At 33.5% G+C, this 42,490-nt stretch carries 39 protein-coding genes and 1 rRNA gene (1 of these 40 only partly in view); 32 read left to right on the plus strand and 8 right to left on the minus strand.

The window, feature by feature from the left end:
• The 12 genes from NAT50_RS08390 to aroA form a co-directional block, all read left to right on the plus strand.
• Positions 1–86, plus strand: partial view of an SDR family NAD(P)-dependent oxidoreductase gene (locus NAT50_RS08390; RefSeq protein WP_250592815.1) — the final stretch only. It extends 598 nt beyond the left edge of the window; only the last 86 of its 684 coding nucleotides appear in the window; its start codon lies off the left edge, out of view; it ends in the stop codon at positions 84–86.
• A 17-nt stretch (positions 87–103) separates the two neighbouring features.
• Complete coding sequence (gene folE, locus NAT50_RS08395) at positions 104–784, plus strand: GTP cyclohydrolase I FolE (RefSeq protein WP_408610663.1); 681 nt, start codon at positions 104–106, stop codon at positions 782–784.
• Between the two features lie 207 nt (positions 785–991).
• On the plus strand, positions 992–1,813 hold the full coding sequence (locus NAT50_RS08400; RefSeq protein ID WP_250592817.1) for a prephenate dehydratase: 822 nt from the start codon (positions 992–994) through the stop codon (positions 1,811–1,813).
• Positions 1,814–1,852: 39 nt separating this feature from the next.
• On the plus strand, positions 1,853–2,935 hold the full coding sequence (locus NAT50_RS08405) for a bifunctional 3-deoxy-7-phosphoheptulonate synthase/chorismate mutase type II (RefSeq protein ID WP_250592818.1): 1,083 nt from the start codon (positions 1,853–1,855) through the stop codon (positions 2,933–2,935).
• A gap of 55 nt (positions 2,936–2,990) precedes the next feature.
• A complete protein-coding gene (locus NAT50_RS08410; protein ID WP_250592819.1) occupies positions 2,991–3,512 on the plus strand; it encodes a hypothetical protein in 522 nt (173 codons plus the stop codon).
• 78 nt (positions 3,513–3,590) lie between these two features.
• Positions 3,591–4,559 (plus strand): ribosome small subunit-dependent GTPase A, encoded by a 969-nt coding sequence (gene rsgA, locus NAT50_RS08415; RefSeq protein WP_250592820.1) that lies wholly within the window; start codon positions 3,591–3,593, stop codon positions 4,557–4,559.
• A complete protein-coding gene (gene dtd, locus NAT50_RS08420) occupies positions 4,559–5,011 on the plus strand; it encodes a D-aminoacyl-tRNA deacylase (protein ID WP_250592821.1) in 453 nt (150 codons plus the stop codon). Before rsgA ends, dtd begins: the two co-directional genes overlap by 1 nt.
• Before the next feature lie 35 nt (positions 5,012–5,046).
• Entirely contained in the window at positions 5,047–6,930 is a 1,884-nt protein-coding gene (locus NAT50_RS08425; RefSeq protein ID WP_250592822.1) for a DUF3857 domain-containing protein, read from the plus strand.
• A 5-nt stretch (positions 6,931–6,935) separates the two neighbouring features.
• Entirely contained in the window at positions 6,936–8,942 is a 2,007-nt protein-coding gene (locus NAT50_RS08430) for a DUF3857 domain-containing protein (protein WP_250592824.1), read from the plus strand.
• A 1-nt stretch (position 8,943) separates the two neighbouring features.
• A complete protein-coding gene (locus NAT50_RS08435; RefSeq protein ID WP_250592825.1) occupies positions 8,944–9,270 on the plus strand; it encodes a nucleotide pyrophosphohydrolase in 327 nt (108 codons plus the stop codon).
• Between the two features lie 95 nt (positions 9,271–9,365).
• Positions 9,366–9,692, plus strand: a complete 327-nt coding sequence (locus NAT50_RS08440) for a DMT family transporter (RefSeq protein ID WP_250592826.1) — start codon at positions 9,366–9,368, stop codon at positions 9,690–9,692.
• The gene (aroA, locus tag NAT50_RS08445) at positions 9,692–10,939 is read left to right on the plus strand and encodes a 3-phosphoshikimate 1-carboxyvinyltransferase (protein ID WP_250592828.1); all 1,248 of its coding nucleotides are present in this window, start codon (positions 9,692–9,694) and stop codon (positions 10,937–10,939) included. Before NAT50_RS08440 ends, aroA begins: the two co-directional genes overlap by 1 nt.
• 1 nt (position 10,940) lies before the next feature.
• Here aroA and NAT50_RS08450 read toward each other — a convergent pair whose 3' ends face one another.
• Together NAT50_RS08450 and NAT50_RS08455 are read right to left on the minus strand one after the other, a co-directional pair.
• Positions 10,941–11,690, minus strand: a complete 750-nt coding sequence (locus tag NAT50_RS08450; protein WP_250592830.1) for a LytR/AlgR family response regulator transcription factor — start codon at positions 11,688–11,690, stop codon at positions 10,941–10,943.
• A complete protein-coding gene (locus NAT50_RS08455; RefSeq protein WP_250592831.1) occupies positions 11,687–14,545 on the minus strand; it encodes a sensor histidine kinase in 2,859 nt (952 codons plus the stop codon). Before NAT50_RS08455 ends, NAT50_RS08450 begins: the two co-directional genes overlap by 4 nt.
• Positions 14,546–14,767: 222 nt before the next feature.
• On the opposite strand from NAT50_RS08455, the gene NAT50_RS08460 reads away from it, so the two are divergent.
• The 3 genes from NAT50_RS08460 (at position 14,768) to NAT50_RS12395 (ending at position 17,299) form a co-directional block, all read left to right on the plus strand.
• Positions 14,768–16,249, plus strand: coding sequence for a LamG-like jellyroll fold domain-containing protein (locus tag NAT50_RS08460; protein WP_250592833.1), 1,482 nt, complete (start codon positions 14,768–14,770; stop codon positions 16,247–16,249).
• A gap of 447 nt (positions 16,250–16,696) precedes the next feature.
• On the plus strand, positions 16,697–17,002 hold the full coding sequence (locus NAT50_RS08465) for a LamG domain-containing protein (RefSeq protein WP_250592834.1): 306 nt from the start codon (positions 16,697–16,699) through the stop codon (positions 17,000–17,002).
• Positions 17,003–17,221: 219 nt separating this feature from the next.
• Positions 17,222–17,299 carry a T9SS type A sorting domain-containing protein gene (locus NAT50_RS12395; RefSeq protein ID WP_408610664.1) on the plus strand — a complete coding sequence of 26 codons (78 nt, stop codon included), beginning with the start codon at positions 17,222–17,224 and terminating at the stop codon, positions 17,297–17,299.
• 102 nt (positions 17,300–17,401) lie between these two features.
• Here NAT50_RS12395 and NAT50_RS08470 read toward each other — a convergent pair whose 3' ends face one another.
• A complete protein-coding gene (locus NAT50_RS08470) occupies positions 17,402–18,727 on the minus strand; it encodes an alkaline phosphatase D family protein (RefSeq protein ID WP_250592836.1) in 1,326 nt (441 codons plus the stop codon).
• Positions 18,728–19,087: 360 nt separating this feature from the next.
• Between NAT50_RS08470 and queA the strand changes: the two genes are divergently transcribed.
• From queA to NAT50_RS08495, 5 genes are all read left to right on the plus strand, one after another.
• A complete protein-coding gene (queA, locus tag NAT50_RS08475) occupies positions 19,088–20,137 on the plus strand; it encodes a tRNA preQ1(34) S-adenosylmethionine ribosyltransferase-isomerase QueA (protein ID WP_250592837.1) in 1,050 nt (349 codons plus the stop codon).
• Positions 20,138–20,295: 158 nt separating this feature from the next.
• Positions 20,296–21,576, plus strand: coding sequence for a kynureninase (gene kynU / locus NAT50_RS08480; protein ID WP_250592839.1), 1,281 nt, complete (start codon positions 20,296–20,298; stop codon positions 21,574–21,576).
• A gap of 55 nt (positions 21,577–21,631) precedes the next feature.
• Positions 21,632–22,717: an agmatinase family protein gene (locus NAT50_RS08485; RefSeq protein ID WP_250592841.1), complete on the plus strand. Its 1,086-nt coding sequence runs from the start codon at positions 21,632–21,634 to the stop codon at positions 22,715–22,717.
• 107 nt (positions 22,718–22,824) lie between these two features.
• Entirely contained in the window at positions 22,825–25,209 is a 2,385-nt protein-coding gene (locus NAT50_RS08490; RefSeq protein WP_250592842.1) for a penicillin acylase family protein, read from the plus strand.
• 68 nt (positions 25,210–25,277) lie between these two features.
• Positions 25,278–26,618 carry an FAD-dependent oxidoreductase gene (locus NAT50_RS08495; protein WP_250592844.1) on the plus strand — a complete coding sequence of 447 codons (1,341 nt, stop codon included), beginning with the start codon at positions 25,278–25,280 and terminating at the stop codon, positions 26,616–26,618.
• Positions 26,619–26,671: 53 nt separating this feature from the next.
• On the opposite strand, the gene NAT50_RS08500 is transcribed toward NAT50_RS08495, so the two are convergent.
• The 3 genes from NAT50_RS08500 to NAT50_RS08510 are packed head-to-tail and all read right to left on the minus strand — an operon-like array spanning position 26,672 to position 28,905.
• Entirely contained in the window at positions 26,672–27,031 is a 360-nt protein-coding gene (locus NAT50_RS08500) for a cupin domain-containing protein (protein WP_250592845.1), read from the minus strand.
• The gene (locus NAT50_RS08505; RefSeq protein WP_250592846.1) at positions 27,028–27,396 is read right to left on the minus strand and encodes a DMT family protein; all 369 of its coding nucleotides are present in this window, start codon (positions 27,394–27,396) and stop codon (positions 27,028–27,030) included. Before NAT50_RS08505 ends, NAT50_RS08500 begins: the two co-directional genes overlap by 4 nt.
• A gap of 3 nt (positions 27,397–27,399) precedes the next feature.
• Entirely contained in the window at positions 27,400–28,905 is a 1,506-nt protein-coding gene (locus NAT50_RS08510; RefSeq protein WP_250592848.1) for a helicase HerA-like domain-containing protein, read from the minus strand.
• 364 nt (positions 28,906–29,269) lie between these two features.
• Here NAT50_RS08510 and NAT50_RS08515 point away from each other — a divergent pair, with 364 nt between their 5' ends.
• The 9 genes from NAT50_RS08515 (at position 29,270) to NAT50_RS08560 (ending at position 37,841) form a co-directional block, all read left to right on the plus strand.
• Positions 29,270–30,103: a MotA/TolQ/ExbB proton channel family protein gene (locus NAT50_RS08515; RefSeq protein WP_250592849.1), complete on the plus strand. Its 834-nt coding sequence runs from the start codon at positions 29,270–29,272 to the stop codon at positions 30,101–30,103.
• A gap of 58 nt (positions 30,104–30,161) precedes the next feature.
• On the plus strand, positions 30,162–30,782 hold the full coding sequence (locus NAT50_RS08520; protein ID WP_250592850.1) for an ExbD/TolR family protein: 621 nt from the start codon (positions 30,162–30,164) through the stop codon (positions 30,780–30,782).
• Positions 30,783–30,800: 18 nt separating this feature from the next.
• Positions 30,801–31,346, plus strand: a complete 546-nt coding sequence (locus NAT50_RS08525) for an ExbD/TolR family protein (RefSeq protein WP_250592851.1) — start codon at positions 30,801–30,803, stop codon at positions 31,344–31,346.
• A 24-nt stretch (positions 31,347–31,370) separates the two neighbouring features.
• Positions 31,371–32,192 (plus strand): energy transducer TonB, encoded by an 822-nt coding sequence (locus NAT50_RS08530; protein WP_250592852.1) that lies wholly within the window; start codon positions 31,371–31,373, stop codon positions 32,190–32,192.
• Positions 32,193–32,415: 223 nt separating this feature from the next.
• Entirely contained in the window at positions 32,416–33,327 is a 912-nt protein-coding gene (locus tag NAT50_RS08540) for a PstS family phosphate ABC transporter substrate-binding protein (protein WP_250592854.1), read from the plus strand.
• A gap of 17 nt (positions 33,328–33,344) precedes the next feature.
• On the plus strand, positions 33,345–35,033 hold the full coding sequence (locus tag NAT50_RS08545; protein WP_250592855.1) for a tetratricopeptide repeat protein: 1,689 nt from the start codon (positions 33,345–33,347) through the stop codon (positions 35,031–35,033).
• Between the two features lie 169 nt (positions 35,034–35,202).
• Complete coding sequence (locus tag NAT50_RS08550) at positions 35,203–35,835, plus strand: 7-carboxy-7-deazaguanine synthase QueE (RefSeq protein WP_250592856.1); 633 nt, start codon at positions 35,203–35,205, stop codon at positions 35,833–35,835.
• A 347-nt stretch (positions 35,836–36,182) separates the two neighbouring features.
• Positions 36,183–36,575 carry an energy transducer TonB gene (locus tag NAT50_RS08555; protein WP_250592857.1) on the plus strand — a complete coding sequence of 131 codons (393 nt, stop codon included), beginning with the start codon at positions 36,183–36,185 and terminating at the stop codon, positions 36,573–36,575.
• 108 nt (positions 36,576–36,683) lie between these two features.
• Positions 36,684–37,841: an aminotransferase class V-fold PLP-dependent enzyme gene (locus NAT50_RS08560; protein ID WP_250592858.1), complete on the plus strand. Its 1,158-nt coding sequence runs from the start codon at positions 36,684–36,686 to the stop codon at positions 37,839–37,841.
• On the opposite strand, the gene NAT50_RS08565 is transcribed toward NAT50_RS08560, so the two are convergent.
• Positions 37,831–38,535, minus strand: a complete 705-nt coding sequence (locus NAT50_RS08565; protein ID WP_250592859.1) for a class I SAM-dependent methyltransferase — start codon at positions 38,533–38,535, stop codon at positions 37,831–37,833. The two genes, NAT50_RS08560 and NAT50_RS08565, sit on opposite strands and share 11 nt — an antisense overlap.
• A gap of 66 nt (positions 38,536–38,601) precedes the next feature.
• Between NAT50_RS08565 and NAT50_RS08570 the strand changes: the two genes are divergently transcribed.
• Positions 38,602–39,099 (plus strand): YkgJ family cysteine cluster protein, encoded by a 498-nt coding sequence (locus NAT50_RS08570; protein WP_250592860.1) that lies wholly within the window; start codon positions 38,602–38,604, stop codon positions 39,097–39,099.
• Positions 39,100–39,114: 15 nt separating this feature from the next.
• On the opposite strand, the gene NAT50_RS08575 is transcribed toward NAT50_RS08570, so the two are convergent.
• The gene (locus tag NAT50_RS08575) at positions 39,115–40,341 is read right to left on the minus strand and encodes an exo-beta-N-acetylmuramidase NamZ family protein (protein WP_250592861.1); all 1,227 of its coding nucleotides are present in this window, start codon (positions 40,339–40,341) and stop codon (positions 39,115–39,117) included.
• Positions 40,342–40,347: 6 nt separating this feature from the next.
• On the opposite strand from NAT50_RS08575, the gene NAT50_RS08580 reads away from it, so the two are divergent.
• Positions 40,348–41,601 (plus strand): ABC transporter permease, encoded by a 1,254-nt coding sequence (locus tag NAT50_RS08580; protein ID WP_250592862.1) that lies wholly within the window; start codon positions 40,348–40,350, stop codon positions 41,599–41,601.
• A gap of 767 nt (positions 41,602–42,368) precedes the next feature.
• Positions 42,369–42,490: ribosomal RNA gene (locus NAT50_RS08585) — 16S ribosomal RNA — on the plus strand; the annotation flags it as partial.

Raw genomic sequence — 42,490 nt, forward strand, 5'->3', positions numbered from 1 at the left:
CTGTGTTTTTATTAAGTGATACCTCGAATGGAATCACTGGGCAAATTTTTATACAAGATAATGGACTGATTTCTATCAGCAACTAAATTTAAAAGCTATGACAATGAACCCAACATTAGATAAATCAAAATTAGTCTCATTTTCTATCGATGAAATAGGAGACAACCATTTATTTACCTCTGTAGAAACACCCATGAAAGCGGATGCTTTTGCAATCTCTGATGCAGAGAAGAAAGAAAAAGTAGCCTATCATTTCAAAGAAATTATGGAAATTTTAGGTCTGAATTTAACAGATGATTCATTAAAAGGGACACCACAACGTGTGGCTAAAATGTATATCGATGAAATTTTCTGTGGATTAAATCCGGCAAATAAACCTCAAGTGGCTCTTTTTGAAAATAAATACCAATATAATCAGATGTTGGTAGAAAAAAACATTACGTTTTACTCGAATTGCGAACATCATTTCGTGCCTATTTATGGCAAAATTCATGTGGCATATATTTCAAAAGGAAAAGTAATTGGTTTGTCAAAAATTAACCGAATTGTTCAGTATTTTGCTCAAAGACCACAAGTGCAAGAACGATTGACGATGCAAATTGGTTTAGAGTTACAAGAAATTTTAGAAACAGAAGATATTGCTGTAATTGTGGATGCTAAGCATTTGTGTGTTTCTTCTCGTGGTATCAAAGACGAAAGTTCGGCAACCGTGACTAGTTATTATGGAGGAGTGTTCCAAAATGAGCAAAAAGTAATTGAATTACATAATTATTTAAAAATGTAATTTTATAGCATTGGTTCTAAATACTTTTAATATCTTTGTCATAGACATTTAGAAATACATGAACAACCTATTTGCATATTTTAACAATTTCTTCTTTTACTTCTGGTATCAGATGCGGGATTGTTATTGTGTAAACTAAAGTTGACTTAAAGTTATATATAATACAATCCCGATGTACTGATACATCGGGATTTTTTTTGATACAATATGGTAGCAATTCAGGGAATAAAAGGGTCTTTTCATCATCAAGTAGCGCAAAATTACTTTGGGGTAGAACAAGAAATATTGATCTGTCATTCTTTTCGAGAAGTAGCAAATCAATTAAAAAATAAAGAAGCGACAACAGGTGTGATGGCTATTGAAAATTCTATAGCAGGAACGATTTTGCCGAATTATGCTTTAATCGATACGTTTGATTTGCAAATTATTGGAGAATATTTTCTCAATATAGACATGCATTTTATGGCTTTACCCGATCAAAGCATTGAAGATATTCACGAAGTACATTCCCATCCGATTGCCTTATTACAGTGCGCTAATTTTTTTGAAGATTATCCACACATTAAACTGGTTGAAAGTTCTGATACCGCATTTGCCGCAAAACAAATCAAAGAAAAACAACTAAAAGGAATAGGGGCCTTGGCTGGACCTATTGCATCGGACCTATATGATTTAGAAATATTAGCTAAAAGTGTGCACACGGTAAAAAGTAATAAAACCCGATTTGTTATTCTGAAAAATAAAGATCTTGAAAAAGCAGAATTGTCAAACAAAGCTTCTTTGAAATTCGAGTTAGACGATACGCCGGGAAGTTTGGCCACGGTGTTAAATGTCTTGAACAATTGTAAGTTGAATTTAACGAAAATCCAGTCGTTGCCCATTATCGAACAACCTTTTCAATATTCTTTTTTTGTCGATGTGGTTTTTGAAAAATATAAGCACTATGAAAAAGCAAAAAAATTATTGGAGATCATGACAACACATTTTAAGGTTTTAGGAGAATATCAAGCAGGAGAACCGCAAGAATAAAAGAAAAAATAATTTTAAATTTACAGTATATTTAGAACGATGGAAAATAGTAAAGATTTAAGAAAATGGTTAGACGATTTTCAGTTGTCACATCCATTAGTCATAGCAGGCCCTTGTAGTGCAGAAACAGAAGAACAAGTATTAGAAATCGCTCATGAATTAAAGGATTCTGACGTCAGTATATTTAGAGCAGGAATTTGGAAGCCTAGAACACGTCCCGGCGGCTTTGAAGGTGTGGGAGCCATTGGATTACCCTGGTTACAAAGAGTAAAAAAAGAAACGAGAATGCTCATCGCTACAGAAGTGGCTACAGCCGAACATGTAAAATTAGCTTTGGCACACGATATAGACATTTTGTGGATTGGAGCCCGAACCACTGTAAATCCTTTTGCCGTACAAGAAATTGCCGATGCATTACAAAATACAGATAAAATAGTATTATTAAAAAATCCAGTCAATCCAGATTTGTCGCTTTGGTTAGGAGGTTTAGAGCGTTTGTATAATGCCGGAATTAAAAAGTTGGGAGTTATTCATCGAGGTTTTTCTACTTATGAAAAAACCAAGTACAGAAATAATCCAGAGTGGCAAATAGCTATTGATTTGCAAAGTAAATTTCCGGATTTACCGCTCATTTGTGATCCTTCCCACATCACCGGTAAGAGGGATATGATACAAGAAGTGTCGCAACAAGCGTTAGACTTAAATTACGATGGTTTAATTATTGAGACGCACTGTAATCCAGATAAAGCATGGAGTGATGCTGCCCAACAAGTAACCCCTTCTTCGCTGAAACAAATGTTTGTGGAACTAAAAGTACGTAAAGAAACTGATTCTGAGGATGATTATAGTGTGAGGCTTTCCAAGTTAAGAATGCAGATAGATGATTTAGATGCCAAATTACTTGAAATTTTAGCCATGCGAATGAAAGCTGCAGATTCGATTGGGTTATTAAAAAAAGAAAAAAACGTAGCCATTCTTCAAAACAATCGTTGGAACGAAATTTTAGGAAGAATGATTTTAGAAGGGGAAGAAAAAGGGCTTAGCGAAGAGTTTGTTTTGAAATTATTTAAAGCAATTCATCAGGAGAGTATTAATCATCAAGAAAAAGTTTATAAAAATTAACAACTTATAATGTTTTTTTATACTTTCGTCCAAACTTTAAAACTAATTATAGACAATGAAAAAAATTATTTTTTTAATGACTATTTTTTTCGGTTTAGTTGCGAATGCTCAAACTGATAAAATTTTCAAGCACAACGGGGAAGAAATCAATGGTAAAGTAATTAAAGTAGAAGAGTACACTCTTGTTTTTAAATACGATGGCGAAGACACAGAAAACACTTTAAGTAAGTATGCAGTAGAAAAAGTTGTATACAAAAGTGGTCGTGTAGAGCAAATGACTGACAAAATCGTAGTGAACGGAGAAGACGATTGGGAAAAAGTAGTTATTCTTGAAGATAAAGCATACATTGCTGGATTGAAAAAAGGAGATGAAGTGAGAGGTAAAACAGGATTAATTAATTTCCAAACAGGAAATACAGGAGATAAAAAAGCTGAGAAAAAACTAAAAATGGACGCAGCTAAAATAGGTTGTCCGTTTATCCTGTTAACAGCAGATAAAACTACTGTTGGAGCTAATTCTAATGCTTTGGGAGGTTCTCAAGCGATTAAAAAAGGAATTGGATATAAATACAACTAATAATCCAAAACAAGAAAAAATTAAGGCTGCTTTTATGCAGCCTTTTTTATTCTCTAAAGAAGCAATATCTTTGCATCTATGACAGGAATCGTTTATAAATCTACTGGAAGTTGGTACACCGTTAAAACGGAAGAAAATCAATTTCTGGAATGCCGAATCAAAGGAAAGTTCCGAATCAAAGGAATCAAAAGTACTAATCCCATTGCTGTAGGAGATGTAGTTGATTATGAGTTGGATACTTCCGCTGATGTAACAGTAGGGATAATAACGAATATTCATGATCGGAAGAATTATATTGTCCGAAAATCAGTAAATCTTTCCAAACAAACTCATATCATTGCGTCTAATATAGATACCGTTTTTTTGCTGGTAACTATTAATAACCCAGTAACGACTACCAGTTTTATCGATCGTTTCTTAGTAACGGCAGAGGCTTACGGTATTGAAGCCGTTTTGGTTTTTAATAAAATTGATACTTATGACGAAGCCGCTTTAGACGAGCAGTTGTACCTTCAATATATTTATTCAACAATCGGATACAAATGTTTAAGAGTTTCGGCTATCGAAGGCAAAGGAATAGAGGAACTGAAATCTTTGATGAAAGATAAAGTATCAATGTTTTCTGGACATTCTGGAGTAGGTAAGTCAACTTTGGTTAATGCCTTAGAACCATCTCTGAACTTGAAAACCAAAGAGATTTCAGATTCGCATTCGCAAGGACAGCATACGACTACTTTTGCTGAAATGTTCGATTTAAGTTTTGGTGCGAAAATTATAGACACACCGGGTATTAGAGGATTTGGTGTTGTCGATATGGAAAAACAAGAAATTGGGGATTATTTCCCTGAGTTTTTCGCTTTAAAAGACCAATGTAAATTTAACAACTGTCTTCACAAAGAAGAACCACATTGTGCGGTTAAGGAAGCTTTGGAGAATGATGATATTGCTTGGTCAAGATATAAAAGTTATATACAAATCCTAGAAGGAGAAGACGAACATTATCGTTCAGATATCTACGGAGATGGGAAAAACACAAACGAAGAATAATGAGAGCAGTAATTCAAAGAGTTTTGCAGGCTTCGGTAACTGTCAAGGGGAACAGTATTGCCTCCATACAACAAGGATTACTGGTACTGATCGGGATTGAAGATGCCGATACTCAGGAAGATATTAATTGGTTAACAGCTAAAATTGCCAATCTCAGAATTTTTGGGGACGAGAATGGTGTTATGAATTTATCTGTCAAAGAAATTGATGGAGAAATGATTGTAGTGAGTCAATTTACATTACATGCTTTAACCAAAAAAGGAAATCGACCAAGTTATATCAAAGCATCAAAGCCTGAGATAGCTATTCCGCTTTATGAAGCCTTTGTACAACAGATGGAGAGAGAATTGGGGAAAGCAATTCAAACCGGTCAGTTTGGTGCCGATATGAAAGTATCTTTACTCAATGATGGACCAGTAACTATAATTATTGATACTAAGAATAAAGAATAAAAACAAACAATAAACAACGAATGAAACTAACTAAAATGATGTTGCTAATAAATTTTTTATTGGCCGCTCCAGTTTTTCCCCAAGATTTAACTACTACGGTTTTAGGGATTCCAGCAGAACTTAAAGAAAATGCTAATAGTGTCATACGAAATCAAGAAGTGTCTGTTGAAATTAAATCCATATCACAAATGGTAATTAAAACACTTAAAACTATTACTGTTTTTAACGAATATGGAATACGAAATATTGATGCTGTTGAGTATTTCGATCAAACTACAACGATAAAAAATATAGAGGCCATTGTTTATGATTCTCTAGGCAAAGAACTTAAGAAAATTAAACGAAAAGATTTTAGTGATTATAGTGTTGCTGGAGACGCCTCGGATGTTTCTGATACCAGAGTACTAAAATTAAATTACACCCCTACAGAATATCCTTTTACTATTGTTTATCAGAGTGAAGTACAAACTTCGAATACAGCATTTATCCCTACTTGGTATCCAATAGACGATTATTTTGAAAGTGTTCAGAGATCGGTATTCAAGATTAGTTATCCATCTCATCTAGGTTTTAAGTATAAAGAAATGGATTTTGGCGACAAGAAAATTGTAAAGCATGAAACAACCAATTCTTTGCAATATTCTATTGAAAATTTGGTAGCAGAAAAACATGAAGAGTATGCACCATCGAAACCGGTTCATGTTTTGTTTGGTTTAGATAAATTTATGTTAGAAGGAGTGGAAGGTAGTGCTAAATCTTGGAAAGAATTTGGATTATGGATGAATGAAAAACTTTTGAAAGAAAGTACAGAGCTTCCTTTAGAAACACAAAATAGAATAAAAACTTTAGTAGCAAATGAGACAGATCCTCTTAAAAAGGCTGCAATTGTTTATCGTTTTGTACAAAATAAAACCAGATATGTTAGTATTCAATTAGGTATTGGAGGTTGGAAACCTATGCCTGCTAAAAATGTAGATCGTTTGGGATACGGTGATTGTAAAGCATTGAGTAATTATACTAAAGCATTGTTAGATGTAGTAGGAGTACCCTCTTATTATACAGTGATTTATGGTGGAGAGAGGAGAGATATTTTGGAGGATTTTGTTTCGATGCAGGGTAATCATGCTGTTTTATCGTTGCCCTACAAAAATAAAATGATTTTTTTAGAATGTACCAGTCAGACTCAAGCTTTTGGTTTTGAAGGTGATTTTACCGATGATAGAGTCGCCTTGTTAATCAAACCTGAGGGAGGAGAATTGGTAAGAACCAATAAGTATATAGATAAAGACAATGCCCAAGTAACCAATGGTAAAATTGTCATACACGAAGATGGCTCGATGAAAATGGAAGCACAGATTAGCTATACTGGTATTCAATATGATACAATGACACGATTTGAGTTACTTCCATTAAAAGAAACCAAAGATCATTATAAGGAAAGATGGTCATATGTGAATAACTTAACAATTGATGATCTTCGATTTGTTAATGATAAAGAGAATGTTAAGTTTAATGAAACTATAAAAATCAGTGTCCCTGAGTTTGTAAAAAAAACAGGAGCAGATAAAATGCTTTTGTTAAATGTTTTAAATCAAAATTATAAAACGCCACAACGATACAGAAACAGGAAAAAACAGTTTGAAATAGATAAAGGATATTACGATGAAGATATCATCGACATCGAGTTGCCACAATCTGAAAAAGTTATTGCTAAGCCTGAGAATGTAAATTTGGAAACAAAATTTGGGACGTACAGCACAGAAATACTATTTTTAGAGGCAAATAAAATACAATACAAAAGAAAATTACTCATAAAGAAAGGACTTTATAGTGTAGAAGAATATGAAGAATTTAGAAAATTCAGAGAACAAATAGCCAAAAATGATAATTCCAAATTAGTATTACAATCAAACAAATAACAAACATGAAAAACTTTTTTATTATTCTTTCAATTTTAGCGACATCAGGGGGATTTTCGCAAAAAGTTGAGTTAGGAAATGTAACGGTTCAAGAACTCGAAGAAAAAAAACATCCAAAGGATACTTCTGCCGTAGCTGCCATTTTATTTAAAAAGGGTACCACGCAATTCGTATATAATTCCACCAAAGGTTTTTCCACCGAGACTAAAGTGGATATCAAAATTAAAATTTATAAAAAACAGGGATATGATTGGGCTAACCATGCAGTAAGATATTATTTGGAAGGTTCTTCAAAGGAATCCTTATATTTTTCTAATGCAGTCACGTATAATTTAGTGAATAACAAAATCGTTAAGACTAAACTTAAAAGTGATGGAGAATTCGATGAAAAAGTTTCTCGATTCTGGGGACAAAAGAAAATTATGATGCCAGATGTAAAAGAAGGCAGTATTATCGAGTTCAGTTATAAATTAATCTCTCCTAATTATGGAAGCTTTAAAGATTGGGATTTTCAAACCTCAATTCCTATCAATTATTGTGAATATACTACCTATATTCCTGAGTATTTTAAATACAATACCCATATTAAAGGACATTTGACTCCTAAAGTAGAGTTAGATCAAAGAGAGAATAATTATCAAGGAACCTACCAAGAAATGGTTAATAGTGCAGGTGGTTTTAGATCTGAAAGAGGTACTTATAATATAAAATTTCAGGAAAGTATTGCAAAGTACACTATTAGTAATGTGCCAGCTTTAAAGGATGAAAATTTTGTAAACAATATTAGTAATTACATGGTTATCTTACAGCATGAGTTATCTTCTGTGAGAATGCCGGAAAGACCGTTTGAAAATTACTCAACAGATTGGGAGACGATTTGTTCTAAGATTTACCAATCGGATAGTTTTGGTTCAGAGTTGTCTAAAACAGGATACTTTGAAAACGAGATAAATCAGTTATTAAACGGAGTTACAGTTAAGGATCAAAAAATAGGTTTGATTTTCAGTTATGTAAAAGAATACATGAATTGGAACGGTTACCATGATTATTATTGTCACGACGGCGTTAAAGAAGCTTTTAAAAAGAAATCAGGAAATGTTGCTGAAATTAACCTAATGCTAGTAGCAATGTTGCGTTATGCTGGGATTGAAGCGAATCCAATTTTGGTGAGTAGTCGTTCTAATGGAATAGCTTTATATCCAAGTCGTAATGCCTTCGATTACGTTATCGCAGGTATCGAAATAGAAAATGATGTAATTCTTTTAGATGCAACGGATAAAAATAGTGTGCCGGATGTTTTACCGCACAGAGCCATCAACTGGAATGGTAGACTTATTAGAAAAAATGGATCTTCTACTAGTGTTAATCTTTCTCCTAAATTTATTTCGAAAGAAGCTACCAATATTATGGCTAACTTGACTTCTGAAGGTATTGTTGAAGGAAAAATTTTCATACAAAAAAATGCTCATGATGCTTTTAACTTTAGAAGTAAGTATGGAAAAGTTAACACCGATAATTATCTCGAAATTTTAGAAAAAAGATACGGGAACGCTGAGATATCTGAATATAAAGTAGATAATAAAACAGATTTGTCTAAGCCTGTCATCGAAACATTTTCTTTTAAAACCAATAATGAGATCGAAAAAGTGGCGGACAAATTATATATTTCTCCTTTATTTTTCTTTGTGATGAGTGAAAATCCTTTTAAGCAAGAAGTAAGAGATTATCCTATCGATTTCTCATACCCAGATCAAGATAAATTTTTATCTATAATCAATATTCCTGATGGTTATGTAGTAGAATCAATTCCAACTTCTGCTAATTTGATTTTTGGAGATGATATTGCAGGATTTAAATATATAATCAATACTAACGGAAAACAAATTCAAGTAACTTCAGTTCTAGATATTAAAACAAATATCATTTCACCAGAAGATTATGCTGATTTTAAAATGTTTTTCAATGAAATTGTAAAAAAACAAACCGAAAAAATAGTTCTAAAAAAAGCTTAATATGAATATCAAAAACGCACAATTAGAAGTTGATAATTGGATCAAAGAACACGGAGTTCGTTATTTTAATGAGTTAACCAATATGGCACAACTTACTGAAGAAGTAGGTGAAGTAGCCCGAATTATTGCGCGTAGATATGGCGAACAGTCGGAAAAAGAAAGTGATAAAAACAAAGACTTAGGCGAAGAGCTAGCCGATGTAGTTTTTGTAGTTTTATGTTTAGCCAACCAAACGGGAGTTGACTTACAGGCAGCCTTCGACAAGAAAATGGATTTAAAAACCAAACGCGATCACGATCGTCATCATAATAATAATAAACTTAAATAAGGTTTATGGCAAAAGGTTATAGGTATAAGTTCACTTGTTGATGTTGAGAATTTTTTACCATAAACCTTTTACCATAAACCTTTTACCCATAAAATATGAACTGGATTTTACTAATCATAGCCGGATTATTTGAAGTCGGTTTTGCTAGTTGTTTAGGTAAAGCCAAAGAAACTTCAGGTCAAACTATGTGGTTTTGGTATTTAGGTTTTTTAGTCTGTCTAACCATCAGCATGGTGCTATTAGTAAAAGTAACCAAAGATATTCCAATTGGGACAGCATATGCCGTTTGGACAGGAATTGGAGCTGTAGGAAGTGTTTTAGTCGGAATTTTTATTTTCAAAGAACCGGCAACTTTCTGGCGAATTTTCTTTCTAATGACATTAATTGTCTCTATCGTTGGATTAAAATACGTTTCTGAATAATGAATTTACATTTACAAAAGTCAAAAGTCAAAAATCAAGAGTTACAAGTTACAATAACGGGAAGTAAATCTGAAACAAACCGATTACTGTTGTTACAAGCTTTGTATCCAAATTTAGACATAACCAATATTTCAAATTCAGATGATTCAGAAGTGACGCAAAAGGCATTAACTTTTACCCATCACCCATCACCCATCACCCAAACCATAGACGTTCATCACGCGGGAACGGCGATGCGTTTTCTTACCGCTTTTTTCTCGATTCAAGAAGGAAAAGAAGTGTTGTTAACGGGTTCTTCTCGAATGAAGGAACGCCCGATTAAAATCTTAGTAGAAGCTTTACAACAATTAGGTGCTGAGATTTCGTATGTTGAAAATGTAGGTTTTCCGCCAATTAAAATTATTGGTAAAAAACTATCGCAAAATAAAGTGTCATTACCTGCAAATGTGAGTAGCCAATATATTTCTGCTTTGTTGTTGATTGCGCCAAAATTAGAAAATGGTTTAGTATTAACACTCGAAGGTGAAATTACTTCGGTTCCGTATATCAAAATGACGTTGGCGTTATTGAATGAAATTGGTGTACAAACTTCTTTTGAAAATAACACAATTAAAGTCAACCATCAACCATCAACCATCAACCATCAACCAATAACAGTTGAATCAGACTGGAGCTCGGTTTCGTATTGGTATTCTATTGTGGCTTTGTCTGAAATTGGAACGCAAATCACCTTATCGAGTTACAAGAAAAACAGTTTGCAAGGCGATGCTGCTTTGGCTGAAATTTATAAAGATTTTGGAGTTGAAACTTTATTCAATGAAAATAATACAATCACAATTTCAAAAGAAAAAGCCCATAACCTTTTACCTTTGACCCAAAACCTAAAAGATTGTCCCGACATCGCTCAAACTATTTCGGTTACATGTTTTGGGTTAGGAATTGGATGTGATTTATTTGGATTACACACGTTAAAAATTAAAGAAACTGATCGTCTAGAAGCATTGAAAGCTGAGTTGACGAAATTAGGTGCCGAGATTTCAGTAACCAATGATTCGTTGCATTTACAACCTTCGAATTCAATCAATGAAAATATTGCAATTAAAACGTATCAAGACCATAGAATGGCAATGGCTTTTGCACCTTTAGCACTTCGTGTTCCTATTGTTATTGAAGAAGCTGAAGTGGTTTCCAAATCGTATCCGGATTTTTGGAACGATTTAAAAGCAGTAGGTTTTCAAATAGCATAAATTATCTTTTGATCAATTGAATACTATCTAAAATGGTTTGTACTTTATCGGATGAAATTGGTAATTGCAAACCATTTTTTAATACCAAATTTCCACCATCCGATTTGTTATAAGCCGAAACAAAATTTACGTTGACAATATACGATTTGTGAATGCGAACAAAACTAGGGTTACTGCATAAAATATCTTCGAAGTTTTTCAAATTTCTACTTACCACATGCTTTACATCATTAGCACATTTAATTTCTGAATAAGCGCCGTCTCCTTTGATGAATTGAATGTCTTCCGTTTCCAAAAACAAAATACTATTACCACTTGGCACCGCAATACGTTGTAATACATCCTGTTTCATGGTTTCCTTTAAAAGCGAATAGTTTGTTTCGGTTGATTTTTGTTTTTCAATTCTGGCAATGGCATTGGATAATTCTTCTGGATTGATTGGTTTTAATAAATAATCCACTGCCGAAAATTTGAACGCTTGCAACGCATATTCGTGATAAGCAGTTGTGAAAATGATTTTGAATTTCACTTCGTTTTCATCAAAAAAGTCCAATAACTCCAAACCGCTATGACCTGGCATTTCAATGTCAAGTAAAACCAAATCAGGTTGATGTTTACGAATCGCTTTTACACCTTCTGGAAGATTCTCGCATTCAGCAACCACTTCAACATTTTTGCAATATTCGTCAACTAGAAGTGATAAGTTTAAGCGAGCTCTTTTTTCATCATCAATAATTATAGCTTTCATCATAGGGTGTGTATCGGTATTATTATTTCTACTAATGTTCCCGTAGGTTGATTTTGTAGATTGTGTTTGTCAATTATTTTTAAAGAAATGTTTTTATGATTGTATTCATTCAACAAGTCAATTCGGTTTTGTAACGCTTCAGTAGCAAACGATTGATGATTTTTGTTTTTAATTTGATTCAATTCGCTGCTTTTTTGACGGCCAATGCCATTGTCGTCAATTTTTATCGATAGCTCATTGTTTTGTTTCTCAAACGAAATGACTACTTTTTTATCGCCTTGTTTGTGAAGCAATCCGTGTTTTACCGCATTTTCTACATAAGGTTGCAATAACATCGTTGGAATTTTAATGCTTTCTTGGTCTATATTTTTCCCTATTTGTATCTCGTAACTAAAATCTTCATCAAAACGACCTTTTTCAATATCCAAATACAGTTGTAGTGTTTTAACTTCCTCGGCAATTGAAATAAAATCTTTCTCCGTCATTTCTAAAATGGTTCGCGTTAGGTTTGAAAATTTCGACAAATAATCAATAGCCAAACGCTTTTCGTTCGACAAAATAAATGACTGTAACGTGTTTAACGCATTGTAAAAGAAATGCGGATTCATTTGCGATTTTATGGCTTTTAACTTCGATTGATTCACGTTTTTTTCCAAGTTGATTTTATCCAAAACCATTTGATTACGCTTTTGAATTTTCTTGATGTTATTTTGGTACAACCAATAAATGCAACCCAAAATAAAAAGCGTTACTCCAAAAATGAAAGGAAATTGCAACCAAAACGGACGATTTATAGTAAAATGAATTTTGGTTGTATTTTTAAAAGCGGCATTAAGTGCAAATTCTACCGTATAATTTCCGTGATTTAGGGAGTTTAAAACCAATTCCGAATTTACAATATCGGATTTTTGCCATTGCGATTCGTTAATTCGATACAACAATTCGTGTTCTTCAAAAGGCGTTGGCGATAAGAAACGATAATTGATATGAATGTTATTTTCAACATAAGCTAAATCATCAAGTTTTAATTTTGTTACAACTTCATTATTTATTTTTATGTTTTCAATACTAAAAATAGGATTGGAACGATTGTAAACTTCTTGTTTTTTGATAATTAAACCTCTATTGGTCGAAATGTAATAGCTGTTGTTTTTCAGGATAATATCATTCACTTCAATATTGCTATTAATATGAATGATTTGTTTCGGTTTTTGAGTGTTTAAATCGTATTCAAAAATATATTTATTGGTAATGATAAAAAGTAATCCGTTTTTAAGAATCGTTCTTTCTACATTTTCTTTTTGAATGGTTGCTGGGAAATTAATCTCTGAAATTGTATTTTTTTCTATTTGGAAGATATTCAAATCGCCATTACAAGCATAAATTATACCTTTTTCATATGAAAGTTTGGTAATGTTTAATGAGGTGTTTTTATGTTTTAATTCGGAAAGTAAACCATTTTGACCAATATAAAACAAACCGTTATTGGTAGCAAAATAAATCGTTTTATGGATACTGTCGTAAGCTGTAGATTTTCCTTTAGCATTGATGACAATATTGTTGTAGTTGTGGTTTTTTAATTGGATAAAACTTTCGTAAACAAAATCCCAATCGCTTTTGCTGTTGTCATTTGTTTTAATCAATCCGGAAGAACTACTGGCGGCAAACGCGATATATTTATGATCGACAGCGCAAACACTTTTAACAGCAATGGGTAATTCTTTGGTTAGTTTTAGCGCAGAATTTAAAACACCAAATTTGGAAGAAGTAAAATACAATTGGTTAGAGATTTTATCATGAAAAACTTGCCCCATTTGGTGGTTGTCTTTTCCAGTAAAAATAGTTTTAAACTGTTTTTTTTCTAAAGAGAGAATTTTATCATTTTTGGTTCCAATAACTAATTGGTCGTTTTTAAAACACAAAGAAGTTAAACTTTCGTGAGAACTAATTAGTTGTGTGTCAAAATCTTCAATGTAAAATAAACCTTCGGTTAAAGTAGAAATCCAATAATTGTTGTTTTTGGTTTTGTAGATATAAGAAATATTTGTTCCGTTGAAGAATTGACGTTTTGTGCCCAATTCGCAATCCATTTCTATGATTCCGGTTGTAGTACAAAGCCAATTTTTATTGTTACACCAACTCAAATTTTGAACAATTGTATTTTCTAGATTTAATTCTTTTCTAGCGAATTGGTTGTTAGAAAAAAGATAACAATAGTTTGAAAATTTGGAACCAATTAATAATCCGTTTTTATTTTTTTCAACCAAAATGGAGTTGAAATTTTCTAGGAAACCTTCTGGGAATTCGACTTTTTTCTGAATTACATCATTTTTAATGATTATTAACTGATGAGCAAAAACATAAATCGTTTCATCACTAAAAAAAATATATTTCGAATCTTTTGTATTGAGTTTTATTTCTTTTTTTAATAACAATGTTTTCAAATCGTAAACATCAATCATATTTTCATTAATGATATACAATTGGTCTTTGATAATTCCAAATTTAAAGTAACCAATTGATTTGTTTTGATTCAACTTTTTCAATTGATTATTTTCTACATAATATAAATAACCATCAAAGTTCTCGTACCAAATTCTTCCGAAAGCATCTTGTTGAATGCAAGAACCGGCTTTTGAAGTCATATCGCTTGTGCTAAAATATTGAAAAGTGTAACCATTAAATTGACACAGACCTTTTTCAGTAGCAAACCACATAAAGGTGTCTTTATCCTGAAAAATATCATAAACACTATTAGTTAGTAATCCTTGCGATTTATCTATGGTGTTGAAATACGGATTTTGCCCAAAAGTAATTTGGGTTAATAATAGTATGAATATGCTATAAAGGTATTTCAATTCTAGATTTTGTTCAAATGTAAAAATATAATTAATTCTGTTATTATTCAGTTAATCAAATTCCTATTTCAGTTAATGAAGAAGTGGTTTTTATTTTGTTTTTGTTTTCGTTAACTCAAAATGCAGTTTCGTTAACTCATTCATTTTATGATGAATCCGACTACTAATTTTACCAAAATTTTTAATGAGACAATTATGAAAACAAAATTATTTTCTTTTTTAGTGCTACTGTTTTGTAGTTTGTTAAATGCTCAAGTTACTTCTGGACTTATTCAACATTTTAAGTTTGATAATTCTTATGCGAATGAAGCTAATACAACTTCTTTTTCAGCTACCTCTTTTGATTATGACAGAAGTGGCTATCCAAACTCTGCTATTAGAATGACATATGCTTTACAATCACAGGCAAATATTCCTAATTTACCTTATGGAAATTCACCAAGAACAATTTCTTTTTGGACTAAGTCTTTGGCAGATGCTGGATTAAACTATGGGCCTGTTTTTAGTTATGGTACAGGAACTTCTGGTAATGCTTTTGGCGGAGGAGTTAGTGCAGATAGAACTATGTTGATGGGCCATACTGATAATTATACAGTTATGATGGGTGGAAATCCAAATACAGTGGGGGTTTGGTATCATTTTGTGTTTACTTATGATGGGACAACAGCGAAAATGTATAGAAACGGTCAATTATTGGGGTCTACGCCAAAATCTTGGAACACTATTAATAATTCAGATGTTTTTAAATTAGGACTTGGTGTTGGAGGAGAACAATGGTTTAATGGATTAATAGATGATTTAAAGATATATGATAGAGCGGTAACTGATACTGAAGCAACTGAGATTTATAATGAACCTAATACAAACACAGTAGGTTTAATAAAGTCATTTTCATTCAATAATACACCATCTGATGATACTAATAGTGTGAACTTTATAACTAGTAATGCTACATATCCAATTACATATACTTCTGGTAGAAGTGGAGCTGGACAAGCTTTAGTAACAACAGCTTCTGCAACGAGAACCTGTAACATACCTAATTTACCATTGGGTAAAACAGATAGAACAATTTCTTTTTGGTATTATCATACTACATTTAGTCCAATAACTTCATATGCTTCCTTTAATTACGGTGCTAGTTCACAATATAATATGTTTGGGTTTTATCTGAATTCTTCAAGTGTTAATTTTCAAGGATTTTCTTATGATCAAAGTTTTGCAAATGGAACAACCAATCCTTACCAATGGTATCATGCTGTTGTTGTTTTTGAAGCTGATAATGCCAAAATTTATATTAATGGAGTTATCAAAGGAACTGTGGCTAGACCTTTAATTAATACAACTTTGACAACTTTTAAAATAGGTGCATTTGCTGGAGCAGTTGATGATTTGAAAATTTATGATAGAGCTTTAAAGCAGGCAGATATTACAAGTTTATACAATAATAATACCCTATCATCTTCAGATTTCAATCAAAATAATTTAAAAGCTGCTATGTATCCAAATCCTGTTCAAGATATTTTAAACATTGATATTGAAAACGAAATCAAATCTGTTGAGATATACAATATTCAAGGACAAAGAGTTATGCAATCAAACAGTAAACAAATTGAAACGGCTTCTTTAAATTCAGGGATTTATATGGTGAGAATTGAAGATACAAATGGAGGAATTGCAACACAAAAATTAATTAAAAAATAATGAAATCTGCAATCAATAAATATAAGTTAGAAATTACACTTTTTGTGTTGTATTTGTTCTTATTCTATATTGGTTTTATAGTTTTAATTTAGAATTTAGTTGGTTTAATAATAATAGTTTGTGAAGCAAATCCTCTGGGGTTGTTAGGTAAAATGAGGTTTTTCAGAAAAGAATCTCATTTTACTAGACAACCCTTACTTTTAGATCTAATATTCACTTCCTGTCTTCGTAAACTTAAAATGCGGTTTGGTAACTCTACCTATTTAGATACAACAGGTTGGAATCCACTTAATAATGTAAGTATTTCTCTTGTTAAGGATCATATTGGGAACCCAAATAGTGATATGCGGGTAAGTGGAACTCAAACGTATGCCAATATTAGGAATAGTTTACTTCCAATAGGAATAAAAAGAAGAATCATTAATTTTTGGTGTAAAACTACTTCTAATGGGGGTTATCCAGTTTTTTTCTCATGGTGCAAACGTAAATTCACAAACTTTTGGAATATATTTAAATCCTAATGTTGGGGCTGTTTTTCAAGGATATGCAAATAATTATAATACAGGTGTTAGTGTTGCGGTTAATACTTGGCATCATATTGCAGTTTGTTATAACGAAGGTTTTCAATTGAAGGTTTACAGAGATGGTGTTCAAGTAGGAATAAATACAATAAACTTAAATACAGCTTTTTCTTCTTTTAAATTAGGTAATGCAACAGTGCCTATGGAATTTTATGATTTAAAAAATATATAATTACTAGTTAACTGCGATTCAAATTTCAAACTTATTAACAATAAACACCCTATCATCATCAGATTTCAATCAAAACAATTTAAAAGTGGCGATGTATCCAAATCTAGTTCGTAATATTTTAAATGTAGAAACTGATTTAAATATTCTATCCATAGAAATATGTAACTTACAAGGTCAAAAAGTATTAACCTAACTCAAAAGTAGTTTTCTATTTCACAATTGAATGCAGGAGTATATTTGGTTAGAGTAGAAGGCGAAAATGGAGTTGTATCGTCACGAAAATTGATAAAGGAATAATATTAAGAAAGCTATTCAATAACCAATTAAAATGGTTTCATCGAATAGATATATTTATAATTTAATAAAATAGGCCGTCTAGATTTAGACGGCCTATTTGTTTTATTTCAATTCTTTAGCAGAAATAACTTTTTCCCACAATGGTTCTCCGTTTACATTGTGTAGAACCAATTTCATCTGGCGATTTTCTTTGTTACCGGAAAAGTGAATCATTCCAAAATTACGTTCAGTAAAATAAGAACCTTCCACTCGATTTGTATTGTTTTCTTTAGCACCACTTTTAGACACTCCCGATGTCAGAGGAGAAACTGTCCAATCGTAAAGAGTGTAAGTACCATCACGTTTTAATGCAGAAAGTTCAGAATGATGACGATCTCCTGTTAAGAATAATACACCACGAATATTATTTTCCTTAATCTGATTTAATAAATATTCTCGTTCCTCTTTATAAGTTGCATAATTTTCAAAAACATCTGCAGAATTTAGGACTTGTCCACCAATACAAATAAGTTTAAAAGTTGCTTTAGAATTGCTCAAAGCATCCAATAACCATTCTAATTGTTCTTTGCCTAAAATAGTTCTTTCGCCTGTTTTTCTGTTGTTGGGTGATTTGAAAAAACGATCATCCAAAAGGAAAAAGTCAACGTCACTCCAAGAATACATTGAGCAAACTCCCTGCTCTTGATTTTTGTCTAAACCATAAAATTTATTACCCCAAAAATCTTTGAAAGCTTGTTGAGTAATATGTTTGTTAATGAAACTACGATCACCGTCATTAGGACCAAAATCATGATCGTCCCAAATAGCTAAGTTAATAGCGCTAGCCAAAAGTGGTTGTATCTCTTTTACAGAGCGAGAATGTGTATAGCGGTGGTAAATACCGTTTCGAGTGTCCCAATCAGCTTCTCTTAAATAGGTATTGTCACCTAACCACAACATAATGTTTGGTTTTTTCGCGTTGATAGACGTGAATATTTCATAATTATCGCCATAGCCTTTTCCCGGACGGTCCAATTCGGGTTCGTTGATGTAGTTGCAACTTCCCAAAGCCACCGAAAAATCCGGAGCATCAGTGCGCCATTGCCATAATTTTTTTGTTTGGAAAACGGTAGGGTAATTCACAGAAACTTTTTTGTTGTTAATGAACAAATCATATTCGTATTCTGTTCCTTCGGTTACATTATCAGCTAATAATTTTGCAGTGTAACCATTGTTTTTTGAAGTTTTAATTTTATCCGATTGAAAATAAACGTCCGTTCCTTTTTTCTTATACTTAATATAAATTTCAGCTTCCTGAGTTGTTTGAGCCCAGATTAACACTTCTTTCATTTCTGAATAACCTAACATAGGTCCAGATTGTAATAAGTTTTTGTTTTGTGCAAATACAAAAGTACTGATCAAACAAAATAATAATTGACTTAATTTCATGTTGTTTTTTTTAATGATGAACAAAATTAAGACAAAAAATAAGTAAACTCCACATTCGGCTGTTATAAAAAAGTAAACAGCCTATTCTAGAGAACGATAATTGGTAAAAGGAAGAGTTTCTAGAATATTTTTTTGAAAAATTATATTGCTCTTGAATCTCTTGCTTACAAAAAGGTTACAAATAAATAATGCCTATTGTTGAAATGGTCTAGTATTTAGAGATCAAAGAATTTAAATTTGAAAATAATCAGCCTTTTACTTGACAACCCCTATTTTAGGATAGTATATTTGCACCCTGGTTTAGAAATCGGTAAATGATATTTTCCGGTTTCGAACTTTAAACTTTTAAACTTTTCAAGAATGAAGTTATCGAATTTCAATTTTAATCTTCCTGCTGAATTATTAGCTGAATTTCCTGCAGAAAATCGTGATGAATCCCGTTTAATGGTCGTACACCGTAAAACAGGTGAAATTGAACATAGACTATTCAAAGATATTTTAGAATATTTCGACGAAGGAGACGTAATGGTGGTTAACAATACCAAGGTTTTTCCAGCACGTCTTTATGGTAATAAAGAAAAAACAGGAGCGCGTATCGAAGTGTTTTTGTTGAGAGAGTTAAATGCGGAACAACGTCTTTGGGATGTATTGGTAGATCCAGCTCGTAAAATCCGTATCGGAAACAAATTGTATTTTGGTGACGACGATTCGTTAGTAGCTGAAGTTATAGATAATACAACTTCTCGTGGAAGAACATTGCGTTTCCTTTACGATGGTTCTTATGAAGAATTCCGTCAAAAATTGGTAGATTTAGGAGAAACACCAATCCCTAAATACATCAATCGTGAGGTGACTCCAGAAGATGCGGAACGCTACCAAACAATTTACGCAAAAGAAGAAGGTGCTGTAGCAGCTCCAACGGCTGGTTTGCACTTTTCAAAGCATTTGATGAAACGCCTTGAAATTAAAGGGGTAGATTTTGCTGAAGTTACCTTGCATGTAGGTTTGGGAACTTTCAATCCGGTTGAGGTTGAAGATTTGTCTAAACATAAAATGGATTCAGAAGAAGTTCGTATTTCTCAAGAAGCTTGTGATATTGTGAACGCTGCGAAAGTTAACAAAAAACGTGTATGTGCTATCGGAACAACGACCATGCGTGCAATGGAAAGTTCGGTTTCCTCAAGCAGAACATTAAATCCTTATGAAGGTTGGACCAATAAGTTTATTTTTCCTCCTTACGATTTTAGTGTTGCAGACTGTATGGTAACTAACTTCCACACGCCAAAATCTACTTTGTTAATGATGATTTCTGCTTTTTGTGGTCATGATTTAATGCGTAAAGCTTATGATGAAGCGATCAAAGAAGGATACAAGTTTTATTCGTATGGCGATGCCATGTTAATCTTATAATTTAAGGTTTCATAGTAAAACGTAATAGTTAAAAATACAATACCCCTGAAAGTAAGACACTCTTTTGGGGGTATTTTTATTGTTTTAATGGATAACTTTGTTAGTGACTTTGAGTGTTGCTAACTTTTCAATATTTTTACAAACAAATAAAAACAATCATGACTTTTCAAAATACACTCGAATTTGCACAAGAACTAGATGCTCAAGATGAGCTACATGTGTACAGAGAGGAGTTCATCTTCCCGCAACATAACAAAAAAGATGTTATTTATTTTACAGGAAATTCTTTGGGTCTGCAACCTAAAAGAACTCGAAAATATGTAGATGAGGTGATGGATGATTGGGCTAAGATGGCAGTAGAAGGTCATTTTTATGCCGAAAAACCTTGGTGGGATTATCAAGAGCGTTTTTCAAAACCTTTGAGTAAAATAGTAGGCGCAAAACCATCGGAAGTAACAGTGATGAATACCTTGACGGTGAATCTTCATTTACTAATGGTTTCGTTTTACCGACCAACTCAAAAGCGATACAAAATCATTTGCGAAGAAAAAGCGTTCCCTTCGGATCAGTATATGTTCCAAAGTCAAGTTAAATTTCACGGTTACGACCCAAAAGAGGCTATCGTGGAAGTTAAACGAAGAGAAGGGGAGCATAACATCCGATTGGAAGACATCATCGCTAAAATCAATGAAGTAGGAGAGGAATTAGCACTCGTTTTGTTTGGCGGAGTTAATTATTACACGGGACAGGTTTTTAACATGAAAGCCATTACCGAAGCCGGTCATAATGTTGGAGCCTACGTAGGTTTCGATTTGGCTCACGCTGCAGGTAATATCGAACTAAAATTAAACGAATGGAATGTCGATTTTGCTGCTTGGTGTTCCTATAAGTACATGAATTCAGGGCCAGGAAATGCTTCGGGATGTTTCGTACATGAAAAACACCATCATGCCGATTTACCACGTTTTGCAGGTTGGTGGGGACATAATAAAGAGCGTCGTTTCAAAATGGAACCTGATTTCGATCCAGTTCATGGAGCAGAAGGTTGGCAAATCAGTAACCTGCCTATTTTATCCTTAGCGCCTTATCTTGCTTCGGTTGAAATGTTTGACCAAATAGGGATGGATAAATTGATAAAAAAAAGAAACAAGATAACAGCCTATTTAGAATATATTCTTCACGAAATCGATGCTGAAATTCCCGGGACAGAATTTGAAATTATAACCCCGAGTAATCAAGAAGAAAGAGCTTCTCAATTGTCGGTGTTCTTGCATGGTCAAGGTAGAAGTTTATTCGATTACTTAATGTCAAATGGAGTTATCACCGATTGGCGTGAACCTAATGTAATCCGATTGGCTCCAGTGCCATTGTATTGTTCATTTGTAGACATGTACAATTTTGGTCAAATACTGAAAGAAGGTATTTTAAAAATTAAATAAGAAATAACAAACACTCGGAATGACGAGTGTTACTGAACGGAAATAAATAATAAAAATGACAAAACAACAAATAATCGATTCCTTTGATCCATCACAACCGGGATTAGCCGATGCTACAGTTTTTGGATTACCTTTTTCAGCAGAAGATTCAGAAATTATTGTGATTCCCGTGCCGTGGGAAGTTACCGTAAGTTACGGAGCAGGAGCTTCAGAAGGTCCTGAAGCTATTCTAGATGCGTCGTTTCAGGTTGATTTGAATCATCAGGATTTTCCGGGTTTATGGAAATTAGGTATTTACATGGACGAGGCGCCAAAGCATTGGAAAGCCAATTCAGAAAAATACAAATCGTTGGCACAGCCCATAATTGAAGCTTTAGAGGCAGGAGAAGACATCGAAACATTTCCGGTTTTACAATCGGATTTAGATAAGATCAACAAAGTATGTCGCGAATTGCATACCGAAGTAAAAGAGAAGGCTTTGTTTTGGATGAACAAAGGGAAAAAAGTAGTGCTTTTAGGAGGAGATCATTCTACGCCGCTAGGTTATTATGAAGCATTGGCTTCTAAACATGATAATTTCGGTATTTTACATCTCGATGCGCACATGGATTTACGCATTGCTTATGAAGGATTTACGTATTCTCATGCTTCCATCATGTACAATACATTGCAAATTCCACAAGTATCTAAAATTGTGCAAGTAGGAATTCGTGATTTTTGTGAACAAGAGGTTGATGTTGTTGCAAAATCTAATGGACGTGTTTTAGTTCATACGGATGCCGATTTAAAAACAGAAAGCTTCGAAGGCAAAACTTGGGCAGAACAATGTGACGCAATAATTGCATCTTTGCCACAAAAAGTTTGTATTTCTTTTGATATCGACGGGATGTATCCTTGGTATTGCCCTAATACAGGAACGCCAGTTCCAGGAGGATTTTCTTTTGAGCAGGCAACATACCTTTTCAATAAATTAGCTTCTAGCGGAAAAGAAATTATCGGTTTCGATTTAGTTGAGGTTGCTCCAGGTGAAGATGATTGGGATGGAAATGTTGGGGCACGTATGTTGTTTCACATGTGTGGTGTGTTGGCTAAAAACAATGGTTTAAATACAGGGAAGCGCATAGAATTTCCAAGAAAATAAAAAATAAAACATATTAGTTCTCCAAAAAGTACGTCTTTGTGAAAAATGACGTACTTTTTTTATGGATAAAGTTTTATTTCGTTAAATTTGGATATAAAAATTTTCAAATGAAACGAATTAAGTACTTTTTCTTATCCTTATTACTATTAGTTGTCGTTATCGGAATAGGTATTTATGCTTATCTACATAGCACAAAACCACAATACGAAGGAGAATTGCCTTTAAAAAATATCACGTCTGAAACACAAGTTTATTTTGATGAACACGGAGTGCCTCATATCTATGCCAATAATCAGAAAGATGCGCTTACTGCCTTAGGTTACGTGCACGCTCAAGATCGTTTGTGGCAAATGGAATTACTTCGCAGAATCGCACCGGGTAAATTGTCTGAAATTTTCGGGAAGATCACCTTAGATAATGATAAATTGTTTTTAGCATTAGGAATCGATGAACATTCAGAAGAAGCTATCGCTAAATTGGACAAAAATAGTCCTTCTTATCAGTTGGCCATGGCATACTTAGATGGGATAAATCAATATATCGAAAACGGAAAAACACCCTTAGAATTCACTATTTTAGGAATAGATAAAAAACCATTCACGTTAAAGGATGTCTACAATACATACGGATACATGTCTTTTAGTTTTGCAATGGCGCAAAAAACGGACCCTTTACTGACAGATTTAAAAAATAAATTAGGAATCGAGTTCGTGAAAGAGTTAGGCGTAGATTATTCGTTTAATACGACTAGAATCAAAGTTACTCAGGAACAAAAAGAAGTATACGTTGCAGCTTCAAAAGCAGTAACGGCCTTGTTAGAAAATTCGCCAGTGCCACCATTTATAGGAAGTAACAGTTGGGTGGTTGGGCCTCAAAAAACAAAAACAGGAAAAGTAATTTTTGCTAATGACCCTCATATAGAATATTCGCAGCCAGGTACTTGGTTCGAGGCGCACATTTCTTGTCCTGATTACGAAATGTATGGGTATTATTTAGCAGGAACCCCGTTTCCTCTTTTAGGTCATAATAGAGACTATGCCTATGGTTTGACTATGTTTGAGAATGATGATGCTGATTTTTTCAAGTCAGAAATCAATCCTGCTAACCCGAATCAATACAAGACATCAAAAGGTTTTACAGATTTTAAAGTCAGAAATAAAACCATAAAAGTAAAAGATTCTGTCGATGTGCAGTTGGTAATAAAAGAAACGCAGCATGGTCCTGTGATGAATGGAATTTTGAAGGATTTTAATCCTGAAGAGCCTGTTTCGTTTCATTGGATTTTTACGCAACAACCCAATCATATCTTGGATGCTGTGTATAGTTTAAGTCACGCTAAAAACATCGATGATTTTCATAAAAACATAGAATTAATAGCTGCTCCTGGATTAAATATAATGTATGGCGATGCTCAAAATAATATCGCTTGGTTTGCATCAGGAAAATTGTATCAATTGGAAAAAGGCGTTAATCCTAATTTTATTTTGGATGGATCAAATGGCATAGACGACAAAAAGAAATTTCTTCCTTTTTCCAAAAATCCTAAAGCACAAAATCCAAGTTGGAATTATGTTTACTCTGCTAATAATATGCCGGAGGCTATAGACGGTTATGAATATCAAGGGTACTACCTTCCAAAGGATCGCGCCCGAAGAATTAGTTATTTGTTAGAGACTAAAAATGATTGGGATAAAGAAACTATTGCAGCAATGATCAACGATAATACTTCTATGGAAGCTGTAGATATTGTGCAGAATATGATTTCTACGATCAATTTAAACCAACTCAATGCACAAGAAAAAGAAGCATTGCAAGTATTGAAATCTTGGAAAGGAACGAATGAGTTATCCGATATTGCTCCGACTATTTACAACAAATGGATTTATTTTTATTTAAAAAACACCTTTGAGGATGAAATGGGGGAGACTCATTTTGCGCAATTCATGAAGACTCATTTAATGAAACAAACCATTGCATATCAGTCAAAAAATGAGAATTCATTATGGTGGGACAACATTAAAACGCCAAAGAATAAAGAAACGCGATCTGTTATTTTACTAAATTCTTTTCAAGAAGCCATAAAAACGATCAATAGTCAACTAGGCAGCGATGTTAAATCTTGGACATGGAACAAAGTTCATAAAATAGAATACAAACATCCGTTGGGAACTGTTTCTCTTTTAAGACCGTTATTTAACGTAGGGATTTTCGAAATTCCTGGAGCTAATGAAGTAATCAACAATACCATGTACGATTTGTCAGCGGAACCGGTTTATATGGTAAAAGCAGGTCCTTCAACACGACGTGTAATCGATTTTTCAGATGTTGAAAACTCATGGAGTATTTTACCTACCGGTCAATCGGGGAATCCTATGAGTCCTTTCTATAATGATCAGTCGCAACTTTACAAAGAAGGGAAGTTTAGAAAAATGAAAATGAACAAGAAAGAAATCGAAGCTTCTTCAACAAAGTTGATTTTTCTACCTAAATAAATGAGCAGAAATATTCTTCTGTTGATCTCTAAAAGTCTAAATTTGCAAAACCGCTTTAACAAAATTAAATGCAAACTCCACAAAAAATTGCTGTTGTAGGTTCCGGTTTGGTAGGAACCCTCTTGGCAATCTATTTAAAAAGAATGGGGCATACAGTTCATGTCCTAGATCGTAGTCCAGATATTAGAACCGTTCAGTTTTCGGGTCGTTCCATTAATTTGGTCATGTCTAACCGTGGTTGGAAAGCACTTCAGACTATTGGACTCGAAGAGGAAATATTTAAAATTGGTATTCCAGTTGATAAACGTGCGATTCATCTTCAGGATGGAAAACTTAATTATCAAAAATACGGAAAAGACGGTGAGGCCATTTTTTCATTGTCTAGAGGTGTACTGAATCGAAAAATGATTGATTTAGCAGTTCGCGAAGGTGTCGAATTCAAATTTGAACACAAAATATGGGACGTAAGTCTTGCGGATGCGACACTTCACATCGGAGAAACCGAAAGAGGTGAGTGGACCGATTTGAAATATGATAAAATTTTTGGTGCCGATGGTGCTTTTTCTCGAATTCGTCACCGCATGCAGCGTCAGAGTATGTTTGACTATTCGCAGGAGTTCATGAAGATTGGTTACAAAGAATTACATATTCCGGCCAATCCTGACGGAACGCACAAGATTGATAAAAATTCACTACATATTTGGCCAAGAGGACAATTCATGTTAATGGCTTTAGCCAATTTAGATGGTAGTTTTACTTGTACTTTATTCATGCCTTTTGAAGGGGAAAATTCGTTCGAATCATTAAAAGAAGAAAAAGATTTGGTCGCTTTCTTTGCGCACTATTTTCCAGATACGAAAGAAGTAATTCCTGATTTGATTCAGGATTTCTACAAGAATCCTACGAGTTATTTGGTCATGATGAAATGTTTTCCGTGGACTTTCGAAGATAAAGTAGCCCTAATAGGAGATTCGGCACACGCTATCGTACCGTTTTATGGACAAGGTATGAATGCCGGTTTTGAAGATATTACCGTTTTGGCCGAAATGATTGCTCGATACGGAGACGATTGGAAAACTATTTTTGAGGAATACGGTAAGTCAAGAAAACCTAATGCCGATGCCATAGCGGAATTGTCTTTGAGGAATTTCATAGAAATGAGTACTAAAACAGCCGATGAAAAGTTCTTACTCCAAAAGAAAATTGAAAAATGGTTTAGTGACAAACATCCAGATAAATGGATGCCACTTTACAGTAGAGTAACTTTTAGTAATCAACCTTATTCAGAAGCCTTGGCTATTGGGGATTTTCAGAATGCCATTATGGAACAAATCATGGCTATTCCGGATATAGAATCCAAATGGGATAGTGAAGAAGTTGAAAATAAAATAATCGCTTTATTAAATTAAATAAAAAAGGATGTGCTTTGAAAACACATCCTTTTTTATTCATTGAATTTAAATTATTCTTCCCGATGAACACTGTCCATTGAAAAGGCTGGGAGGCAAATAGCTAGATATTCACATGGTTCTTCGAAAGGATTGGAATATTGTATGCGGGTGTTTTTTTCTATTTTAATAGATTGACCAGCTTCCAATACGATAGTTTCTCCTTCAATGATGAACTGTTTTTTTCCTTTAATGATATAGGTATATTCATCAAATTCAGGGGTTTGAAAAGGTTCGCTCCATCCCGGAGGTGCTACCATGTGTGCAATGGAAACATCGCGATTTTGAGTGGTAAGACCATGATGTTCTTCAATTAATTTGCCATCGGTTGTGGGTACAACAAAAGGAGCTGATTGAATAAAATATTTTTTCATTTTTTAAAGATAAAATAAACGGATAATACTAAAAAACACATTCCTACTAAATGATTCCACTTAAGGCTTTCATTTTTAAAGAAAATCGAAGAAAACAAAACGAAAATAACGAGTGTGATTACTTCTTGAATTACTTTTAATTGCAATAAAGAAAATGGTCCACCATTGCCTTGAAAGCCAATTTTATTGGCAGGAACTTGAAAGCAATATTCAAAAAAGGCTAATCCCCAACTAATTAAAATGATGGTTATTAAACCTGCATTTTCAAACCATTTTAATTCTTTGAATTTCAAGTGTCCATACCAAGCTAAAGTCATAAATACATTGGAAAGAACTAATAAACTTATGGTAATGTATCCTTTCATGATTTATTTTTTTAAAACTCTCATCAAAACATTAAAAGCTCCGCGAATGAACGTAGCACTCGTAACCGCCTTCACCACTTGTTTTCCAATAATTTCTCCCATTCCCGGATCTTTACTACTTCTTTTTTCTACTTCTTTTACAGTTGCTTCCTCAGAAATCGCATCTATTTTTTGAGTTAGCATTTCATAAGCGCTTTCTCTGTCGATCACTTCATTGTATTTTGGTACAAGTTTAGAAGCATTGTTAAACGTAGAGATTTCTTCCTCCGTTAAAATGTCCATTCTGCTTTCAGGTGCTCTCATCATGCAAGCAACTAATGGTGTTGGAATTCCTTTTTCATTAAGAGCGGTAACCAATGCTTCTCCAATTCCTAGTGAAGTGATAATTTCGTCGGTTTTGTAAAATTCTGAAAGAGGATAATTCTCTGAAGTTTGCTTTATGGCCTGACGATCGTTAGCTGTAAAAGCTCTCAAAGCATGTTGAATTTTCAAACCCAATTGCGATAATACTTCTTTGGGAACATCCATTGGATTTTGAGTAATAAAGTAAATTCCAATTCCTTTGGAACGAATCAACTTAACAATAGTTTCAATTTGATTGAGTAAGGCTTTACTAGCTTCATTGAAGATTAAATGCGCTTCATCAATAAAAATAACCAATTCCGGTTGTTCAACATCGCCTTTTTCGGGCATGGTATTATATACTTCCGCCAAAAGATTTAACATGAAAGTCGAAAACAATTTAGGTTTGTCTTGTATGTCGTTCAAGCGTACTATGTTTATGTAGCCATAACCTTTTTCATCAATACGCATCAAGTCTTCAATATCGAATGATTTTTCTCCAAAAAACACTGCTCCACCTTGTTGCTCCAATTCGATAATTTTACGAAGAATAGTTCCTGTGGTAGCGGTAGAGATTTTACCATACATTTCTGAAATTTCATCTTTCCCTTCTTCAGTAATGTAATTCATAACCTTTTTAATGTCTTTCAAATCCAACAAAGGCATTTTTTTGTCATCGCAATATTTGAAAATTACAGCAACCACCCCAGTTTGAGTTTCATTTAAATCTAAAATCCTTGAAAATAAAACAGGGCCAAATTCAGAGACAGTGGCACGTAATTTAACTCCAGGTTGTGCGGAAAGAGACAGGAATTCTACTGGAAATCCTTTGGCGTTAAAGGGAAGGCCAATTTTGGCGTGTCGTTCTTTGATGAAATCTTTTTCTTCTCCGGCAACGGCTATTCCTGAAAAATCACCCTTGATATCCATCATTAAAACAGGAATCCCATTTTGAGATAATTGTTCAGACAGAACCTGAATAGTTTTTGTTTTTCCCGTTCCCGTTGCTCCGGCAATTAAACCGTGACGATTCATGGTTTTTAGCGGAATGCTTACAGGAAGAGAGAATGCGTTTCCATCTAGAATAGCGCCTCCTAAAACGATACTTGTACCTTTACAAGTGTATCCTTGTGTGATAGCATTTTTAAATTGTTCAGTTCGATCCATAAAATTGGTATATTATGTGCAATATAGTGTTTTTTGCTATTTTCTTACTAAAAATTGGCTTGATTTTTGATATAAGTTAAATATTAAACAAATTTTATCTCTCTTGTTTTTAATCGCATTTTGTTGCATATTTATCAATGTTTTAAGTTTTATTTAAAAAAAGCTTTATCAAATTTTTAAAAAAAAATCAAATTAACATAATGATTCGCAAAGAAAAGGAGTCTTTACACTTGTAATTTTTAGTTTTATGTGTTATAAAAGTTAAAAAAAGATTTTTTTATTAGAAGTAATCGGTTAAATTTGCTCTCATTATACTATTAAAACAATAGAATTAATCAATTAAAAAAATTTAAATTTTATTAAAATGGCAAACAACGTTAAAGTTCAAAAGAAAAAAGAACAAGGTTCAAAAGGAGGAGATATTTTCTCTGGTCTTGTAATTGCAGCATGTATTTTCGTAGGGTATTTGATTTTTAAACTTGTAATGGGAGATCCTTCTAACTTTGAAGGAGGAAATCCAGATGGGCATCCACTACCTGGAAACTACTTAGGAATGGTGTATAAAGGAGGGGCAATTGTACCTGTGTTGATGGGATTATTGTTAATCGTAGTTGTTTTTTCGTTTGAGCGTTTCTTTGTTATCAGCAAAGCGGCTGGTAAAGGTAATTTAGATGCATTCATGAAAAAAGTACAAGCAAGCGTAAACGGTGGTGATATCGACGGAGCTATCGAAGCTTGTGATAAACAACAAGGTTCTGTTGCTAATGCAATCAAAGCTGGTTTAATTAAATATAACCAAGTTAAAGCAGAAGGTTTTACTTCAGAAGAAGCTACTGAAACAATACACAAAGAAATTGAAGAGGCAACTTCATTAGAAATGCCAATGTTAGAGAAAAACTTAACTATTATCTCTACTTTAGTGTCATTAGGTACATTAGTGGGATTATTAGGAACAGTAACAGGTATGATTAAAGCGTTCGGTGCGTTAGCAACTTCAGGTACTCCTGACCAAGCAGCGTTAGCAAACGGTATCTCTGAAGCACTTATCAACACTGCAACAGGTATCTTTACTTCTGCAGTAGCGATTGTTGTTTATAACTTCTTTACTTCTAAAATTGATACTTTAACTTATTCAATTGATGAAGCTGCTAATACGATTGTAAATACTTACAGACGTTTCAAAGGAAGCTTAAAATAATAATTAACCCGTTGTAGCCATTATGTTTTTATGTAATGGTGATTGAAAAAAAAATAATATGGCAGTAAAAACGCAAAAAAAAGCAGGAGCAATCGATATGACTGCTATGTGTGACGTATCATTCCTATTGCTTACGTTCTTTATCTTGACTGCTACTGCAAAACAACCTGAACCGTTGGCTGTAGATACGCCAAGCTCAACAGTGCAGACTAAACTACCTGAAACAGGATTAGCTACACTAACAGTAGGTAAGGGTAAAGTATTCTTCGGATTAGTTGATAGAGATATCAGAGTGAGAACTCTTGAACTTATGGGGCAAGAGTATGGTGTAAGCTTTACAGAAGAAGAGAAAACTCGTTTTTCTCTAATTGATGGTTTTGGTGTTCCTATTGGTAGCTTAAAGCAAATTATTGCAATGAGCGGTTCTGATAGAAACAAAGAAGGATTACAACCAGGAATTCCAATGGATTCTATCGATAAGAAGAAAGATGAATTGTCAAGATGGATCTTTAACGCTCGTTCGGCAAGTGCTGAGTTAAAAAACACAGACTTAAAATTTGCCATCAAGGGTGATGCTCAATTAGAATATCCAGCTATTAAGCGTGTAATGGATGTTTTACAAGACCAAGACGTAAACAGTTTCAATTTGGTAACTGGATTACGTGGGGAAGATTTTTAACAGTATAAAAATTAAGAAATGGCAGAATTAAATACCGACGACGGTGGTGGCAAAAAAGGCGGCAAGAAGGTAAGAAGTAAAAAATCGAACGCTAAGGTAGACTTAACGGCGATGGTGGACTTAGCTTTCCTTTTGATTACCTTCTTCATGTTGACCACTTCGTTATCAAAGCCACAGTCTATGGACTTGGGATTGCCGGACAAACAAAAAGAGAATGAGCCTCAAGACGATATCGAGGTTGCTGATAACCGTACGATGACTATTTTGTTAGGTGAAAATAACAAAATTAAATGGTACATGGGACAATTCGGCGCTCCACTAGAAGGACCAAGTGATTCTTCTTATGGTAAAGCAGGTATTCGTCAGGAGATCTTATCAAAAGTGAAGTCGGTTCCTGAGGCTACAGGTGATCCAAAAAAAGGTTTGATTGTTATTATTAAGATGGATAAAAAGACCAATTATAAAAACATGGTCGATATTCTTGATGAAATGGCTATTGCAAAAGTTCCTACTTATGCATTAGTAGATATCACTCCGGATGAGAAAGCTTTGCTTTCTAAATAATATTAATCCTAACAACTATTTATAATGAAATTAGATTTGTTTACATCGCAGTGGTTAGATTTAGTATTTGAAGGACGTAACAAAAAGTATGGTGCTTATGCGTTGCGTAAAGAAAATCCTAAAACTTCACTACGTGCGTTATTGTTAGGTGGAGTAGTTTTTGCATTGGGAGTTAGTCTTCCGAAAATTATCGAATTAATCCCAACTGGAGATACTGCAGAAAAAGCATTAGATGAAAAAGTGGTATTGATAGATTTGAACAAACCAAAAGAAAATGTTCCACCACCACCACCTGAGAAGAAACCGGAACCACCAAAACCTAAAGTTGATGAAGTAAAATTCGTGAAACCTAAAGTGGTTGAGGCGGCAAAAGTGACTGAAGAGATCAAAACCATGGAGGAATTGAAAGATAAGAACATTGCAGAGAAAGACCAAAAAGGTGATGAAAATGCAAAAGTAACTATCGATCAACCTACAGGAGATTCTGATAAACCGGCTGAAGTTGTAGATAACAACGTATATAGCTCAGCAGGTCTAGAAGTACAACCTGAATTCCCTGGAGGATGGGGTAAATTTGGTCAGTTCGTAGCTCAAAAATATAGAACTGACGAGATCTCTGAAAGAGCAGGTCAAGAATTAAAAGGTAGAATTATTGTTGAATTCGTAGTTGAAAAAGACGGTAGTTTAACAGATATTAATGTGGTACGTGACTTAGGTTATGGAACAGGTGATGAGGCTATTAGAGTTTTAAAATCTATGCCTAAATTGAGACCTGGAGAACAAAACGGAAAAAAAGTACGTGCTAAGTTTAGCTTACCAATTTCAGTTACTATTACTTCTGAATAAATGAGTAATTACAGAAATAATTCAGGAAAGAAATCGCTCTTTGAGCGATTTCTTCTCGTTATAGGTATATTGTTTTTTGTTGTATACCTACTTATGGGACTCGCTATTTTGTTCTGGGATAAACTTACCTTACCTTTATCTCAAGAATATAGAACAGCTCTAGGAGTCATTATTATTGTATATGCTTTTTTTCGATTTATACGTTTCTTTCAAAAATCTTAACATGAAAAAAATATATTTAACCGTTGCTGTTGCGCTTTCCTTTTTAGTTTTTTTTAGTTGTAATAAACAAAAACAAGGAACCGGTTCAGATACAATCTTAACAGGAAAAGCAACTATTTTGGTAGATGAAACTATTTTACCAATCATTGAAGATCAGGAAATGGTTTTTGAGAGTCAATATGATGCAGATTTAACTCTGGTAGGAATGTCGGAGACAGAGATTGTGAAAAATCTTGCTGAAGGAAAAAATGATCTTGCTATTCTTACTCGTGAGCTTACTGAAGGAGAAGCAGGTTATTTTGCTGAAAAGAAAATTAAACCCAAAGTAACACCTTTGGCAACAGACGGTATTGCTTTTATCTCTAATAAATCTAATGGTGATAGAAAAATTGATTTGAAAGAAATTATCGCTTTTATGAAAGGTGATGACTCTAAATTTTCAAGTTTGGTTTTTGATAACGCAAATTCAAGTACGGTTAGATATTTTAAAAATTTAGCAGGAATCGAATCTTTGCCAACAAAGAATTTATATTCTTTCAAGACAAATAATGAAGTAATTAAATTCGTAGCTGATAATCCTGGATCTGTTGGAATTGTAGGTGTAAATTGGTTAATGCAGCCGATGCCTGAATTTCAAAGTACCGTAGATAAAGTAGCACTTTTGGAAGTAAAAGCAAATAATGGTACCTTTGTTTTACCGACCCAAGATTTCATGGCTTCTGGATTATATCCTGTAACAAGAGAAATTAAAATGTTAAATTATCAAGGATATTCAGGTTTAGGCATGGGTTTTGCTTCATTTGTAGCAGGAGAAATTGGTCAACGAATAATTCTTAAATCAGGACTTGTACCATTTCGAATGCCAGGAAGAAATATAATCATCCGAAAAGAAATAGAAAAAAAGAATAATTAAAAGTAAATCTTAACACAATGAATAAATTTAAATTTTTCAGTGTCGCTTTATTAGCATTGGGTTCTTCAGCTTTTGCTCAGGATATTGCATCTGCTAAAAAAGCTATAGATGCTGAACAATATGAGAAAGCAAAATCAATTTTAAAATCAATCATCAAAACTACTCCTGAAAACGGAAGAGCTGCTTTTCTTTTAGGGAAAGTGTATCTAAAACAAAATGCTCAGGATTCTGCTAAAATTGCCTTTTTAAATGGTTTAGAAGCAAAAGAAGGTGGCGTATTTAACTACATTGGATTAGGGCAAATTGATTTAGATAAAGGAAACGAACAAGCGGCTCAATTCAATTTCGATCAGGCTACTGCAGGAATGAGAAAGAAAGATATCGAGCAATTTGTATATATTGGTCAAGCTTACACTAATTCGGACAAACCAAATTATAAAAAAGCTATTGAAGTTTTAAATAAAGCTAAAGCTGTCAATATCAATGATGCTGCAACACTAATTTCTTTAGGAGATGCTTACACTGGTGACAAAAACCAAAATGAAGCTTACGCATCTTATAGAAATGCTTTTGATGCAGATAACACTTTAGTGAGAGCTAAAATGCAACAAGGAGTTTTACTTAAAAATGCAAAAGCTTTCAATGAAGCTAAAAATGCTTTGGAAGAAGTAGCAAAAGCAAACCCTTCTTACGGTCCAGTATATCGTGAATTGGCTGAAACTTATTTCGGTTGGTCAACTTTTGATAAAGCCAATAGTGCTGAATACAAGAAAAAAGCCTTAGAAAACTATGAGAAATACATGAGTCTTACTGATTATTCATTATCGTCGAAATTACGTCGTATGGACTTCTTGTATGTAACTAAAGAGTTTGATGCTTTAGAAAAAGAGACTGAAGAATTGAAAAAATCAGGGAATGTAGACCCTAAAGTTCTATTGTTCTCTGGATATATTGCCTATGAAAAAGGAAATTATCAAATGGCTATTGCTGATTTGGAGAAATACGTTGCTACTCCAAACGCAAGACCTTTTGCTCGTGCCTTCATGTATTTAGGTTTATCACAACAAAAATTAGCTTTTACTCCAGCAGCAAATCCAAACGACAAACCAGTGGTTGATCGTGCAAAATTTGATGCAAGTATCGAGAACTTTAAAAAAGCAGCAGAGATCGATAAAACACAATTAATTGAGTTGAGTGATCTTGGTAAATCTCTTTTTGAGAAGAAAATGTATGTTGAAGCAGCAGCGGTTTGTGAAGTAGCATTATTAAATACAGAATCAAAAAACAAATTGTATGATAATTTCTTTTTAGGATATTCATTGTATTTCAATAATTACGATAAAGATGCAAAAGATATGAGTGTTGAGGAACTTCAAAAAGCGGATAAGGCTTTTGAAAATGTTGCAACAGCTTCTCCAACAACTCAAGATGCACACTTATACCGTGCTCGTGTAAACAGCTTGTTAACAGATCCGTTGGCTGCTGAGCAAATGGCGAAAAGTTATGAAGAATACACCAAAGTGGTAACTACTAAAGGACCAGAAACGGTTGAAAAGAACAAAGCCAAAATGGTGGAAGCTTACAATAACTTAGCTAAATATTTTGGAAAAACTGATAAAGTAAAAGCTTCTGAATTTGTAACTAAGGCTTTAGCTTTAGATCCTGCAGATGCTGATGCTCTAACGTTAAAAAATGCTTTGAAATAATTCTGAGTAATAACAACTTTAAAAAACCACTTCAATAACGAAGTGGTTTTTTTGTTTTTAAAACTATTGATCTTCAAGGTTAAAAAGTTCCCAAAAGGAAGCGATTTAGGAATCATTCCAATGGTTTTCTTCAATCTATTAACTATCTTTGCACCCTATTTTTTCAATTATGCTTAAAAAAGAAATTCAGTTGGCAGTCGAAAAGGGTGAGATGCTTCCTTTAATGGAAGAATTTTACACCATACAAGGAGAAGGATATCATACAGGTACGGCAGCCTATTTTATTCGTATAGGAGGTTGTGATGTGGGATGTCATTGGTGCGACGTAAAAGAAAGCTGGAATGCCGAATTACATCCCCCAACAGCTGTAAGTACTATTGTTGACAATGCGAAAAAATTCGCAGAAACAGTTGTGGTAACTGGTGGCGAACCGTTAACATGGGATATGACAAAGTTGACTGCTAAACTGAAAGAAGAGCATTTGCGAGTACATATTGAAACTTCTGGAGCCTATCCTGTATCAGGAACTTGGGATTGGTTTTGTTTATCACCGAAGAAAACCAAATTACCAGTAGAGGAAGCTTACGAAATTGCAGACGAATTAAAAGTAATTATTCATAACAAACACGATTTTCAATTTGCTGAAGAACAAGCAGCAAAAGTGAATGATAAGGCTATTTTGTTTCTACAACCTGAGTGGAGCAAAAAAGAAGAAATGACACCACTGATTGTTGATTATGTCATGAATCATCCAAAATGGAGAGTTTCTCTACAAACTCATAAGTATTTAAATATTCCATAATTTTTTTTCTACATAAGGGTGAATGTCTGACACTATTGAATTTAATTTTGTAGTGACACAGACATTTTATGCCTTTTTTTATGAAGATATTTTTTCGTAATCAATCTGCTGTAAATGATGTGGCAATGGCGAGTTCAGCAAAGTAATGTTGATAGCTTTTGACTTTTTTTTGGCTTTAACTGTTAAAAGATATGTTATTCATTAAAATTTTAACATATTAATATTTTGTTAATAAATTTTTAATATATATTTTTACAGAATCATTATGATGTAGATTATTTCTGCCCCAGAGAATTAACCTATTTGAGTTTTGGATTGATTATTAACTTTAAAATACCACAGTAATCATGAAAAGAATATTACTTATTACGCTTTTTTTCGTAACCCAATTTTGCTTTTCACAGGCTCCAATGAGCGTGATGGATAAACAAGCACCTATTCCTTATGAAGTAGTAGAAAATCAACCTTTATATCCGGGAGGAATCAATGAATTCATTAAGTTTATCGGTAAAAATTATAGAGTTCCAGAAGTGGAAGGTCTTAACGGTGTTGTTAAGGTAAGTTTTGTAATTGACACCAATGGAGCTGTTACTGACGTGAAAATAGTGAATGATTTAGGATATGGAAGCGGAGAAGAAGCAAAACGCGTAGTTCAAATGTCACCAAAATGGACACCTGGCGATCAGGAAGGTAAAGCGGTTAGAGTATTGTATACTTTGCCGATAACGATTAGAAATTAAAATACTATTAGACAAAATTTACTTACGTTATATAGTTTTTATAAAAATAGATGAATAGTAACCCAACTTATGTTGGGTTTTTTTATTTTTATTGAAAATAGTAAACAAATGAAAACATTATTTCAGTTAGATGATTCCATTACTTTTTTAAATCATGGTTCTTTTGGAGCTTGCCCGAAGCCTATTTTTGAAGAGTATCAACGTATCCAAAAAGAGTTGGAGTTAGATCCTGTTAATTTTATTACAAAAAAACAACCTGAATATTTAAAAGTAGCACGAAAATCACTTTCTGAATTTGTCGGTTGCCATTATAACGATTTGTATTTTGTTCCAAATCCTACCTTTGCTATCAACACGATAATGCGTAGTTTGAATTTAAATCCCGGCGATGAAATTTTAGCTACAAATCATGAATACGGAGCGATGGACAGAACTTGGAATTTTTACAGCAAGAAATCAGGTATTAAATATGTTCGTCAGCCAATATCGTTGCCTATAACTTCCAAAGAACAAATCCTAGAAGAATTTTGGAAAGGCTATTCTTCAAACACTAAAGTAATTTTTCTTAATCATTTTTCTAGTGCTACGGCGTTGATCTTTCCAGTAAAAGAGATTTGCGATAAGGCGCAAGAGCTAGGACTTATCACCATTATAGACGGAGCCCATGTTCCCGGACATATCGACTTGAATTTAACCGAATTGAATCCAGATTATTACACTGGTACGTTACACAAATGGATGTTGGCTCCTAAAGGATCTTCTTTTTTGTATGTAAAAAAAGAATTTCAAGCGGATTTAGAACCTCTGATTGTTTCTTGGGGATATGAAAGTTTGTATCCCGGCGAAAGTCTATTTATAGATTATCATGAATTCAGAGGAACAGAAGATCTTTCGGCTTACCTCTCAACTCCCAAAGTGATTGAATTCCTGAAAGAGAAAAACTGGCAAAAGGTTTCCGAAAAATGTAAGAAACTAGTAGTAGAAAATTATGCTAGATTTTGTAATTTATTAAATACTCAACCTATTTGTCCGATAAATAATGAATTTCTTGGTCAGATGGCTAGTATTCCTATTCGAACTAGTAAACCTCTTGAATTAAAAGAAGTCTTGTACAATCAGTATAAAATTCAAATTCCTGTAATGCCGCTGAACAATCAGATTTATATTCGTTATTCAATTAATGCTTATAATTCACAAGAAGATTTGGATATATTATACAGTGCATTGGAAGATATTATAGCTAAAACCGATTTAATTACAATGTAAGTTTGGCTAAATAATCATAGTGTTTGCCCTCTATCAATAATTCGCAGTTCAAGCCATTGGCATGGGCTGCATTTTGTAGGGTGTTGTAATCGATGTACAACCAAGGGAAACTTGCATCGGTCTCATTTTTATAATGTACAGTAAATATCAATTCTCCATAATAACCAGTAGCAGGAATTTCATAGGCACCATCTTCGTCTTGGTCAAACATATAAATTAGATCGGAAGAATCAATTAAAATTTGCCCCTTTTCAGAAACTAATGTTTTCAGTTTTTGAAGATATTGTGCGGTGTTTTTTAAAGTACCGAAAATTCCTGTACCGTTCATTAATAATAAAATGGTATCAAATTTTTCGTTTTCTAAATCTAAAATATTTTGTACTGAAGCATTTTGTAACCCTCTTAATTTACAGGCTTGAATTGCATTGGGAGAAATATCAATAGAAGTTACGTCAAGTTTTTTTTCGTTTTGAAGATACAATGAATGACTTCCTGCTCCGCAACCAACATCCAAAACACGTCCTTTACTGAGTTGTAATGCTTTTTGCTCCAACAGAGGCATTTCTTTGAAAGAGCGAAACAAATAGGCAGTACTCATGGCATCCGCTTCGGAGATATTGGTTTCTGTGATAATATCTTCGGGAGAATTATTGGTCTGATAATCTAAAATAGCTTTTCCAAATAAATCGAGCATTTTGTTGAAAATTTAAGGTTTGCGGTTTAAAGTTCTATAACTTTGCATCTTTAAAAAATTGACACCTTGACAAATCCATCAATTGATACATTAAAAAGACTTGCCAAAGATAAGCATAACGAAAACAAAAAGTATTTCGATAAGCTGAAAAAGAAAACACCAAAGAATATTGATTATGTTATGCAGGAATTGCATGATGCTGAGTTTAAAAAAACGGACTGCTTAACTTGTGCTAATTGTTGTAAAACGACGGGACCTTTATTTACTTCGGCAGATATAGAGCGAATTGCAAAACATTTCAAAATGAAACCACAACAATTCATCGATCAGTATTTGCGAATAGATGAAGATAATGACTATGTTTTGCAAAGTGTTCCTTGCACATTCCTAGATTCAGAAAATTATTGCATGATTTACGATGTTCGTCCGAAAGCATGTAGAGAATTCCCCCACACAGACCGCAAGAAATTTCAGCAAATTGCCAATTTGACTTTAAAAAATGTCGAGATTTGTCCTGCGGCTTACAATATAGTAGAAGAAATGAAAAAGAAAATGCCACTGTAAAAGTGGCATTTCTTATTATTGATATATTAGATAGTGTTTTCGAGTAATTTTGAATTTTTCTAAACCTTCTTTCCAAGAATCTCTGATCTCTTTTTCAGTATTACCGTTTTCAATTTGTTGTTGTAATTTTTTGGTTCCGGCTAATTTGGTAAAAAAGTCATTAAAAAAAGTATTTTTAGTTGCTGAGTTTTCTTTGTAAGCTTTTATCAACCATTTTAATTCTAGTCGATTGATTTTTTCGATTTTAGTCAAATTCTCACCAAAACATTCGACCCCATTCCAAACAGGATCTTTAGCCCCAAGATTAGGTTTAGGAGTAAAACTGAAACCAGTATTTTTTAGATATGGAGAGCCGTAGATCTGGAATTGCATGTCAGTTCCTCTGCCTACACTTACATTAGTACCTTCAAAAAAACACAAAGAAGCATATAAATTTATGGCTTGTGCATTAGGTAAGTTCGGCGATGGTTTAACAGGAAGATCATAAAACATATCTCTTTTATAATTTTTACATGGAATCACTTCTAGCTGACATTGTATTCCATTTTTCAACCATTTTTCTCCATTAATCATTTTAGCATATTCTCCAATAGTCATTCCGTGAAGTACCGGAATCGGATGCATCCCTACAAAACTTGTAAATTCTTTTTCTAAAATAGGACCATCAATAATCCCTCCATTAGGATTAGGTCTATCCAAAACAAGCAAAGGGATATTGTTTTCTGCACAAGCTTCCATGACATAATGCAAGGAAGAGATATAAGTATAAAAACGAGCACCTACATCTTGCAAATCAAAAACCATAATGTCGATGCCTGCTAATTGTTCGTTTTTTGGTTTTTTGTTGTTTCCGTAAAGTGAAATAATAGGCAGACCGGTTTTTGTGTCTTTACCATCTTTGATTAGTTCACCGGCATCGGCAGTTCCTCTGAAGCCATGTTCTGGTGCATAAATTTTTTGCAAATTCACTTTCTGGTCTAGTAAAAAATCGACTAGATGTATTTTCTGGGTCAAAATACCGGTTTGGTTGGTTACAATACCTACTTTTTTATTCTTTAATATAGGAAGGTAATCTTCATGGTTATCCGCTCCGGTCCTTATCGATTGGTCTTCTATGGTTTCTGCAGTAGTGTTTAGTGCAGTTCTTTTTTCTGTATCGATACTTTTCTTGCAATTTCCGCACGAGACTATCGTTAGGAACAAGAATAAAAATGTATTTTTGAAAATCATTTTGTAAACCATTATCTTTTGAATTTAGAGTATTTTATAGCGAATCGTTTAACCAAGGCTAAAAACCATAAAAGTAATATATCTTCGCCAATTATGAAAATAGCCATAGCGGCTATTGCTATCGGTTTAATTATGATGATTATTGCCGTAGCGACCGGTATGGGCTTACAGCAAAAAATTCGAGAAAAAGTATCTGCTTTCAATGGGCATATCATTATTTCCAATTTTGAAGACAATCAATCGCAAGCCAGTATTCAACCCATTTCAGTCCACCAAGATTTTTATCCTAAATTCAATACAGTTAAAGGAATCAAACACATTCAGGCTGTTGCTAGCAAAGCAGGTATCATTCGTACAGATAAATCTTTTGAAGGTATTGTTTTTAAAGGAGTAGGTAAAGATTACGATTGGAATAATCTTTTAGAATATATCAAAGAAGGAAGAATCCCAAATCTTAAGTCTGATTTAAATAATGAGATTGTCATATCAGAATATTTAGCAAACCGATTGGAGCTAAAAATTGGAGACAAATGCAACACCTTTTTTATGAAGGAAGGTGAAAATAAGTTGCCTAATCTTAGAGTGTTTAAAATTGTAGGGATTTATAATTCTGGATTCCAGGAATTTGACGCTTCTTATCTAATTGGAGATATTCGTCATATTCAGAGAATCAATAAATGGAAATCTGACGAGGTGGGCTCTTTCGAAGTTTTTGTCACCGATTTCAGCCAAATCGAACAAAAAGGCGAGGAGGTCTACAGTCAAACTCAGAACAAACAAGATCCAGCCAAAACACTCAATACTGAAACGATAGCTGAAAAATATTTTTACATATTCGAATGGCTCAAACTATTCGATTTTAATATAATTGTTATCCTTATCGTAATGATTGTTGTGGCTACAATTAATATGGTGGTGGCATTATTAGTCATGATTTTAGAGCGAACACAAATGATTGGAATTTTAAAATCATTGGGTGCAGACAATTGGTCGGTAAGAAAAGTGTTTTTGTACAATGCTTTTTATCTAATTTCAAAAGGCTTGCTTTGGGGTAATATAATAGGTATAGGTTTATTGGTCATACAAAAGCAATTCGGGATCATAAAATTAAATCCGGAGAATTACTACGTAAATGTAGCTCCAGTCGATATTAATCCAATTCATATCGTCATGCTCAACCTTGGAACTATAATAATATGTCTCTTGGTACTATTAATACCGTCGTATATCATTACCAAAATTTCTCCGGTTAGAGCCATCAAGTTCAATTGATTCTTTATTTAGTGTTCTGGCGTGTCCCTTCGGGTCGGGCTTTTTGCTGTATCTTTTATTCCACGGACTACATAAAAGGATGCCGCTTCAATCCCTCACGCGGAGTGAAGGGTATTATAGGAGTAGGCATTTTCAAAGTATACTATATATAATAAGTATATCACTAATATAAGAATAACGCTTGAGTAATACTCATTGAATACTATTTCAAAAAAACTTTACTATGTAAGTAGTTGATTAGTAGTGTAGAAAGAAATAGGGTTAAAAAAAATGCAAAAAAAGGTTAGGAAATGTAAAAAGAAGTGGTACTTTTGCACCCGCAATCAAGCACAAGTTCATAGTAATCATGTAAAAGAATCGGAGATAAGGTTTAGAAAAAAAACTTTAAAAAAGATTTGGATTGTAAAGGAAAAGGTTTTACCTTTGCCACCCGCAAACGAGCTAAAAAGCGAGTTTACAAAACACTTAAAACGATATGATTTGAGTGAAGCAAAAAGAGTTCTTTGTTAAATATTGAAAAGAAAACAGACTGAAAATTTTCTCAAAAAAAAGTTTCAAAAAGTTTTGCAAGTTTAAAAAAAGTTTTCTACTTTTGCACCCGCTAACCGAGAGGGGTTAGCGATAAAAAATAAGAAGAATACGTTCATAGACATATTGAATTGACAGCCGTTTCAAATAGTGATATTTGAAACAAATAAAAATGAGAGTAAGAGGAATCGAGAGATTCGAAAAACCTAGCATCTTTGTCTAAAAATATTTAAAATTATACGATGAAGAGTTTGATCCTGGCTCAGGATGAACGCTAGCGGCAGGCTTAACACATGCAAGTCGAGGGGTAGAGTTAGCTTGCTAACTTGAGACCGGCGCACGGGTGCGTAACGCGTATGCA

The organism is Flavobacterium luminosum (assembly GCF_023635005.1).
Taxonomy (GTDB): domain Bacteria; phylum Bacteroidota; class Bacteroidia; order Flavobacteriales; family Flavobacteriaceae; genus Flavobacterium; species Flavobacterium luminosum.

Excerpts from the sequence above, each read along its gene's own strand:
- NAT50_RS08470 (WP_250592836.1), bottom strand. The coding sequence starts at position 18,727 with ATGAAATTAAGTCAATTATTATTTTGTTTGATCAGTACTTTTGTATTT.
- NAT50_RS08450 (WP_250592830.1), bottom strand. The coding sequence starts at position 11,690 with ATGATGAAAGCTATAATTATTGATGATGAAAAAAGAGCTCGCTTAAAC.
- rsgA (WP_250592820.1), top strand. The coding sequence starts at position 3,591 with ATGACAGGAATCGTTTATAAATCTACTGGAAGTTGGTACACCGTTAAA.
- NAT50_RS08440 (WP_250592826.1), top strand. The coding sequence starts at position 9,366 with ATGAACTGGATTTTACTAATCATAGCCGGATTATTTGAAGTCGGTTTT.
- folE (WP_408610663.1), top strand. The coding sequence starts at position 104 with ATGAACCCAACATTAGATAAATCAAAATTAGTCTCATTTTCTATCGAT.
- NAT50_RS08525 (WP_250592851.1), top strand. The coding sequence starts at position 30,801 with ATGGCAGAATTAAATACCGACGACGGTGGTGGCAAAAAAGGCGGCAAG.
- kynU (WP_250592839.1), top strand. The coding sequence starts at position 20,296 with ATGACTTTTCAAAATACACTCGAATTTGCACAAGAACTAGATGCTCAA.
- NAT50_RS08575 (WP_250592861.1), bottom strand. The coding sequence starts at position 40,341 with ATGGTTTACAAAATGATTTTCAAAAATACATTTTTATTCTTGTTCCTA.
- NAT50_RS08550 (WP_250592856.1), top strand. The coding sequence starts at position 35,203 with ATGCTTAAAAAAGAAATTCAGTTGGCAGTCGAAAAGGGTGAGATGCTT.
- NAT50_RS08495 (WP_250592844.1), top strand. The coding sequence starts at position 25,278 with ATGCAAACTCCACAAAAAATTGCTGTTGTAGGTTCCGGTTTGGTAGGA.
- NAT50_RS08430 (WP_250592824.1), top strand. The coding sequence starts at position 6,936 with ATGAAAAACTTTTTTATTATTCTTTCAATTTTAGCGACATCAGGGGGA.
- NAT50_RS08520 (WP_250592850.1), top strand. The coding sequence starts at position 30,162 with ATGGCAGTAAAAACGCAAAAAAAAGCAGGAGCAATCGATATGACTGCT.
- NAT50_RS08560 (WP_250592858.1), top strand. The coding sequence starts at position 36,684 with ATGAAAACATTATTTCAGTTAGATGATTCCATTACTTTTTTAAATCAT.
- aroA (WP_250592828.1), top strand. The coding sequence starts at position 9,692 with ATGAATTTACATTTACAAAAGTCAAAAGTCAAAAATCAAGAGTTACAA.
- NAT50_RS08400 (WP_250592817.1), top strand. The coding sequence starts at position 992 with ATGGTAGCAATTCAGGGAATAAAAGGGTCTTTTCATCATCAAGTAGCG.
- NAT50_RS08405 (WP_250592818.1), top strand. The coding sequence starts at position 1,853 with ATGGAAAATAGTAAAGATTTAAGAAAATGGTTAGACGATTTTCAGTTG.
- NAT50_RS08555 (WP_250592857.1), top strand. The coding sequence starts at position 36,183 with ATGAAAAGAATATTACTTATTACGCTTTTTTTCGTAACCCAATTTTGC.
- NAT50_RS08515 (WP_250592849.1), top strand. The coding sequence starts at position 29,270 with ATGGCAAACAACGTTAAAGTTCAAAAGAAAAAAGAACAAGGTTCAAAA.
- NAT50_RS08485 (WP_250592841.1), top strand. The coding sequence starts at position 21,632 with ATGACAAAACAACAAATAATCGATTCCTTTGATCCATCACAACCGGGA.
- dtd (WP_250592821.1), top strand. The coding sequence starts at position 4,559 with ATGAGAGCAGTAATTCAAAGAGTTTTGCAGGCTTCGGTAACTGTCAAG.
- NAT50_RS08465 (WP_250592834.1), top strand. The coding sequence starts at position 16,697 with ATGGGGGTTATCCAGTTTTTTTCTCATGGTGCAAACGTAAATTCACAA.
- NAT50_RS08490 (WP_250592842.1), top strand. The coding sequence starts at position 22,825 with ATGAAACGAATTAAGTACTTTTTCTTATCCTTATTACTATTAGTTGTC.
- NAT50_RS08565 (WP_250592859.1), bottom strand. The coding sequence starts at position 38,535 with ATGCTCGATTTATTTGGAAAAGCTATTTTAGATTATCAGACCAATAAT.
- NAT50_RS08425 (WP_250592822.1), top strand. The coding sequence starts at position 5,047 with ATGATGTTGCTAATAAATTTTTTATTGGCCGCTCCAGTTTTTCCCCAA.
- NAT50_RS08540 (WP_250592854.1), top strand. The coding sequence starts at position 32,416 with ATGAAAAAAATATATTTAACCGTTGCTGTTGCGCTTTCCTTTTTAGTT.
- NAT50_RS08410 (WP_250592819.1), top strand. The coding sequence starts at position 2,991 with ATGAAAAAAATTATTTTTTTAATGACTATTTTTTTCGGTTTAGTTGCG.
- queA (WP_250592837.1), top strand. The coding sequence starts at position 19,088 with ATGAAGTTATCGAATTTCAATTTTAATCTTCCTGCTGAATTATTAGCT.
- NAT50_RS08505 (WP_250592846.1), bottom strand. The coding sequence starts at position 27,396 with ATGAAAGGATACATTACCATAAGTTTATTAGTTCTTTCCAATGTATTT.
- NAT50_RS08510 (WP_250592848.1), bottom strand. The coding sequence starts at position 28,905 with ATGGATCGAACTGAACAATTTAAAAATGCTATCACACAAGGATACACT.
- NAT50_RS08530 (WP_250592852.1), top strand. The coding sequence starts at position 31,371 with ATGAAATTAGATTTGTTTACATCGCAGTGGTTAGATTTAGTATTTGAA.
- NAT50_RS08500 (WP_250592845.1), bottom strand. The coding sequence starts at position 27,031 with ATGAAAAAATATTTTATTCAATCAGCTCCTTTTGTTGTACCCACAACC.
- NAT50_RS08435 (WP_250592825.1), top strand. The coding sequence starts at position 8,944 with ATGAATATCAAAAACGCACAATTAGAAGTTGATAATTGGATCAAAGAA.
- NAT50_RS08545 (WP_250592855.1), top strand. The coding sequence starts at position 33,345 with ATGAATAAATTTAAATTTTTCAGTGTCGCTTTATTAGCATTGGGTTCT.